Origin of the sequence: Helicobacter cinaedi CCUG 18818 = ATCC BAA-847 (assembly GCF_000155475.1) — a bacterium.
Classification (GTDB): Bacteria; Campylobacterota; Campylobacteria; order Campylobacterales; family Helicobacteraceae; genus Helicobacter_C; species Helicobacter_C cinaedi.
Map to the genome: position 1 here is coordinate 170,206 of NZ_DS990393.1, position 57,671 is coordinate 227,876.

Sequence of the window (57,671 nt, forward strand, 5' to 3'; positions counted from 1 at the left end):
AGTGATTGAGTGAGCGATTTTCATCGTAGAATCCTTTGTGTAAATTGTAAATATCGAAAAAAGAAAAAATAGCACAACAAAATGAAAAAGTCAAGTTTTCTTTATACAAACCCACTTGCCATTTACCTTATTTGCCATTTACCACATCCGACACTTATTGAAAGATTTTGTATTTTGAATATTTTAAAATGAGTTTATAAAGGAATGGAATAAAAAAGGCTTGTGAGATTCTATTTACACACAAAGGAATAAGACTTGAATCTTAATATCACTCTGCTTTGCGATCATAATATCAATACCAAGCCCCGCTCAAGTCGGCTTTTAGAACTCTTAGGCAAAATACAGAAAACTTCACACCACACATTACACCTAAATGTCATTTCAAAAGACTGCCAAAGCCTTGCAATTGTGGATTCTATACAAGCCACACTTTTTAGCTTCCCACTAGATAAAAATAGCAAACAACGCACAAAGCAGGAAAATGACGCTATCTTAAAGCTTTGTCAAAAAGGGGATTTTATGCCCCTTATTTTCACGCCAAACCGCAAACCTATCGCTAAGATTCTTAGCTCCCTGCCCCTGCAGAATCTGCTTATTGTAGAAGACATTACACTTCTGCCCTTTGCGTGTGAATATAAAGACCATAATCCGCAGTGCAAGATTCTCATTGATTTGCGTGAATTTTACCCGCTTGAGTATGAAAATGATACGCAATGGCTTCAAGGGCTTGGGCGATTTTTTAGCTTTTTATGTGAATCGTATTTGAGCGAAGTAGATTTTGCTTTTAGCGTGAGTGATGGGCTATGTGAGCGGTATAAAAAAGATTTTCATATCCCTTGTAAAACTTTTTTATCCCTGCCGCCTTTTTATGATGTTTCACCCCGCCCTACGCAAGAAAAGATAAAGATTCTCTATCACGGCTTTATAAGCCCCGATAGGAGCAGTATGGAGCTTTTGGATTTAGCTAGACTTTTAGAGCAAACACCCTTTAGCCTTCACATAATGGCTTTAAGCAATCAAAAAGGTTTTTTAGAATCTTTTAGCCAACAAGCTAAAAGTATCACATCTCTGCAGATTCTGCAACCTGTGGCGATGAAGGAGATTATCCCAACAAGCCTTGAATACGACATAGGACTTATTCCTTTTAAGCCAACAACCTTTAATCTCGCCCATTGTATGCCAAATAAACTTTTTGAATATCTCCAAGCTAGACTTGCTATCCTTAGCACACCTTTGCAGGATATGAGCCATTTTCTTAGCACTCATCAATGCGGGATTATCACTAATGGCTTTGAATCTAGCGATATTTTTTTAGCCCTAACAAAACACACAAAAGATGATATTGATAGGCTCAAACACAACGCCCACCTTGTGGCACAAAAGTGGCATTTGGATATGAATTTAAAAATTTTAAAGAATGTGCTGAGCGATGTATTGAGAATCAAAATAGAGTGAAAGGCTAAAGCCTGTAATACCATTAATCACAAGCAGGGCAAAAAATGGCGGACGATAGGAAGAACGCATAATAAAAAATAGGCTTAAAGGAAACAGCACCACTCCTAAGCCAAAAAGCACCCAGCCCACAAGCCCAAAGCCAAGCCCTAATAAAAATTGTGTATCTTTCATTTTCTTGCGATAATCCTTCATTATCCTTGTTTTTGGGGCAGATTCATTTAAGGCAACAAGGCGAGTTTTAGCACTTCTTGTATATCGCTAACGCCGATAATCTCTAGCTTTTGCTGCACCTCTTTGGGAATGTCTTTTAAATCGCGTTCATAGTTTTTTTGCGGAATGATAGCCCTTTGGATTCCAGCCTTGTGTGCGGCAATAAGCTTTTCTTTCAAGCCGCCAATGGCTAAAACCTTGCCTTGTAATGTTAGCTCCCCTGTCATCGCCACACTTGCATTGATTTTAGAATCTGTCAAAATGGAGGCAATCACACACGCCATAGCAATACCCGCACTTGGACCATCTTTTGGCGTAGCACCCTCTGGCACGTGTAAATGTATATCATAGCTTTGATAAATGGGCGTTTTTGAGCTAGTTTTCTTTGCGGTGTTTTTTTGCTTTAAAACCTTATTATCAAGCAGGACTTTCACCACAGAATGCGCAATATGGGCAGATTCTTTCATCACTTCGCCAAGGCTCCCTGTAAGTGTCAATGCCCCCTTGCCCTTAATCTTAATGGCTTCAATCTTTAGCACATCGCCGCCCACACTCGTCCAAGCAAGTCCATTGACTACACCAACGCTATGTTGCTTATCCGCTGGGGAGATTTCAAACACGATTTTATCAAGGAATTCATTTAAGTTTTTTGGCGTGACACTTACAGATTCACTCCCCTTAAGGATTAAAATCGCACTTTTTCGCATAATTTGTGCGATTTTATGTCGCAGACTTCTCACCCCGGCTTCACGCGTATATTTTTCAATTACCTGCTTTAGTGCTGGGGTTGAAATATTTAGCTCATTTTGGCTTAAGCCGTGTTTTTTAAGCTCTTGAGGGATAAGGTATTTTTTTGCAATCTCATACTTTTCTTGTGGCGTGTAAGAAGAGATAGCAATAAACTCCATTCTATCACGCAGGGGGGCTGGGATTGTGGATATATCATTGGCTGTGGCGATGAAAATAGCTTGGGATAAATCCACATCAAAATTTGTGTAATAGTCCCTAAAAGCGTGATTTTGCTCCGGGTCTAGAATCTCAAGCAAAACGCTTGTGGGATCGCCACGATAGCTTCTGCCGACTTTATCAATCTCATCAAGCACAATGAGTGGATTCATCTCTTTTGCTTCAATAAGCCCTTGTATAATGCGTCCGGGCATAGCACCGATATATGTTCGGCGATGTCCCCTTAGCTCATTGACATCTTCTAAGCCCCCAAGAGCGATACGCACAAGCTTTCTTTTAATCGCTTTGGCAATGGAATTTGCAAGGCTTGTTTTCCCAACTCCGGGTGGTCCATAAAAGCATAAAATCGTGCCTTTCTCGCTTTTCTCGTCTTTTTGTTTGCTATTTTTTGTCTCTTTGGCTTGAGTAGATTCTCTTTTGGCAATCAATTCTTTTACCGCAAAATACTCAACAATGCGTTCCTTTGGCTCTTCAAGGGAATAATGATCAATATCTAGCTGTTTGGCTACTTTTTGGATAGAAAGCTTTTGCTTAGCATAAGTGCCAAAAGGAATCTCAAGCACCCATTCAACATAATTTTGCAAAATATTCGCATCGCCACTATCTTGGTGCATACGAGAGAGTCGCTTAATCTGCTTATGCACCTCTTTATAGGCATTTTCACCCATAAAAGGCTTTAGGGCATTAAGCTTTTGTAAATACTGCTCTATCTCCTCATCACGCGTATTATCCGTGCCTAGCTCTTTTTGAATCTGCTTTAACTGCTCTTTAAGGAAATATTCCTTATTGACTTGCTCCATTTTGTTATGGACTTTGTTCTTTATTTCTTTTTGGAGTTTTTGAGCCTGTGTTTCTTCAATAATATAATCAATAAGCCCCAAAATCCGCTCTTCTACATCATCTTTAGCAAAGAGTGTATAGGCTTGATTTTTAGATAGTCGCATAGCTGAAGCGATGAGATCTACAATGCGGTTTGGCTCGGAGTTTTCTTCAATGCTTTTTAGCAAATCTGGCGGAAAATGCCCATCAAGATTGGCTAAATGTCGCAACTTTTCACGCAAAACTTCTAAGAGTGCGTTCATTTTTATCTCATCATACTCCTTATAGTAAATCCTATCTACCTCAACGCTTAGCGGCTCTTTGCTTGATTTTATCACTTTTAGAATCTTGCCACGATACAGCCCTTTAAAAAGCAGTTTTACACGCCCATCAGGCAGGGCTACCTTACGCATAATAGAGCCTATCACGCCCACATCATAAAAGGCTTGATTATCATCACTTCGTGTGGAGCTTATAAAAATAAGGTTATTGCCCTTGATAGCCTTATCAGCGGCTTCAATGTTACTCTCATCACTGATAAAAAGTGGAGCAATCATAAAAGGATAAATAAAAAGCTCATCTTCTATCACAAGGGGCATTACTATGGGAAAATCATTTTCTATATTATTCATTTTTTCTCCTGTATTTTTACATTTTTACCAATTAAAAAGTTTAACATACCAAGGGATATGCGATGGCTTTGGCTTGAATCTTGTCAGCAGCTCTTCATTAATCCGTGAGAGATACTTATCTTTTGCTTCATCTTTATCTTGCTTATCATACACATTGGCGATTGCCTTATATAGCTCAATCTGCCCTAATTGAAACTTAATGTATATGTATTCCACATAAGGCGTATAGCGACTATTTGGATAGCTTTGTAAAAAGTTTTGTGCTTCTTTTATGCTTTGAGCGATAAATTCTTGGTCCTTGCTATAATTTTTAAAGCCATAGAAATTTGTTAGAATCTTCAAATACCGCACATAGTCTTGATTTGCCAATGAAGTGTAGCGTTTAAGATATTCATCAAAATAAAATGCAGCTAAAAGATATTCATCTTTTTCCATATGAGCTTCTCCTAGAATCAGCATAGCTTCTGGCACAAGCGGAGAGTTAATATGCTCACTTTGCAGAGATGAAAAATAGCCATCTGCCCCCTCTAAGTTGCCAAAATTAATCTCTTTGATGATGGATTCATACCAATATGACGCGGGCTTGTTATACTCTACTTCTTTTTTTGCACAGCCAAAAAATATCAAATTTGCAAACAAAAGACACATAAACGCGTAGATTCTCATTAAAAACCTTTAAACTTTGAAAATAAAAATGTATTATACACTTTAGATTCCACTATTTAGTATAAAAACTACATAATTTGTGTTATAATCCGTGCTTCTATCGTGGATATAGCCTAAATTTCTTGGAGAAAATGATGATTTTTGAAGTCAAATCGCCGATTCTAGGGTTTGAAAATGTAACAAAAATGAAACTTGAAAAAATTGATGAGCTATTTATGAAGCTCTATAATGCTGAATATGAAGTGCCTCACTTTACACTTGTGAATCCTTTTTTGCTACGAGAATACGAATTTGATGTGCCTTCAAACATTAAGATTCTGCTTGATTTAAATAATGCCAAAAATATCGCTGTTGCCAATATTATGGTGATTCAAAAGCCTATTGAAAGTTCCACCATAAACTTTCTAGCACCCCTTATTTTTAACTTTGATAATCTCACAATGGCACAAGTTGTCCTTGATAGCACACAATATCCAATGTATAGCTTAAGTGAATCGATCGGGCAGTATTATAATAAAGAGGAAGCACAAAAAGGCGAAAGTGCCGCTCCTGTAAGAAAAAACTAAATTTAGATTCTATATTCCAAAACAAGCGATCATACACAAAAGCCACAAAATACGCAAAGGTTACAGATGAAACAAACACTTCTTGTTATAGGCTATGGCAATATGGCAAAAGCCATTCTTACGCATAATGACTTCATCGCCTCACATTTTAATGTCTTTCTTACCGGCAGAGATTTACAAAAAGCCAAAGATTGTATCGCTCAATGTGGCATAGAAGCTCAAATCTATACGCCACAATATCTAGATTCTAAGCCCGTGCTTGATATACAAGATAGCGTTGTTCTGCTTTGCACCAAGCCAAAGGGGCTAGATAGCTTTATTTTTCAAGGCAAGGCTCAATATGTGTATAGTGTGTTAGCCGGGGTTGGTATTGAGACCTTGGAAAAGTGGCTTCAATCTTGCCATATCGTGCGACTTATGCCAAATATCGCCGCTTTTAGTAAAAACTCCGCCACTGCCTTTTATCACAAGTCCTATACACAACAAGCAGATTCAAAAATTAATGCAGAAATCCTTGCATTTTTAGAATCTTTTGGCAAAGCTGTAAGTGTGGATAATGAAGCGTTAATAGAATCTAGCATCGCCACAAGTGGCAGTAGCATTGCTTTCCTTGCTCTCATTGCTGAATCGCTTATAGATGCGGGAATCTTAGAAGGGCTAACCCACGCTCAAAGCCAAGAGTTAGTCAAGCAAACTTTTCTAGGCTTTGCCACAGAGTTAGCTACAAAAAGCCCTAATGAGTTAAAATACGCCATTTCAAGTCCGGGTGGGACGACTATCAGGGGACTAGCCATTTTAGAAGAGCTAGGTGTGCGTGGAGCGTTTATCAAAGCCGCTCACACTGCCGTAGAACACGCACGAGATTCTAAAAAATAATGCAAGTGAATATAGAAGCCAAAGATGGCAAGGCAAGAGCACTCACACTCACTCTTGCTCACTCTATCGTGCAAACGCCTATTTTTATGCCTGTTGGTACGCAAGGCTGTGTCAAAGCCCTTGATAGTCTTGATTTAGCACAGAATCTTAATGCCAAAATTATCCTTGCAAACACCTATCATATGTATTTGCGTGTGGGGATAGAGCGATTAAAAGCATTTGGTGGGATTCATACATTTGCTAACTTTAATGGCAGCTACTTAAGCGATAGCGGTGGATTCCAAGCCTTTAGCTTAAATCAAAATGTCAAGCTTAATGAAAATGGCGTAGAGTTTAAATCCCATATTGATGGCTCTAAGCATTTCTTTTCCCCCTCTTTTGTGTTAGATATTCAATATGCGTTAAATAGCGATATTATGATGGTGCTTGATGACTTAGTAGGGCTTCCAGCAAGTGAGACAAGAATCTTAGATTCTATCAAACGCACAACAGAGTGGGCAAAAGCCTCCCTAGAATACCACGAGATGAAAAAATCTCAAGGTAAAGCGACAACAAACAATCTTTTTGCCATTATCCAAGGTGGCACTAGCCCAAAATTCCGTGAAATATCAGCCACTTCACTTGTAAATCTAGGTGAGTTTGATGGCTTTGCTATCGGCGGACTAGCTGTTGGGGAAAGTAGTGAAGAGATGTATAGCACCATATCCCACACCATACCCTTTATGCCAGAATCTAAGCCGCGTTATCTTATGGGGGTTGGCACACCAGAAAACATTATAGAGGCGATTTATCGTGGGGTGGATATGTTTGATTGTGTAATGCCTACAAGGAATGCTAGGAATGCCACGCTTTTTACGCATTTTGGTAAGATTAACATTAAGGGGGCGAGTTTTGCTAATGACACTTCGCCTATTGATGAAAAATGCTCCTGCTACACTTGCCAAAACTACACAAGAGCCTATCTTTGTCATCTCTTCCGCTCCCAAGAAATTACCTATCATCGCCTTGCTTCATTGCATAATCTCCACTATTATTTGAATCTCGTGCGTGAAGCAAGAGAAGCGATTTTGCAAGGAGCTTTTGCAGCCTATCGCCAAAACTTTTATCAGTTAAGAGAAATGGAAGTCCCAAATGAATATTAAACAACAACGCACAGAATCTTTACTCCAAGAGGTGCTAAGCCTTGCCCTATCCCAGCTCCAAGACCCGCAGATTAATACCCTTATAATCACAGGGGTAAAATGCTCTAAGGGTAAGCAGAGTGCAGAAGTGTATATTGAAGGCACAGATATTTCGCCAAATGAACGCAAAACCATTTTAGAGCAACTCAAAAAAGCTCAAGGAATCTTAAAAGAATATATCCTAAACTCTACGCAGTGGTTTCGTAGCCCAAACTTGATTTTTAAGTTTGATGATACGCTGCATTCTGCGAACAATCTAGATTCAATTTTCGCACAACTAGAGCGTGAGAAACGCACCCCAAAAGAATAAACAAAAAAAGGAATAATATGCTTTCAGCTCAAACCACTCAAAAAATAGAGCGACTCGCCGCTTCTCTTTCACTCTATATTTATGACATTGATTTTTTAAAAGAAGATGAACGCCACATCTTACGCATAAGCATTACAAAAAAAGCTCCTATGCAGAATCTTAGCTCAAAAGATAGCAATGCAGTGAGCTTGCAGGACTGCCAGATTCTAAGTGAGCTACTCTCCCCATTACTTGATGTGGAACATATCAATATGGATAATTATCATTTAGAAGTTAGCTCTCCGGGGTTGGATAGAATCCTAAAAAAGCCCCAGCATTACGCCTTTTCACTTGGCGAAATGATAAGCCTTAAACTCATAGACAAAAGCAGTTTGCAAGGAATCTTAGAAAATGTTAATGACACGGAAATTGCCTTACTTGTGGATAAAGAAAAGATAAATATTCCTTTTTCATCTATCAAAAAAGCAAAGGTTATTTTTGAATTCTAGTGATGATTTGCTTATCAAGCATTGTTGTGATATAGCGTGGGAAGCCCAAACTCTAGCCCTGCCAAATCCAAGTGTAGGTGCTATCATCACGCGTGAAAATGGCGAGATTTTGTCTCGTGGGGTGCATAGCCTAGCTGGTAGCCCCCACGCTGAAGTCATCGCCATCAAACAAGCCTATTTCACACTCACGCAAGATTCTAAGATTTTAAATCTAGAATCTAGCCTTGAACTCCACAACTTCCTTTTACACAACCACAATGGCATTTTTAAAAACCACTCCCTTTATGTGAGCCTAGAGCCTTGCAATCACTATGGCAAAACGCCCCCCTGTGCCAATCTCATAAAAGAACTAGGCTTTGCTAAAGTCGTTATTGGCACAAAAGATTCTCACTCCCTTGCTTCAGGCGGAATGCAAACTTTACAAGAAGCGGGGATACACACAAGCCTAAGCCAGATTCAAAATGAAGCACAAAAACTGCTTTTGCCCTTTGAGATTCTGCGAGAAAAGGGGCGATTTGTGCTGTTTAAAATTGCTATGCGACTTGATGGGAGCTATGTAAATGGGCAAATATCTGCTGAATCTTCACGCATTTTTACGCATAATCAACGCAGTGTGTGTGATTATCTCTGTATATCCGGAGCAACACTTAGAAGTGATAACCCAACGCTTAATGCCAGATATGCCCTGCCCCCTTATGATAAGCATAAACAACCCAAACTCTGCTTATTTTCCAAGCATGAAAATAATCCAAGATTCCATACTTTCCGCAACGCAGAAGAGATTGAGAGTTTAAAAGGCTTTGTTGTGATTGAAGGGGGGCTAAATCTGCTTGGTGCGTTAAGAAAATATATTGATATGCTTTTAGTGCATAAGGCGTTTTTTTGTGTGGATTTAAATTTTACACAAAAAAGCAACGCAATGGACTTTGAGCTTTACCACACAATGAATCTAGGCAAGGATTTGGCTCTATGGCTGCACTAGAGATATACCAACTCCACGATGGCTACTGCTATAACACCGATAGCCTTATCTTGAGCCACTTTGCTAGGGCTTTTCTCAAATCTAGAATCTCACTCTTAGATGTGGGGGCTGGAAGTGGGATTCTAGGAATGCTCTGTGCTAGGGAGATTCTAAATAAAGCCACGCCACATAAGAATCCACATATCAATCTCCACCTTGTAGAAAAAGATACGCTAATGGCACAATGTGCGAGTTTGAACACAAGGCAGTTTGAATCCAAAATACATTCTCAAGTGCATTGTGTGGATTTCTTAGATTTTCACACCGACATCAAGTTTGATTTTGTCATCAGCAATCCACCCTTTTATGCCAAGGGGGCGTTACAAGGCACAAATATGCGTAAAAATATGGCACGACATCAAAGCTTCCTGCCCCTTCCTGCCCTGCTTGCACATATCAAGCGTGTGATAAAGCCAAATGGGAGCTTATGCCTATGCTATGATGCAAGGGAGCTGCAAACGCTATTTTATGAACTTAGAATCTGCGGGTTTAATGTAGATACACTCCGCTTTGTGCATTCTTTACAAGATAGAGAATCTAGCCTTGTTGTGCTAAGGGCAAAGATTCAAAGCAAATCGCCACTGCGGATTCTGCCGCCACTTTTTACGCATAATAGCACTACTCAAACAGATAATACCGATGAGCTTAAAGCCATTTATGCGTGGGCAAAGACACAAAGCATTAAAATCACGCCTAACGAGCTAGAATCTCTCTACAAAAAAATCCAAAAGATATAAAAAATAGTAGGGATTAGAATCTTTGAGTGTAATTTTGCATTATTTTAAAGGAAGCAAGGTATAATACAACCTTGCTACAATTTTAAAGGGAATGCGATGCTGTATGGAAAAATCATTAATGTAGATTCACAAGCACAAAACGCTCAAGTAGAACAAGACCTTAATAAACGCGTTTTTGACTTTCCTTTTGATGTTTGGGAAGATGAGATAAGTGAGCTGAAAAAGGGCGTTGAAGTAGAATTTGTCGTTGAGATGAAATTAGTTACAAAAATCCATATAAAGCCCAAGCCCATTGACCCAGATGAAATTCCTGTAACAAAATCTGCTCGTGTGTGTATTGAAGAATATTTTGCTAGGGAAAATGAGATTCTAAGCGGATATAGTGATTTTGTGGAGGGGCATTTAAAACTTGATTTTATCCGTATGCGGCGGTTTTTACTCACTGCATATAATGACTTATGTGCGATGGATGCAAATATTGAAAATGATGTGCTTAAAAAGCTTAAACAAGAAGTGCTTCATCTCTCAAAAGAATATCTTAGCTATCACAAAAAGACACAATATGCACTCAACTACGCCTTTGAGATGATTTTTCTCGCCAGACAAACAGAATATAATAAAACAATCACGCACATTGATAAGATTCAAAGCTCGCTTGCCAACGCACAAGCCCAAACCAACGCCCTAAGTGGCACACTCGCAGCAGGGGAAAAAACTCTAGGCAAACGCGATGATAAAGGCAGTAAAGAGTATGCTGAGATTGAAAAAGAAGTCAAGCAAATGCGGAAGCGGTATGTGGATTTACTCAATTTCATAGGGAATCAAAAAGATGCCCTTGTGAGTGAGACAGCTAGGCTCAAGCGGTTTAGAGATGATCATTTTGAGGCTTTTAGTGCCGTTTATACACCGATGACAGATGATATTAAAACGCGTTTTATCGCTCTGCTTGATACAAAAGCATACGATTTTGACACAACACTTTGGAGCAGGGCAAAATACAGCCAAGTTATTAAACATTTTTTTAGAAACTCTCGCATTGAAGGGAGCTTTAGCTCAAAGACATTTTTGCGTTACTTTCTGCGTGGGCTTGATAAGAGTAAGCTCTCACCCAAATCAAAAGAGCTTTTTGATTTATTGCATTACCTAGAAAACACCAACCGCAAAAAGCTTTTAATCGTGCGTGAAACAATGGTAAATATCCTTAAATACCGCCAAGTGATTGAAAAAATAGATTCTAGTTTGCTTATCACTATGGATAATGACCCCATTAACGCCCTTAAAACACTTGCTCAAAATCCGCAAGATATTATTGTTATTGATGAGAAAATCGGCAATGCCAGTGCATTAGGATTCATTAAAACTTATAAAGAAATGCCAACTGCCAATGCAAAAGTCGCCTTTGTCGTGATAGTCCAAGAGCTACCCAAAAGTGAAATCATCTCTAAGGGTAAATTTATGGGCGTGGAGTTTGTCCCAGAGCAAAATATGGATATGCTCTATGACTGCATTCGTATGGCGTTGTAGAATCTTAAATTTGGATTCAAGACATCTTACCGCATAAAATTAGAATCTTTCATATTTGCAAAGCTCATCATTTGTGGCGTTTGTAAGGGAGTGATTATAGAATAGTTTAAGCTTTTATAGTAGTATGGCAAACTCAAAATCAAAGGATTAGCTATGGACTATAAACGCGTATTAGTAAAATTTTCAGGTGAGGCATTATCGGGTAATAGCGGATTTGGGATTGATGTGAAGATTCTAGAATATATCGCAGGTGAGATAAAAAGCCTTGTGGATAATGGCATTGAAGTAGGCATTGTTATCGGTGGTGGCAATATTATCCGCGGTGTGTCTGCCGCACAAGGGGGCATTATCCGCCGCACGAGTGGGGACTATATGGGTATGCTTGCTACCGTGATAAATGCTGTGGCAATGCAGGAAGCTTTGGAGCATTTGGGTGTAGATGTGCGGGTGCAAAGTGCTTTGGAGATTAAAGAAGTGTGTGAGAGCTACATCTACCGCCGAGCTATTAGGCATTTAGAAAAAGGGCGTGTGGTTGTCTTTGGTGCAGGGACGGGCAATCCTTTCTTTACAACTGATAGTGCAGCGACTTTAAGAGCAGTAGAGATTGGGGCTGATGTCATCATTAAGGCGACAAAAGTTGATGGCGTGTATGATAAAGACCCGCATAAATTTGATGATGCGGTGATGTTAGAATCCATTAGCTATGATGAGGCATTGCGAGATCATATCAAAGTAATGGACGATACGGCTATTGCTCTTGCTAAAGACAATAAGCTGCCCATTCTTGTGTGCAATATGTTTAAAAGAGGGAATCTGCTTGATTTATTGAAATTTGATAAGGGTGTATGCTCAATTGTCAAATAAAAGCAAAGTTAAAATAAAAAAAGGATACAATCCGCAATTTTAAATCCCAAATATAAGGAACACAATGGAAGCATTACGAACAGAGCAAATCGCCGCAAAGGCGTTAAAAAGACTACAAGATGACAGATACTTACTAGCTAATCTCATTTTTGAACGCGTGAAAGAATTAGGCAATGGTGCAGAACCCCTTGTAGATATGGATGTGAAATTACACAAGCTCCCTGATATTGCTATGCGTGAAATTGCTGAAGGCAAGATAGAATTTACTTCCATTGAGGATAAAGAATAGGAAGTAATTTTGGACTTTTTTGCCCAACTCACACAGATTAAAGATACAGAATCTGCACTTAGTAAGCTTAATAATCTCACTACCATCACACCAAAGGTGCAAAAAGCCATAGATTTGGCTATTAACGCTCATCAAGGACAGCTCCGAAAAAGCGGTGAGCCTTATGTTGTTCATCCGCTGTGTGTAGCGTGTATTGTGGCTTTTTATGGAGGCGATGAGACAATGTTGTGTGCGGCATTGCTCCACGATGTGGTAGAAGACACACTCTATTCCCTTGAAGACATACGCAGGGAGTTTGACTGGGATGTTGGACATTTAGTCGATGCACTCACAAAGATTGTGGAGATTCGCAATGAGGAGCTAAGCTCAAATATGAATGAAAAGCTTGCCGCCTCGGCACTAAGCTTTCGCAAAATGCTACTAGCTTCTATCAAAGATATTCGTGCCTTAGTCATAAAAATAAGTGATAGAATGCACAATATGCTAACCCTTGATGCCCTGCCCCCAAAAAAGCAAAAACGCATAGCAGAAGAAACGCTTATGGTATATGCCCCAATCGCCCACCGACTTGGAATCTCTTCACTCAAAAGTGAGCTAGAAGATAAAAGCTTTTTTTATATCTTCCCGCAAGAATACCAAAGCATAGAGCAGTATATCCAAGATAATAATCAATCTATTGCTTTGCGACTCAATGAATTTACACAAAAAGTTTCTACGATTTTATTGCAAAATGGCTTTGCTGAAAAAGACTTTGTGATTGAAAGTCGTGTGAAAAGGTATTATTCAATTTTTCTAAAAATGCAACGCAAGGGCGTGAGTATTGATGAGATTTTAGATTTACTCGCGGTGCGGATTATCGTGCCTACAAGCTTGGAGTGCTACAAGGTGCTGGGGCTTTTACATTTGCAGCTAAAGCCAGTAGTGTCGCGTTTAAAAGACTATATTGCTATCCCAAAAGAAAATGGCTACCAAACCATTCATACGACTATTTTTGAAGGGGCAAGTATCTATGAAGTGCAGATTCGCACATTTGATATGCACAAATCCGCTCAATATGGTGTAGCCGCACATTGGAAATATAAAAGCGGTGGGCGAGAGCCAAACTTAGAATGGCTCAATAATTTACAATACCAAAATGACACGATTGAAGAGTTTTATGAGTTAGCAAAAAACGACTTGTATAAAGAAGATATGGTGGTATTCTCCCCTGCCGGAGATATTTATAACTTGCCTGTTGGGGCAGTGGCACTTGATTTTGCCTATGCGGTGCATAGTGATATAGGCGACAAAGCCAAACAAGCCTATATCAATCATCAAAAGGCTTCCTTGCTTCAGCCACTTAAAAATGGCGACATTGTGAGAATCCTAGTCGCAGAAGAGAATGAAAAGATATCTCCGCGTTGCACTTGGATTGATGCGGTGAAAACATCACGCGCTAAAAATCATATGAGAATCCAGTGTCAAGCTAAACTCAAAGAGATTGATAAAAAAATTGCGTTAAATATCCTGCAAACCATCTTTGATAGCTCAAAGGCGACAATTCTTACTTATCTTAAAGAAAACAAGCTAGATTCTCATATTTATCGTGCAGCAAGTGATTTGACATTTTTAAAAGAAGTAAAAAACAGCATTAAGGGCAACTTTGCACGAGAGGCAAACTTTTTGGGGAAAATTAAAATTAATATGCTGAAGTTTAAAGTCCTAAGCTTTGATAATATCATTTTACATACTAATCGCAATATCAATGAAGTGGTATTTGACTATTGCTGTCACCCAAAGTATGGCGATGATATTTTGGCTATTAAAACCGCACAAAAAGCCTATATCCACCATAAAATGTGTGATAGGGCTATTAATGAAATGGAACAAGGCAGTGAAATGCTGTTTGTGCAGTGGGCAAATGAGCAAAAAATTACCTATAAACTCATCATAGCCTTAGAAAATCAAAAAGGGGCTTTGGCTCATATCTGCGGTGTATTGGCTAAGCTTGATTGCAATATTGTAAGTGTAGATTATGATGTGCTTAATCGCCAGTTTGCTTCATATTGCGAGATTTGCTTTGAAAGCAAAACGCAAGATACAAAGACTTTGAAAGAATCTTTAAGTAAAAAATACAAAATCATTGAATTAAGCAACTTAAAAGATGTGTATTCAAGCTAGAAACTAGACTTTAAGAAAGGAACAAAATATGAGTATAACAGAAGCAATGCAAGAGCTAAAGCGAGGCTGTGTGGAGTTCATAGGAGAAAATTATATCCACACTTTAGTAGAAAGATTCTATAAAAATGGAAAGCGATTTTGCGTTAAAGCTGGATTTGACCCTACCGCACCTGATTTACACTTGGGACACACGGTGCTTTTACAAAAACTTGCTACTTTTCAAAAATATGGTGGCGATGTGAAGTTTTTGATTGGCGATTTTACCGCGACTATCGGTGATCCAAGTGGCAAAAGTGAGACAAGAAAGCCTTTAAGCAAAGAGCAGGTAGAAGCAAATGCTATTACTTACAAAGAGCAGGTTTTTAAAGTGCTAGATCCCAAATACACAGAAGTATGCTTTAACTCAAAATGGCTAAGTGAGCTAGGAGCTGGTGGAATCATACATTTAACTTCAAAGTTTTCAGTGGCGCGTATGCTTGAACGAGATGACTTTACCAAACGCTACAACAACAATCAGCCCATTTCAATGGTGGAATTTATGTATCCATTATTGCAGGGCTATGATTCTGTGGCGTTGGAATGCGATATTGAGCTTGGGGGGAATGATCAAAAGTTTAATCTCTTAGTAGGCAGAAGTTTGCAAAGGAGTTATGGACTAGATAAAGAACAATCGGTGATGACTATGCCTTTGCTTGAAGGGCTTGATGGTGTGAATAAAATGAGCAAATCGCTCAATAATTACATCGGTGTTACTGAATCTGCCAATACAATGTATGCCAAGATTCTAAGCATTAGTGATGAGATGATGTGGCGTTACTATGAGTTGCTTTCATCTCTTAGTTTGCAAGAGATTGCAGAGCTTAAAGCACAAGTGGAAAGCCAAAAAGCACACCCTAAAAGTGTTAAAGAACAACTTGCTTTAGAAATAACGCAACGCTATCATAACATTGATTTAGCAAAAAAAGCTAAAATAGAATTTGACAATGTGTTTAGCAAAGATGAGATTCCTGCGGATTTAGCTACATTTACTTGTGAAAAAGATGAGTGGATAGCTAAAGTGCTTACTTACGCACAACTTTGTGAATCCACCTCTCAAGCGCGCCGAGATATTCGTGCTGGGGCTGTGAAAATCAATAAAGAAAAGATAACTGATGAAAATCTTAAGCTATCATCTGGGGAATACATTGTTCAAATTGGCAAAAGGCGATTTGCAAAAGTGATTATAAAATAAGGATTTGTGATGGGATTACAACCACTTAAAATAGGCAAACACACGATTAAGTATCCAATTTTTCAAGGTGGTATGGGCGTTGGGATTAGCTGGGATAGACTAGCTGGTAATGTCTCTAAAGAAGGAGCACTTGGCATTATCAGTGCTGTTGGCACAGGATATTATCAAAAAATGCAGTTTGTTGAAAAAATCACAAATTCCAAACCATTTGAAGCGATTAATTTTTATTCAAAACACGCTCTCAATGAGATTTTCAAAAATGCGCGTAAAATCTGTGGCAATAATCCACTTGGGGCAAATATACTTTATGCTATTAATGAATATGGTCGCGTGGTGCGTGATGCGTGTGAGGCTGGAGCAAATATCATTGTAACGGGTGCTGGGCTTCCCACAAATATGCCTGAATTTACAAAAAATTTCCCTGATGTCGCTCTTGTGCCGATTGTCTCTTCAGCTAAGGCTTTAAAAATTATCTGTAAGCGTTGGATGGATAGATACGCCAGAATCCCCGATGCAGTCGTGGTGGAAGGACCATTAAGCGGAGGGCATCAAGGATTTAGCTATGAAGATTGCTTTAAAGAAGAATATCAGCTTGAAAATGTCCTGCCCCAAGTGGTAGATGAGGCAGAAAAATGGGGCAATATCCCTGTCATCGCCGCTGGTGGAATCTGGGATAGAAGCGATATTGATAGAATGATGGCTTTGGGTGCTAGTGGTGTGCAAATGGGAACAAGGTGGCTTGGCTCTTTGGAATGTGATGCAGTGGCGTATAGGGATTTAATGCCTTCAGTTACAAAAGAAGATATTGAGCTTGTCAAATCCCCCGTTGGCTATCCAGCAAGGGCGGTGAAAACTGGAATCTTTGATAGATTAGCCCAAGGCAATGCACCAAAAATACGCTGTATCAGCAACTGCGTCTCACCCTGCCATAGAGGCGTGGAGGCAAAAAAAGTGGGCTACTGCATAGCAGATTCACTAGGGCGAGGCTTTATGGGTGATAGAGAGCAAGGGCTATACTTTACAGGGGCGAATGGATATAGAATCCAAAAGATTCAGCCGGTAAAAGAAATCATTGCCGAACTAGTGCGAGATTAGGGCTTGATATTGCGGATTCTAGCGATTATTGCATTTATTGCTGTATGTGTGTTTGGGGAGCATCGCATTGTTAAAATGGTGCCTTTTGGCGATGGGAATCTTAAAATCGTATTCGCACAAGATATTGCTAACCTCAAATGGGAAGTGAAAAAACTCCAAGATAATAGGTATTTTGTTGATTTCGAAGCAAATCTCACTATTCCAAAGCGGAATTTTATTTTCAAAGATAATTCAACCTTGCAAGTGGCACAAAATACGCCAAAAATTGTAAGAATTGTCATCAACACACAGCCAAAATCCCAATATGAACTCATCAAAGAAAAAGAGAATCTCTATATTTTCATTAAACCAAAAAACAAATCTAGTAGCACTCCACAAAGCCTAGATTCAAAAAATACACAGTCAAAGCCAACAAGCCCATCACAAGCCCAACAGCCTAGCACAAAAGCAGAAGCCACAACAGAATCTAAAGATAAAGCCAAACAAAAAGACGATGAAATTGCCACAAAAGACACGCAACCGCCAAAAGAACAAAAAGGCAAAATTGGGGCTGGAAAAAAAATTGTTGTTGATGCAGGACACGGCGGCAAGGATTGTGGCACAAAGAGCGTGGAAGGGATATGTGAAAAAGTCATCGTGCTTGAAGTGGCCAAACTACTTACACAAGAGCTTAAAAATCGTGGATACATTGTATATATGACACGAAATAGTGATGTGTATATTGACTTGCGAAAACGCACAGAATTTGCCAATGGGAAAAATGCGGATTTGTTTGTATCCATTCACGCTAATTCAATGCCAAAAGATTCTCCTAAAACGCCAAGTGGCGTAGAGACTTACTTTCTCTCTCCTGCTAGAAGTGAGCGTGCCGAACAAGTGGCAAAGGCAGAAAACCAAGGCGATATTGAAACAATGAGCCATTTTGCTACGAAATCATTTTTAAATACCATCAGTAGCTTTCATCTTGTTGCTTCACACAAACTTGCTATTGAGATTCAATCAGGCATACTCAATATTGTAAAGCAAACACATAATACCCACGATGGAGCTGTAAGGGAAGGTCCTTTTTGGGTTTTGGCTGGAGCATTGATGCCTTCCGTCCTTATTGAAATTGGTTATGCTTCACACAAAGATGAAGGGAAGCTTATTGCCAAAAAAGAATATCAAAAACTTCTAGCACTTGGTATTGCCGATGGTATAGATGGTTATTTTCTAAGAAACTATTAAAAGGATATAAATGATTAATAATACACACATAAAAGTTATTTTTTCACTGATTTTGTTTGCTCTTTTTGTTTTTACAAATCTCACCCTTTTCACTTCACAATTTTCGCAATCTTTCTCGCATTTATTTTTGATTTTTATCCGTGAAGATCAGTTTTTTGATAGCCTAAGCATTTTTTTGTTGCTCTGTGGATTTGTGCTAAGTGGGGTATTTGTGATTATGAGTAGTTGGTATCAAACAAGTAATGCCTTACAAAGAGTAATTATGCTAAGCCTAAGCATTGTCTTTATCTATCTTGTGATTCTTAAAAGCACACATACAACGCAGACTGAAGATATTATGGATATATTTGCTATTGAAGGGAGTATTTATCATCGTGGCTTTTTTGAACTCTTAGTGGATTATTTGCCACGCATTGTGCTGATAGCTTGTGCTTATATATTATTTGTTTATGTCCCACTCTTATTTTTAATTTTTGGCATACACCCAAATCAGCATAATCAAATCGGTAAAATGCTCTATGATATGCGTCCTTCAGTCAATGTTGTTATTGCTGTGTTGTTTGCCCTTTCCTTGCAACCTTATTATTTTCGCGATAACCTTTATGCATATTTTGATATTTTTGCTTTAGTTGTGGGCGTTGGACTGCTCATTTGGGTAATGATAAGGCATAAAGACTTATTTGGATTCTATGAATATATGAATTTTGCCCTACTTGTCTTAAATATTATCATTTGTTTTATTTGCACCTCTGTGTTAGCCATTTCAGATAATTATTTTAATGCGCGTTATGCGTTTTTAGTTTTTGCGTTTGTGGGCTGGTGTGCGGAATGGATGTATGATAATATTAAGCCAGATGAGGAGTGAGAATGGCACTTGATATTTATTCCGCGATTGATTTAAAAGATGGCAAGGCAGTACGACTTTTTAAGGGCGAAATGCAAAGTGCAAAAGTCTATGGGGAAGCTTTGGACTTTGCTAAAAGCTTTGAAGATATGGGGGCTAAGTTTTTGCATATTGTGGATTTAGATGGAGCAATGGCTGGGATTCCAAAGAATCTTACATATATTGAAAAGATTATTGCTTCTACCACGCTGCAAGTGCAAGTCGGTGGGGGAATCCGCGATGAAAACCGCATTAAGCTTTACACACAAATGGGTGTAAGGGTGATTCTAGGCTCTATTGCCACAGAAAATTGGGAGTTTGTCAAAACTATGGCAGAATCTTATCCCGTGGCTGTTGGTATTGATTCACGCAATGGCAAGGTTGCTACACAAGGTTGGGTGGAAGAAAGTCAGCTAGATTCACAAACTCTAGCAACAAGGTTTGCAGGTAGCAAAGTCCAAGCTATTATCTGCACAGATATTAACCGCGATGGGGCATTGAGTGGGATTAATATTGACTGGACGGAAAGCATTGCTAAAAGTAGTGGAATTTATACCATTGCTAGTGGGGGTTTTGCAAGGCTAGATGAGCTACACACACTTGATAAAAGCCCTTATATTAGCGGTGTTATCGTAGGCAAGGCATTTTATGAAGGAAAAATAAACCTAAAAGAAGCCTTGCAATTTTTTAGAGACTAAGATAAAATGCCGATTTTTGAAAAAAATGCAAGGATTCATCTAACTTGTATATAAAGATATGCTAAAATGTCGGTTTATTTATGATAGCCACATTTAAAGAAGGAGATAACTTGAAACTGCTGGTTGTTGATGATAGCTCTACGATGAGACGGATTATAAAAAATACTCTCCAACGCTTAGGTTATGAGGATATTTTAGAAGCGGAACACGGCGTGGAAGCTTGGCAGATTATGGACACTACTGAGGGTATACAGGTGCTTATTACAGACTGGAATATGCCAGAGATGAATGGATTAGATTTGGTTAAAAAAGTGCGTTCTGATGAGCGATATACGACTATTCCCATTATTATGGTAACGACTGAAGGGGGCAAAGCTGAAGTCATCACGGCTTTAAAAGCTGGGGTAAATAACTATATTGTAAAACCATTTACGCCTCAAGTTCTCAAAGAAAAGCTTGAAGTCGTGCTAGGTGTGAATGAAGACTAGGCTTCAGTCTTAATGAATGGCTTGGAACATCAAACATATTGGGAGATTATTATCCACCCAAGCCACTTTTTAGAGCAATTCGCTGATTTTATTACAGACAAAACTTCTTCTGCGATAGAATATTTAGACATTTTCCCCACTTTAAACTCATCTGCTTCAAATCCATTTGCCATTAGCTATGATGAAGATTCTTGGCAGAGCTTTAATGATTTTAGCATTTTACAAGCCAAAGCCCTATCTCAAAACAATAGCGACAATGCTCAACCCACACAAATTATTATCCGCCTAGCAGATGATTTTGACATCTCTAGTCTCCTTAAATCTTTACAAACCTATGCCTTAAACCTTTCAGCGATTTTTGACAAATCTGTTGGCTTTTGTTATCACATTGAGAAAAAAGCAAATTGCGATTGGATAAAAGCCTATCAAGATTCTATACAGCCTATTTCTAGTGGAATCTTCTATATCCGCCCATCGTGGTATGAATCGCAATATGAAGATAAAGATTCTAAATCCCCACAAGTCAAACACGAAATTATCATCAATCCCGCCCTTGCCTTTGGCTCTGGACATCACGCAAGCACAGCGATGTGTTTGGAATTTCTTAGCCAACTTGATTTACACAATAAAACATTGCTTGATGTGGGCTGTGGCAGTGGAATCTTAAGTATAGCCGCTCACAAGCTTGGTGCGAAAGCCTATGCGTGTGATACTGATGCAAGTGCTGTGCCAGAAACACACAAAAATGCTAAGCTCAATAATACAACTTTATGCGATATTTGGCTTGGTAGTATCGCTCAAGCCCCGCAAGATTCTCCGCCAACTTATGATGTCATTACTGCCAATATCATTGCCTTTGTTGTGAAGCTTTTACACAATGATTTTAAGGCAAAATTAGCAAAAAATGGCGTTTTAATCCTTTCTGGGATACTTGATGAATATAAATTTGATATAATGCAGACTTTTAGTGATTTTAAAGTGCTAGAATCTCGTTGCCAAGATGAATGGGTAGCCTTGAAACTAACACTAGAATAGAATAAAAGGACAATAATTATGGAAAATAATGATAAAAAACCACCTTTTAAGCAAAATCCATTTCTTACTTTTGCGATTTTTGTGATTCTTGCTTTACTTTTGTTTAAGCTATTTTCACCAAATGGCGAGTCGCTAACCGATAAACTTATCGGAGGGAGCGTTACAAAAGAGATTAGCTACAATGAGCTAAAGGAGCTTATAGCTAAGGGTGAAATTAGCTCTGTAAGCATTGGACAGACTTATATCAAAGCCTATTCAGCACACACTTCCCCACGCACACTTTATACGACCAAAAAGGTGGCAGACCTTGGGCTTGTGCCACTGCTAGATGAAAAAAAGGTTGAGTATAGTGGCTTTAGTGAGGGGAGTTTCTTAGGCGATCTTGTAAATATGCTTTTGCCTATTTTTATTATTCTTGCTTTGTGGATGTTCCTAACAGCTCGTATGCAAAAAAGTATGGGCGGTGGAATCTTTGGTATGGGGAACGCCAAAAAGCTTGTGAATGCCGAAAAACCTAATGTGCGTTTTGATGATATGGCAGGAAATGCAGAAGCAAAAGAAGAGGTTGTAGAAATTGTAGATTTTCTCAAATACCCCGAACGATATGCGGCAGTTGGCGCTAAGATTCCACGCGGGGTGCTGTTAGTAGGACCTCCGGGGACTGGAAAAACGCTTTTAGCTAAAGCCGTGGCAGGTGAAGCAAATGTACCATTTTTCTCAATGAGCGGAAGTAGCTTTATTGAAATGTTTGTTGGACTTGGGGCAAGTCGGGTAAGAGATTTGTTTGAAATGGCAAAAAAAGATGCACCAAGCATTATTTTTATTGATGAGATTGATGCTATTGGTAAAAGCCGTGCCGCTGGAAGTATGGTAGGTGGCAATGATGAAAGAGAACAAACGCTTAATCAGCTTTTAGCTGAAATGGACGGCTTTGGCTCTGAATCTGCCCCTGTTATTGTCCTTGCGGCGACTAACCGCCCTGAGATTTTAGACCCTGCATTGTTGCGTCCGGGGCGATTTGATAGGCAAGTGCTTGTGGATAAGCCTGATTTTGAAGGGCGACTTGAGATTCTCAAAGTGCATATCAAAAATGTTTCTCTGGCACGAGATGTTGATTTACACGAGATAGCAAAATTCACCGCAGGGCTTGCTGGGGCGGATTTAGCAAATATTATTAATGAAGCCGCATTGCTTGCAGGCAGAGAAAATAAGAAAGAAGTCAGTCAAAAACACCTTAAAGAAGCGGTGGAACGGGGCATTGCCGGGCTAGAGAAAAAGTCTCGTAGAATCTCGCCAAAAGAAAAAAAGATTGTAGCTTACCACGAGAGCGGACACGCTGTTGTCTCTGAAATGACAAAAGGTGCGGATAGGGTAAATAAAGTCTCTATCATTCCGCGTGGTATGGCAGCTCTTGGCTACACACTTCACACGCCTGAAGAAAATCGCTACCTTATGCAAAAGCACGAGCTTATGGCAGAAGTAGATGTGCTTTTAGGCGGTAGGGCAGCTGAAGAAGTATTCCTAGGGGAAATCTCAACTGGAGCAAGTAACGACTTGGAGAGAGCGACTGGAATCTTAAAATCAATGATTAGCTATTATGGAATGACTGATGTAAGCGGACTTATGGTGCTTGAAAAGCAACGCAATACATTCTTAGGCGGTGGTGGCACACAAAGGGAATTTAGCGAACAACTTGCCCAAGAGATTGATACTCATATCAAAAACACACTTGATGAACGCTACACGCACGTAAAAAAGCTTCTTAGCGATTATAAGGACGCGATTGAAAATATGGTCAAAGAACTATTTGAAAAAGAGGTGATTGATGGGGCTAGGGTGCGAGAGATCATTGAAGAGTATGAAAAGGAAAATCAGCTGCAAACGCGTCTTGTGCCTATTGAGGAAGAAGAGTAAGGAGAGAATATGACAACAACACAAATCATTGCAAAACAAGGTTGGATTGGCACAGGTGTGCTTCTTGCCCTATTTCTTATCAGTGCTTTGTTTGATTGGACTTTGTGTGGATTTGTGTCGCTTGTCTTTCTCATTTTGTGGGTTGCTATGTTTAGAAATCCGGAGCGGATTCCACAAACGCACGAAAACAACGCCTTTGTCTCGCCCGTTGATGGTATTGTAAGAGATGTTTACTCTACAAATAATGAAGTGCATATCAAGATTGAAACAAGCTTTCTTGATGTGGGTATAATACGCGCACCTTGCGATGTTTTTGAAGGCAAGATAAGTCAAAAAAAAGGTTTGTCTCTCACTTGCTGTAATAAACAAAAACAAGCCCAGCTCAACGCTACAATGCGTTTTGAAAACAACCAGGATTGTGTATTCTCTATGGAATTTTTCCCTATCTTCTTCTCTTCTCACGAACTTTTTGCTTATAGTCATTTGGAGCTAGGCGAACGCATGGGCTTTATGAAAGCAGGAATGACACAAATCACTATTCCTCAAGATTCTAAAAATTCATTTAACGAAATTGAGCTGAAAGTGAGTATTGGCGATAGAGTGAGTGCTTCACAAAGTGTATTAGGATATTTCTATGAAGTTTAATCCACTTTTTATCCTACCTAATCTTTTTACCGCAGGGAGTATTTTTTTAGGAATCTTAAGCGTGATTTATGCCTCAAAGGGTAATTTTGAAATGGCGTGTTGGCTGATACTTGCCTCTATGATTCTTGATGGGCTTGATGGACGCGTAGCAAGGCTTACAAACACGGCAAGCAAATTTGGAGTGGAGTTTGATTCTCTAGCCGATGTTGTAGCTTTTGGCGTAGCTCCAGCAATGCTACTTTATTTTTATATCGGCATAGATTATGGGCGGCTAGGAGCGTGTGTGCCGGCAATTTTTGTTATCTTTGGGGCGGTGCGATTGGCAAGATTTAATATCACTACAAGTAGCGAACCAAACTTTTTTATTGGTCTGCCTATTCCCTCCGCGGCAGTTGTTGTGATGCTGTGGGTGCTGATTGATTTAGAATATAAATTGATTGAAAATTATAACTATGGGTATGTAATGTTGCTTGGGAGCTTTATTATCAGTATCCTTATGGTAAGTAATATCCGCTATCCTAGCTTTAAAAAAATGCAGTGGAATTTTAAGTCATTTATTGCCGTGATTTTACTGCTTGGCATTGTGTATGTGAATCCACAGGAAACTTTGTGTGTGTTGATGAGCGGATATGTGGTATATGGAATCTTGCGGTGGCTTGTGCTTGTCATAAAAGTGCGTTTTAGCTCAAAACTCACTAAAGACAAGAATACATAAAGTTAGATTTAGTGAAATTGTGCTATGATTAGCTATTTTTGAAAATTTGAGGTGTGATTATGTCAAAAACGAGTATGTCAAAGATAGATCAAGTAACAAGCCTTCACAAAAACAATGAATTACAGCTACTTTGTTTCCGCTTAGAAAAGGGTAAGGATTTATATGCGGTAAATGTTTTTAAGATTCGTGAAGTTATCAAATACAGCGGAATGCTTACCGTCGTTACACACGAGAATAATAGCTTAGTTGAAGGGCTTATTACCATTCGTGAGCTGACAATCCCCCTTATTGATATGCGTAAATGGTTTTATTATGATAGTAGCAATAAGGCTAGGAATCTGCGTGATTATAGTGTGAAGCGGGAGCCGGGGGAAGAAGATATTATTATGATTTGTGAGTTTTCACGCTGGACAATTGGGGTAAGAATCTACGAAGCGGATAGAATCTTAAACAAAAAATGGACAGAGATTGAGCAAGGTGTAGGTGTCGGTGGTGGCGGGCATAATGGCAAGCTTGTGAGCCGCACAAGATATTTTGATGGACGCCTAGTGCAGGTGGTGGATATTGAAAAAATGCTGATTGATGTCTTCCCGTGGATTGAAAAAGACAAAGAAGAAGGCATTGCTAAAATCTCTCAAGTGGATACGACAAAAAGCATACTTCTTGCTGATGATAGCCCAACGGTGCTACGCACAATGCAGCTTATCCTTAATAAACTTGGTGTTATCCATCACGATTTTATCAATGGAAAACACTTGCTTGATTATCTTTTCTCGCCAACGACAGACATCAACTCAATCGGTATGATTATCACAGACCTTGAAATGCCTGAAGCAAGCGGATTTGAAGTTATCAAACAAGTCAAAAGCAATCCTGCCACTGCGCATTTGCCTATCGTTGTCAATTCATCAATGAGCGGAAGTAGCAATGAAGATATGGCTCGTTCCCTTGATGCTGATGAATTTATCTCTAAATCAAATCCCGTTGAGATTGAAGCTGCGGTGAGAAAATTCGCCCTTAAATAGTAGGGTGAGCCAAATATGCGAAACCCTCTCACACTTTTAGAGATTCCAACACCCGCTTATGTCTTAGAAGAAGAAAGGCTTAATCACAATCTTAAAATCTTAGAATCTATTCAAAAGCAAAGTGGAGCAAAGATTCTCCTAGCACTCAAAGGCTATGCGTTTTGGAGACGATTTGACACACTTAAACACACTCTAAGTGGAAGCACAGCAAGCGGACTATATGAAGCAAGGTTAGGCTATGAAGAGATAGGTGGCAGGGCAAATCAGGACAAAGATAATACACAAGATTCTAGTGTGCAACATAAAGAAATATGTGTCTTTTCCCCAGCTTACAAAGCAAGTGAGTTTGAATCCATCTTAGAATATGCTACGCATATTATTTTTAATTCCTTTAATCAATGGCAGAAGTTTAAGCCCCTAATAGATTCTAAAAATCAAACACTCCTAACACAGAATCTTTCTCCCATTGAAGTGGGACTGCGTGTGAATCTGTTATATAGCGAGGTAGAGCCACCTATTTATAATCCTTGTGTGCCACTTTCCCGCTTAGGCATTACCCCAAGCGAATTTACAAAAGGTGTGCAGCAATATGGACTTCAAGGTATTGATGGGTTGCATTTTCACACACATTGTGAGCAAGATTCTGCCGCCCTTTCACGCACATTGCCACATTTTGAAAAGCATTTTGGAATCTATCTTAAAAACAAAAAATGGGTGAATTTTGGCGGCGGACATCACATCACTCGGGCAGATTATGACTGCGAGTTGCTTATCAATCTTATCAAAGATTTTAAACAACGCCACAATGATATTGAGGTGTTTTTGGAGCCGGGCGAAGCAGTGGGGTGGCAGGTGGGCTTTCTTATAGGCGAGGTGGTTGATATTGTTGAAAATCAAGGCAAGGTAGCCATACTTGATGTGAGTGCGGCGGCTCATATGCCTGATTGCCTTGAGATGCCCTACCGCCCTACCCTTTGCAAACTTAGCAAAGATGGCAATATAGAATCTGATAAAGGGATTAATATCGCCCAATATACTTATCGCTTAGGTGGTCCAACCTGCCTAGCTGGTGATGTTATAGGCGATTATAGCTTTGATACGCCACTGCTTGTTGGCGATAGAATTATTTTTGAAGATATGCTCCACTACACGATTGTAAAAAACAACACCTTTAATGGAATCCCCCTACCCTTTCTTGGCGTGATTGACACAAATGGCAAGTTTGAGATTCTCAAACGCTTTGACTACACAGACTATAAGCAGAGAAATTAAATGATTGAATTTAAGAATCTTTTGATGTTAGCCCCTCTTGCAGGTTATACAGATTTGCCTTTTCGTAGCGTAGTTAAGGGCTTTGGCGTGGATATAACCGTAAGTGAGATGATAAGCTCTCACGCCCTTGTATATAGCAATAAACGTACGCTCAAAATGACTGAAAAATCCCCACAAGAGCAGCCTTATAGTGTGCAAATCTCTGGCTCAAAAGAAGAGGTTATCAAACAAGCAGTTGAGATTCTAAACACTCAAAAGGACATTGATATAATTGATCTAAATTGTGGCTGCCCCGCCCCAAAGGTCGCAAATCACGGCAATGGAAGCGGACTTCTAAAAGATTTAAATCTGTTAGTCAAAATTGCTAATCTCATTAAAGAAAACGCTAAAACGCCCTACACAAGTCTAAAAGTCCGCCTTGGCTTTGATAAAAAGATTCCCCACGAGATAGCCCAAGCCCTAAAAGATGTGAAGTCTGATTTTGTCGTGGTGCACGGACGCACGAGAGCAGATGGTTACAAAAAAGAAAAGATTGATTATGATGCCATCGCGTATATTAAGCAAAATATTCCTATGCCCCTTATTGCTAATGGCGAGATTGATAGTGTGGAAAAAGCCCAAAAGGTGCTAGAGCATACCGGTGCAAATGGTGTGATGATAGGACGGGCCGCTATTACTTCGCCGTGGATTTTCTGGCAGATTAAAAACAATACGCAGGAAATCCCACCCATTGTCAAAAAAGAACTTGTATTGGAGCATTTTCATAAAATGATAGAATTTTATGGGGAAAGGGGGGCGATTATGTTTCGCAAGAATCTCCACGCCTACACCAAAGGACACGAGGGGGCGAGTGAGTTTAGGAATCTTATCAATAGCTTAAGTGATGTAAAGCAAATCACACAACATATTGAAAATTTCTTTTCACATAATCAAATGATAACGCATAACTTCCCCCAACTCGTGCATCTCAACAAAAGGAGTAGCTAGTGAGAATCTTATTTTTTCTTATGCTTTTATGTTCCACATTTGCCCTTGCTAGTGAAAATGAGCAAATGGATAAAGACAATGCAGAATCTACCCTCTCTCCGCTCGTGCAATCAATCCGCCAAGCAGATTTACTCTTTTATCAAGGTGTAACACGCTGGAGTAAAAATGGTGATGAGGCAAGTGATTTTCTAAAAAAAGCCTGTGATAGTAAGCACCCAGGTGCTTGCCTTTACCTTGGTAATTATTATGAAATAAAATCCAAGGATAAAAAAGATTCTAAAGCAAATCTAGAAAAATCCCAGCAGTTCTATCAGCTAGGCTATGAAAATAGTATAGAAGCGTGTAAAGAAGGGGCTGTGGAGTGGTGCTCTATCCAAGCGGTAGCACTTATTGATGGACACGGCGTAGCAAAGGATATTCAAAAGGGCTTAGAATACCTTGAGATTCTATGTGAGCGTGATATGGAAAATGCGTGTTTTATGCTTGGGACATATTATTTTTATGGTGTGAATGTCAAGCAGGATTTGCAAAAAAGCAAAGATTTTACACAAAAAGCCCTTGAGCTAGATTCACAAGCCTGTGATGAAAACCGCCTGTATGCGTGTGTGCTTAGTGCCGAGATTTACCAGCAAGGGCTAAATACCCCTCAAGATTTGACAAAAGCCAAGCTCCTTTACTCTCGCGCGTGTGAAATGGATAATCAATTTGCTTGTGATTATGTGAAGAAACTTAAATAATTTACACTCGCCTAAACTTCCTAAACACTTTCGCAAAGCCCATAACACTCACAAAATATAACGCCGCAACAGCACATATCCCACTTGCCACAAAGCCAATAGATTCTATCCCAAAATGCGTATATGCCAAGCCGCCAATCAACGCCCCACTGCCTATGCCAACATTAAAAATACCCGAATAAATACTCATCGCCACCGCCGTAGCATTTGGCACAGCGGCAATCACTTGTGATTGAAAAATCACACCAAAAAGCATAAAGCATAGCCCCCACACCGCACAAAGTAGTGTAATAGCCACACTAGATTCACTCACAACATACAACAAAAGCATACTAAGCCCCAAGCCAAAAAGGCTAAGACGCACAAAGGCTAAATGAAACCGCTCATAGAATCTTGCAAACAGCACACTGCCCACCACCCCCATAAGTCCAAACAAACACAAGATAAAAGTAACAGAGTTAGCCCTAAACCCTGCTACATTTTCCAAAAATGGCTCAATATAAGTATATGCACTAAAATGTCCGCTCACAAATGCAAGCGTGAGAAAGCAAATCTTCATAAATGCCTTGTTATGCAGAAGTGTAGGAAGCGTTTTTAGCGAAATGTTTTGCGTATTTGGCATAGTAGGAAACACTCGCCAGAAAGCAATGCCAACACATAATGCCACAAGTCCAATACACAAAAAGCTCACCCGCCAATCCACATATAGCCCTATCATACGCCCAAGCGGGAGCCCCACAATCATAGCAAGAGAACTCCCTGTAATCACAAAGCCCAATGCACTGCTTTGCTTACCCTTTGGGGCAGCACGCACCGCCATAACAGAGGCGATAGACCAAAAGAGTGCGTGAGATAGGGCTACGCCTATGCGAGAGGCTACAAGCATAATGAAATTTTGTGCTAAAGCAGAGATGAAATGACTAAGCACAAATACAAAAATAACGCCTAGCATAAGGGATTTAAGATTGCTTTGTGCAAAATAGAGCATAAGCGGCAAAGACGCAAGAGCTACCACCCACGCATAGATAGTTAGCATTACCCCAACTTCAGAATCACTCATAGAAAAGTCATTGCCAATCGCACCTAAAAGCCCAATAGGTATAAACTCCGAAGTATTAAAGATAAACGCACCAAAAGTAACGCACAAAACAGGCAACCAAGCAAAAATGTTAGAATCCTGATTGAAACTTTTGAAGCCTTTATGACACTTATCTTGCATATTCCACAGCCCTTAGCTCTCGTATTACGCTGACTTTAATTTCACCCGGATATTGTAAATTAGATTCTATCTCTTTGGCTATATCGCGTGCTAACACAACACTTTGCTCATCACTGACCAAGTCCGCCCTTACAATCACACGCACTTCTCTACCCGCATTAATAGCATAGGCTTGTTTCACGCCGATTTTATCCATCGCAATATTTTCAATATCCTGCATTCTTTTTAGGAAATTTTCAAGCACCTCTCTCCTAGCCCCCGGTCTCGCAGCAGATAACGCATCTGCAGCACACACAGCAGCACATTCTGTGCTTTTTATCTCCTCATAGCCGTGATGAGCTTTGATAGCATTAATCACAACAGGATGTTCTTTGTAGCAGGTGCAAACCTCAACGCCCAAATCCACGTGGCTACCGCCAAGCTCTTGGGTAAGTGCTTTGCCTATATCGTGTAAGATTCCAGCCCTTCGTGCGAGTTTCTCATCTCCGCCAAGCTCTCCAGCGATAATGGCTGCAAGATTTGCCACTTCAATAGAATGCCCAAGGGCATTTTGCCCAAAAGATGCACGATAACGCATTTTGCCAAGCAAAAATTTCAATTCTGGGTGCATATAGCCAAGCCCCATATCAAGCACGATATTTTCGCCATCTTGACGCATTTGCTCATCCATCTCATTTTTAATGCGTTCATACACTTCCTCAATGCGTGAAGGCTGAATCCTGCCATCTTCCACAAGGCTTTCAATCGTGCGTGTAGCAATGGCTCTGCGGTAGAGATTAAAACTACTTAAAATAATGCTACAAGGCGTATCATCAATGATGACATCTACCCCGCTAATAAGCTCCAAAGTCTTAATATTTCGCCCTTCCTTACCAATAATGCGTCCCTTTAGCTCATCATTTGGAAGATTGACAACATTAACCAAGCGTTCAGTAGCAAACTCACCCGCATAACGCGTAGTGGCTTGGGCAAGGATATAATTTGCCTTTTTTTTGGCTTCATCTTTTGCCTCCCTCTCATATCTACGGATAAGCATAGCCTTTTCATCAGCAAGTTCTTCTTCAAGATGTGAAAGCAAAATGCTCGTGGCTTCCTCTCTACTCATTTTTGCATGATTTGCTATAAGATTTAGCATTTCTTTTTTTGCGTTTTGATATTCAAGCTTGAGTTTATCCTGCTCACTTTGGGAACGCAAAACTTTGATTTTAAGCTCGGCAATTTCCTGCTTTTCTTTCTCAACTTGTTGTTTTTGATGATTGAGTTGCTGATAGCGGCGTTGCTCCTCTTTTTCAAATTCCGCTAGAGCAGATTCATATTCTTTTTTTAATCTCACATTCTCTTTGTCAAACTCCTGCTGAAGCCTAAGCTGTTCTTCTTTAATATGAATCTTATGATCTTTTAGCTTTTCTTGTGCCTCATACTCAATCGCCTTTGCCTTTGCTTTGGCTTGCTCTATAATCACTTGGGAGTGAGAGTTAAAAATCTTTCTTGTGATAAGATACACACTCACGCCCACCAATAACGCGAAGGTTATACCGCCTATGACATACCATACTTCCATTGTGCTTCCTTAAACATAAAGCCGATGGGGTTACGAAACAATCTCCTTGCACATCATAAGATTCTGTAATCACGCTTGGAGTGTAGTTTGGACTTCTTGCTACAAAAATAACATAAACTTTTTTCTTCAGGCAAGACATAAATCTATCATACATACCCTTGCCAAAACCAATACGCCTAAAATCCTTATCTATCCCTAAAACAGGGATAATCACCGCATCAACTTTTATTAAATTAAATGTAGAATTATTTGACTCATAAATGCCAAAGACATTTTTTTGCAATGGCATTCGCAATGGTATCATTTTAAAATAAAATTCTTGTATATAAGGCACAAAAACACGATATTTTTTTTTGCGAAGCGTGGAGATGAGCGGGAAAATATTCACTTCATTGCCAAAAGGCATATACACAAGCACATTTTTTGCACCCTTTTGCCTTAAGATTCTAAAAAGTGCGGGATTTAACGACCTATCTTGCAACGAGGCATAGCGCGTTTTATATCCCAAAAATGCTTTTGCTACTTTTCTAAAGTCTTGTTTGGTAATTATTAATCCTTTTTTTGGATATAATGATAGCACAAAACCTATACTTTGGAGAGAAGCAATGCAGTTTTTACAGATTCTACCAAGACAATCTCATCTTAAAACTTTGCTTATATGTGTGGTAATGGCGGTGTTTTTGAGTGCGTGTAGTGATGAGGCTGATAGGGACAAAGATGTCTTTGGTTTTGAGGGCGGAGGGCAAGATAAGATTCTCAATATTGAAGTTACAAACACGCAAAATGAATCTTTGAAGTTTAAAACAAACCAAACTCAAAGCGTGTTTCAAACCAAAGATGAGCGTCCAACCTTGCTCTTTTTTATCTCCAAAGACTGCACACAATGCCAAGATGAGCTACTCCATATCCTTGATTTACACAATAAATACCAAGAGTTTATATCCATTGTTGCCATTAGCCCAAAAGAAGATTTACAAGCCTTGCAAGATCAAATCAATGCTATCAATCCAAGATTCAAGCTTTATGCCCCAAATGACGATAAGAATCTGCTAAACTTCCTAAGCAAAGATGAAAAGCAAAGCTACATAGCCCTATATGATAAGCAAGGCGAGAAAGTGATTGACTATGTGGGATTAGTGCCTGAAGAGATGATAGAACTTGACATACGCTATCTTATCCAAGATAAGCTTGATGCTAAAGCACAAGATGAGATTGAAATCCTTGATAATATCCCGCAAGAGCAAGATTCAAATCCAACCCAAACTCAAGAGCAAAAATGATTTTATCCCTAAGTAAAACCCTCCAAAAAACCACACAAAATATCGCCTCACTGCTTGGCTCAAAAAAGGACAAGTTAAGCAAAGATGAGCTAGAAGAGATTTTGATTGAATGCGATATTGCATACGAGCTTGTAGAATCTATTTTAGATTCTCTGCCTCCTTATGTCTCTAAAGACGCACTGCATAAAGCCCTAATCGCCCTGCTTGAAATTGAATCTTCCCCCTTACTAGAAAATGCAGATTCTATCAAACCTCTTGTTACATTAATCGTTGGTGTAAATGGGGCAGGCAAAACCACAAGCATTGCTAAACTTGCCAATCTCGCACAAAAAGAAGGCAAAAAGGTAATGCTGGCTGCAGGAGATACTTTCCGAGCAGCTGCCATTGAGCAAATTAAGCTTTGGGGTGAAAGGCTTAGTATTCCTGTGATTGCCACACAACATATGCACGACCCAAGTGCGGTTGCCTTTGATAGCATTAATTCCGCTTTAGCAAGAAATATTGATGAGCTTTACATTGACACCGCAGGGCGATTGCATAATCAAACAAATCTCAATAATGAGCTTTTAAAGATCGTGCGTGTCTGTCAAAAAGCCCTACGGGATTTGCCTTTGAGAAAATTCCTTGTGCTTGATGGCACACAGGGAAGCTCCGCGATTAATCAAGCTAAGGCATTTTCACAAAATATTACATTTGATGGCATTATCATCACAAAGCTTGATGGCACAAGCAAGGGAGGGGCGATTTTTAGCATTGTAAGTGAGCTTAAAATCCCCATTTGTTTCATAGGTGTGGGCGAAAAGGCTGATGATTTATTGAAATTTGACAAACAAGAATATGTGAAGATTCTGCTTGATAGTATTTTTTAAGGCTTTAAGGTGGCAAAAAAAAGTGTAGTTTTTGAATGTCAATTTTGTGGTTGGCAAAGCCCAAAGTGGCTTGGAAAATGTAGCAGTTGCGGGAGTTGGGATAGTTTAGTTGAGCTTAAAGGTGAAATGAAAAAATATAGCCTTGCAAGTCAAAATCACAATCCCACAACCCACGCTATTCCCATTACAGAAGTTCAATTTGAATCTATTCAGCATTTCACTTCCTATGAAGAAGAGCTTGATATTGTGCTTGGTGGGGGCATTGTGCCCGGTGGGCTATACCTTATCGGTGGCAGTCCGGGTGTTGGCAAATCTACACTTTTATTAAAAATTGCAGGAAATTTAGCAGAAAAATCAGCCCTTAAGATTCTCTATGTGAGTGGGGAAGAGAGTGCTGGGCAGATTAAAATGCGTTCCACTCGGCTGGGTGCTGTAAGTGAAAATCTCTTTTTGCTCAATGAAATTGATTTAAGTAGCATTACACAAGCTCTAAATGAGCGGAAATACAGCCTATGCGTGATAGATTCTATCCAAACGATATATTCCCCGGAAATCACTTCCGCACCCGGTAGTGTTTCACAAGTGCGTGAAGTTACCTTTGCACTTATGCGGTTAGCAAAGGAGCGAAATATCAGCATTTTTATCATTGGGCATATCACAAAGGAAGGCTCCATTGCCGGACCTAGAATCTTGGAGCATATGGTAGATTGTGTGCTGTATTTTGAAGGTGATCCAAGCAAAGAACTAAGAATGCTAAGGGGCTTTAAAAATCGCTTTGGCACAACAAGTGAAATTGGAATTTTTGAGATGAAAGAATGTGGGCTTGTGAGTGCCAAAAACGCTTCAAGGCTTTTTTTCAATCAGCGTTCAGCCCAAGCTGGAAGTGCTGTGGCTGTGCTACTTGAGGGGAGTAGAGCTATTATCATTGAGATTCAAGCCCTTGTGAGTGAATCTGCCTATCCTAAACGCTCTTGCACAGGCTTTGATACTAACCGCTTGAATATGCTTTTAGCTCTTTTGGAGCGAAAACTTGATATGCCACTTGGACGATATGATGTATTTGTCAATGTCGTAGGTGGCATAAAGATAAGTGAGCCAAGTGCGGATTTAGCCGTTATTGCAAGTATTGTCTCAAGCTTTAAAAATCGTCCGCTTAGTCCTAAAACTGCCTTTGTGGGCGAAGTTTCACTTGTAGGCGATATACGCGAAGTTAGCAATATTGAGATAAGGCTAAAAGAGCTAGAAAACTATGGATTTGAAAAAGTTATCCTTGCTAAAAAGCCCAAAAATACCACAATCAAATGCTTTGAAGCAAACGAGGTAAGCAAGATTCTAGAGTGGATGTAGAATCGGCCACGCCCCCCCCCCCATTATGTGTTTTGTATAATCTCAATATCCCCACCATAGAATCTTTTAAGCACATAAAAAATACCGCCAAGCAACACAAAACCCACGCAAAAAGCAATCAAAGTGCTTTGTGTTAAAGCAAGTAGCACAAAGCTTACCCCCGCGCACAAAGCAGCAATGCTGGTATAAGGAAACTGCGTAATAAAATGGCTTTGCACAGAGCAGCCAGCCCCCACAGCAGAAAGAATGGTCGTATCTGAAATGGGCGAGGTATGATCACCATAGACTGCACCCGATAAAATAGCTGATAAAGCCAAAAATGCACCCTGCGTCATCTCACCACTACCACTTTGGAGCGTTACTTCCATACCAATGGGTAGCATAATGGCAAATGTCCCCCAGCTTGTGCCAGTGCAAAAGGCGATAAAAGCAGAAATAAGGAATAAAAACACGGGCATAAACACCATCATATCAGCACTTAGCACATCTTTTGCCACATTTGCCAAATACACGCCTGTTTGGATATGATTCTTTATCACCGGTCCAATCGCCCACGCAAAAATCAAAATTAAAATCGCACCAAACATACTTTTTGCCCCAAACCAAAAAATGCTAGGATACTCTTTAGATTCTATAATCCCAAGCGTCATTAAAAGCGTAACCACAAGTGCAAATGCCCCACCGCAAAAAAGTGAAAAAGGCGTGTCCGTGTGAGATAGCATAGCGATTAGCCCACTCTCTCCATCTTCTAGCCCTTGAAAACCTGTATAAAAAATCATAAAACAAATACCTACAATAAGGGCGAGAATCGGCACGATGAGATAAATAATAGCACTTTTGCGTTGAAAAATATATGTCCCATTTATTTTAGAATCTTGTGCTTTAGAATCCTGCATACCCACATTGACATTATTCCGCATTACAGGCAAGTTCACCCGCCATATAATTGTCAAAACAACAGCAATCAACGCAAAAAAAGCATAAAAATTATTTGGAATGCTTTGCAGTAGCACCATAAAAGGCTCTTCAATGCCCTGCTTACTTAAAAGCCCTATGTTATAAGCCCCCCAGCTTGAAAGCGGTATAAGAATACAAATGGGTGCCGAAGTAGAATCAATAATATACGCCAAACGCTCACGGCTAGAGTGAAAGCTATCATTGAGTGAGCGTGAGATTTGTCCAACGGTCAAGGCATTAAAATAATCATCAATAAAAATCACTACTCCAGCAACAAAAGCTAGAAATTCCGAGCCTTTAGCGGTTTTGATATGATTCCTAGCCCATTTTACAAACGCCCCAATCGCCCCACTATATAGAATAATCTGCGTAATCACGCCTAAAATAATCAAAAAGGCAAAGATAAATGCCCCGTCCCAATTTATACCTTCATCATAAAACACGCTACTTATCGCCTTACACACAAAGCTTAAGGATTCTAAAGAAAAGCCATAAAGCATAAGTCCGCTTAAGCATACGCCTAGAAAAAGTGAAAGCACAACGCGTCTTAAAAGCACAACCATCACAACCACAAAAAGTGGCACAACAAGGCTAAGGACAGAGTGAGCAAAACCAGATTCCAATAATATATCCTTTAATCACCAAAATAATATCATCTATAAAAGCCTGAAAAATCATAAACTATAGAGATTTAATAAAGTCTAGGTATTTATGGTGCCGAAGGTCGGACTCGAACCGACACAGGGTTGCCCCTACTAGATTTTGAGTCTAGCGCGTCTACCAGTTTCACCACTCCGGCAAATGATAAAAATAACAAGAAGTTGATTTTAAAGTATGGTGCGCTGAGCGAGACTTGAACTCGCACGGGTCGCCCCGCCACCCCCTCAAGATGGTGTGTCTACCAATTCCACCACCAGCGCACAATGCAGATTCAAAAGTAGAATCTGCATAAGTTAGACTATATTGCCAACACAGCTCCGCTTGGAAGGAAAGGATTTGCATATATAGCAACAAGTGCTAAAACCAAAGTATAGATAACTTGTGCTTCAATCAACGCCAATGCAATAAACATTGTCCCAAGCAATTTACCGCTGATTCCGGGATTACGAGCTGTTCCAGAGATTGTCGCAGCTGCAGCGTGTCCCATACCAATAGCACCACCAAGAGCCGCAATGCCCAAACCAATCACAGCACCACCAATTGAATATGAAACAACCATACTCAATCCCATATCATTATTCTCCGCACCAAATGCGAAACCAATCATTCCTAAACACAAAAGAGCTAAGAATTTCATTGAACACCTCTTTACAAAATCTCAAAGTCTGTTCGGATCTGTCCCCTACTTGACACTTTGGAAGCGTGATTATGCCTAAGCTTTAATAAAAAAAACATTAAACTAAGCCTAACTCCACCTTGCCCTTATTGCGGGAGAGAATCTCGCACTCTAACTCACTTTTGCCTTGCAACACACTATGAATGCTTTCATTCTTATCTTTAATAATTTTGCTGATATGCAATAGCCCATCACCACCACGCGGCAGCTCCACAAATACCCCAAAATCCGCAATTTTCTTTATCTTCCCAACAAATCGCTCACCCACATGATAACTCTCCCAATCTACCCTATCACTTTTAGCTCCACTTACAATCTCTAGGATAAAAGCCTTGGCTTTAGCAAGATTATCTTCATTACTTGCACTCACATTCACTATTCCGCTTTCACGCTCCAAATCAATACTCACTTCAAATCGCTCAATAATATCCTTTATCACACGCCCACCTTGCCCGATCACTTCAACAATCTTATGTGGGGCAATCTTAAAACTTTCACTCTTTGGCAAGATAGAATGATTTAGCACAATCTTTGCCCTAGCTTCCTCCATAATGCCTAGAATCTGCTCCCTTGCTTCCTTTGCTTGCAGTAAAGATTCTTCTAAAATCTCTTTTGAAATGCCACCAAGCTTAATATCCATTTGCATTGCACTTATGCCCTTATATCCACCAGCAACCTTAAAATCCATATCACCATCGTGATCTTCTAAACCACTAATATCTGTGAGTATAGCGTATTTCTCCCCCTGTGTTACTAGCCCCATAGCCACCCCCGCTATAAGAGAATCTACCTGAACCCCACACGCACATAATGCCAAAGATCCGCCGCACACACTCGCCATTGAGCTTGAGCCATTAGATTCTAAAATCTCTGACACTAAGCGGATTGTCCTATCCTGCGAAGTAAGGCTAGATTCTAAAGCGCGTCTAGCAAGATTGCCGTGTCCTAGCTCTCTACGCCCTACACTGCCTATCATACTTGCTTCGCCAACGCTGAATCCGGGGAAATTATAATGGAATAAAAATCGCCGTTTTAACGCATTCTTACTACCTAACATCTCATAGCTTTGTGCGTCATTCTCACTGCCAAGTGTCGCACTCACAAGGGCTTGAGTTTGCCCGCGTGTGAAAAGCACACTGCCGTGAGCAAAGGGCAGAATATTTGTCTCTATACTGATAGGGCGAATATCCTTTAAGCCCCTGCCATCAGCCCTAATAGCAGATTCTATAATCATCTCACGCACAAGCTTTTTCTTATACGCCTTAATATGCTCTGTGGCGATTTTCTCTTCTTCAATGCCACACTCACGCATTGCCTGTTTGATAATGGAATGAAGCTGCATTTGAGATTCTGATTTAGCTAAAAATGTGATGGCTTCTAAAATTTGGCTATGGTAGTTTTTAGCAATTTTTTCTAATAAATCAGTGTTAAGTGAATCTTGACTTAAATCAATCGCAAGGCTTTGCTTTTTATAAGGGGCAAAATATTTGTGATAGCTCTGTGTCGCCCTGTCTATATAACTTTTAGCAGATTCTAAAGCAAGTATCATATCCCTTTCACTAAGTTCATTTGCCCCTTTTTCACTCCTAATACTTTTCATTTCAATCATTAATAGCTCATCACCCCTGCCGGACACAAACAAATCAAGCTCGCTTTCACTCATCTGCTCCATTGTGGGATTTAATACAAACGCTCCATTTTTACGCCCGATTCTTACCCCACACACCGCATTGTCTTTTAAACTCTCTAAAGGCAGGTTTGAGACATATAAAGCTGCCGATGCGGCATTAAGTGCATTGAGCTGCAAATCACTCTTGCCATCATAGCTTAGCACCCAAATAACAATTGAAGTAATATGCTTATAGCCTTTGGGAAAAAGCGGACGCAATGTCCTATCAATGAGCCTAGAAGTGAGAATCTCAAATTCACTAGGTTTGCCCTCTCGCTTCACAAAACCGGGGGGGAATTTATTACTCGCATAGGCTTTTTCAATGTATTGCACACTTAAGGGCAAAAAGTCATCATCATATTTGTTATTCTCTTCCGCACACACACTTGCTAGTAGCACACTTCCGCCGTTTTGATACAGCACACTGCCATTTGCTGCCTTTGCCATATAGTTAAAAGTATAGCTCTCATTTAGATTCTCATTTTGTATATCAATGCGTTGCATTTGTCTCCTTTGTTGTAGTTTGGCTTAGAATCTCTTCAAAACTCTCATCATCTATGGGCTGAAGAGTGGGAAAATAATGTGTCGTAGAAACATAGTTTTCAAGCGGATAAGGGCAACATACATCATCGCAAATCTCGCTTAAAAACTCATAAATATTTTTAGGCATCACAGGTGCAAGCACACAAATACTTTTTGCTTTTAAGTTCATACAAGTTTTTATCGCCACACCTATACGCAATCCCGTCTCAATCCCCAAATCAAAAAGCAAAATATCTTTACCCGCAAATGAGCTAATCCCCTCTCCTTTTCGCAGCTGATACCGAGCGGGTAAAATCGCCTCTTCATATTGCCTTTGTGCCTCCCCATATACATAATCAAGGCTAATACCAAAAGCACTCACTAGCTCTTCATTTATCACGATCTCCATATCCTCGCTTACCACTGCCACAGGGCATTCAGGATTGAGTGGGGAAGGGATAATCTGTGTAAAAAGAAATGCCATAGGGACTTTAAGCTTGTTAGCCAACACACTTGCAAAGCCCACACCCTCCCTACCAATAGCGACTAAAATTGCATTCTCTAGGTTAAGATTCTTAATATGTATCACATCAAGCAAAGGTGGCAGTGCATCTTGGGCTTGAGAAAATATAATCTTTTGCACCTTTCCTCCTTATTCTTTGAATCTATAAGTAAAGCCCGTGTTTGCCAAAGGCACAAAACGGAACTCAATCTTTACATATTGATTTTTAATTGGCGTAATTTGATTATCTGCTGTAAGTGTTGGGCGGATATCTTGAGCAAATTTCAAAGCCACACCAAAACACCGAATGTCTTTGGAGATTGTAACATACCAATCCTTTAAATACCCAAGTCCCACATCATAGCCCACATTCGTATTTAAACGAAAATAGCCAAAATCATAGCCCAATGTCCCACGAGCAAAGCCTGTATTGCCCTGTGGTGAATACAAACCAGAGCTTAAATATAATGGATCAAGCTTAAAATAATAAGTGAGATTAGAATCTAGCCCCCATTTGTTAAAAGATGCATTAACTGAAGCTTCGCTGATTGTTTTTCTTATATATGAATAAAACACCGAACCGCTAAAATTTAACCCATCAAGTGGGGAGAATCCCAGCTCATTGCGTAAGACTTGAGAGCTATTTAAAAAACTATCTTGCATAAACAATCTCTGATACATACGCCAATAGAAAAGCTCCTTGCCATTTTTACCATAAAAGTATTGTGAAAATTTCAAATCCACTTTATGCTTATTTTTCACAACATCAACAATATCACTTGGATTCCAAATCACAGCAAGTGCCTCTTGTGGTAAGCCCTGATTAATAAGCTCATTATACGCCTCATATCTATCATCATTCACGGCTTCAGAAGTGTATTTATACAACGCGCCACTAAAAAGAGCCTCAAAATGCAAGGAGTGAAAAAAATGCTTATATGGACGCGCAATGTCAGAGTTAATCGAGACATTATAACTGCTCACGCTGTAATTGATATTTTTCCCTAATGGCTGTTTTAAAGCGTCAGTTAGCCCTTGATAATCTTGCAAGGACACAGAAGTCGCATAAGCATCTATATTTGCCCCAAGTGATATATAATCGTTGAGTATTGGTAGAGCTAAACCGATAGGCAAAGACATTGTATTTTGAAAATACCCATAGCCTGAAGGTCGCGTAATATGCTTACTTTGAAAATCAAAGGTATAAAGCAGATTCCTAAAAAATAGAGAATCTGTGTAGTGGTGGTAATGCAGTTGCGGTAGGGCTTGAAAAGTTTGACTATTATCCACCTTAGATAAGTCAAGGTAATATTTAAAATATGTCCCAAAATAGTGTTTGTTGGAATTAAGAAAATAATTCACACGAGATTCATATAAACGCGTATTAAATGCGGCATTAAGGCTTCTTAAACGCATATACTCTAAATCATTCATATAAGTAATATCAGCAAAAAACCCGTCCGTTATATTGTCATTATTCCTTGCAAAGATTCCCTGTGTGTCATATTTAAAAGTCCCACCATAAATGTATTTATTTTTAAGGTTATATAGCGTTGTGTATTCATCTGTATTTTGAAAATAACGCGTTTGTAAAATGGCAACCTTATTATCCCTATCAGCAAAGCGAAACTCTAAATCCCCTCCAGCCCCACGCTGTGTCCTTATCTGTGGGGCGATTGTCATATCCCAGCGATCATATGGTGCAATAAAAAGAGGCTGCATATACATAAAGCCTTGCTTATTGCTTAAAGACATAGTGGGGGTGAGCAGACCGCTTTTCCTTTTATTGCCCGTTGGTGCGACAAAATATGGCAGATAAAACACCGGCACTGCCCCAAGATAGAATCTAGGATTCCACACGCTCATATATTCTTTATCTGTATTGTATGTGCCGGAGCTTACATTCATATGCCATAATGGATATTGTATATCGCAGCCTGAAATCACACCATTTTTGAAGTGATATTTGCCATCTTGCCCCTCACTTTGCTTTGCCATAAACCACATTCCAACGCCACTTTGCAAATACACATTTGACATCTGCGTGTGCTTATTATCCATATTCACATCTACTTGTTCCACATCTAAATACACTACATCGCCTTGATAGATTTTAGCTCCACCTTCTAAATATGCTTGTCTAGTTTGTTTGTTGTAGATAATTTTATTGGCGACCATATATATATCACCATAGAATAAAAACGCATTGCCCCTAGCCGTTACAATATCACCACTCGCACTGACATTATCAGCGGACAAATCAAACTTATCTGCCTTTTGTGTAGCGTGTAATACGCCTACTAAAACGCATAGCAAGAATCCAAAAAAAATAGATTTTTTCAATAGGCAATCACCAAAGTTTTAGCGATTCTATCGTGCAGTGTCCGCACAAACCTATCAGCAAAACCAAACACATAAGTGATAAAAAGCAAACTCTCACCCACATACTTCCCACACGCGCGAAGCAAGGCAGATATAAAACTTGGTTTATCAAACAAATCTACACTCACAACTTTAATCTTACAAATAATCTTACCAATACTACTTCCATAATACCACACAAAAAAAGTATCATAACTGATTTTTAAAATCCACACCTGCCAAGTGAAAGCCATTACAAAAGCTCTCACACTCTCATAATCCACATTACCAGAAGAATCGCTCATTTGTGAGAGTGTATCTAAATGGATAAGCGCAAAAATAAAAGAGAGTAAAAATACATCAATAAACCACGCTAGAATCCGCAAACTCCTATCAGCTATCCTAAGATTCTCCCGCTCCAAAATTTCTAAGAGCTTTTCATCATTATTCATCTGCCTAATGCCCTAAATGCAATATCATCTCTAAAGTGCATACCTTTAAAAGAAATATGCTTCATAATTTCATAAGCATTATCTCGTGCTTTTTCTAAACTCTCCGCTAACCCTATAGCGAGTAGCACACGCCCACCACTTGCTAGAATCTCGCCAGATTCTGCTTTACTCACTCCCGCATACACAATATGCCCTAGATTTTTATCAAAATCTTTTACAGCAATAGGCACAGCAGGACTTGACTTATAAGGATAGTCTTTTGATGAAGCCACCACGGCTACAGCACATTTTTCAATCATCTTGCATTCAAGCTCTGAGATTTTCCCATCAATTGCGTGAGTTACAATATCAAACAATGGTGTCTCTAGTAGCGGCATTAGCACTTCACATTCAGGATCGCCAAAACGCACATTAAATTCAAGCAAGTATGGTGTCAGCTCATTATCCTTCTCACACACCATAATCCCGCCAAAAAGCACCCCCACAAATGGACTTCCCTGCTTACGCATCATATCTAGTGTAGGCGCGATAATATCTTTCTTAATCTTTTCAAGCAAAGATTTATCGCATAAAGGTGTAGGTGTATAAGCCCCCATACCACCGGTGTTTGGACCATTATCACCTGATAGTAACCGCTTGTGATCTTGACAGGCTGGAAGCATAATAAAATCCCTGCCATCACTTACGGCAAAAACGGATAGCTCATAGCCATCTAAATATTCTTCAATCACTACACGCATTCCAGCATTGCCAAACGCCTTGCCGGAAAGCATTTCCTTTGTATGAGCAATAGCTTCATTATGACTAAGGGCTATAACAACACCTTTTCCTGCACATAATCCATCAGCCTTTACCACAATCGGCGGTGTGAGCGTGTGGATAAACTCACTTAAAGCATTAATATCATTGGACTGCATATATTTTGCTGTTTTGATTCCTGCTTGTGAGACTAAATCTTTCATATATGCCTTGCTAGATTCTAACCTAGAAGCCGCTAGAGATGGACCAAACACACGCACATTATGTGCTATCAAAAAATCACTTAGCCCCTCACTCAATGGTGCTTCAGGACCGATAATCACAAGTGTAATATTGTATTTTTGTATAGATTCTAAAATATCTGTATGTTTTGTAGCGGGGATATTGACACCTAGTGCGTGTGTGCCACCATTGCCCGGGGCAAAATACAAGCATTCCACTCTCTTATCATCTTTTAGCACAAGTCCCATAGCATATTCTCGCCCGCCATTACCGATAATCAATATATTCTCTCGCATACTTTTTCCTTAAAGATTCTAAAACCCCCAAATGAGCGTTACCCCATTGTGCGTAGCCTAAAAAAGCCACAAACAGAGCTAAGAGAATCTCATTAGGCGACAAATCCTAACCACGCAAATGGCTCAAGCAGAAACACCGACACACAGAAATTACTACGATTAGCTCAAAAATCTTTTAGTAACAGACTAGCGATATGAAAGGAAAGACGCGTCATCTAGGTTGGGCGACATTATAGCAAATGAGTTTTAAAAGAATACTAAACCAAACTGATTAGGGGCGTGTAATTAAACCTTTAAACTTTTAAGATTCTATTTTTTTATTTTGCTATACCCCACACCACAAAGATATAAGCCATTTGGGCTTATGGGGAAGTTATAATGTCTTTTTTTAGCTTGAATCTGCTCTTGCAGACTTTCTAAACTTAGCTCACCGCGACTTACGCTTAATGCCGCACCCACCATTAGTCGCACTTGGGAACGCAAAAAGCCATTGCCCTTTATATACACAATATCTAAGCCCTTATGCTGATAGCTAAAAATTCTAAAAATATCACGGATAGAATCTTTTGTAAAAGAGCCATTTTTCTTAAACAAAGCAAAATTATGCTTCCCCTTAAACATACTCAAAGCAGATTGAAACAACGCCCTATTGCCTATTTTTTCATAGCTCACATAGGCTGATTGAAAAGGACTTGGAGCGTGAGAGCTAAGCAAAAAGCGATAAGCTCGCCACAAAGCGTGGAATCTTGGGTGAAAATCTTCATTCACTCTTTCCAGTCTCCGCACCGCAATATGCGGATACAATTTAGCATTCAGCAGATTCTGCAAGGTGTGGCTATCCTCAAAATGCCTAGATTCAAAGCTAATGACCTGCCCTGTGGAATGCACACCCTTATCCGTGCGTGAAGTCCCTAGAATCTCGCCCCTTATCCCCACACGCGAAAATCCATCTTGCAATGCTCCCAGCACACTTGGCTTATGCTTTTGTAAGGCAAAGCCATAAAATGCACTGCCATCATAGGAAATCACAGCCTTGTATCGTGGCATTAATAAAACCTTGCGATAAATTTTTTATACAGAAAAAATCCGCCAAAAAACCACAAAATCGGTATGCTTATCATTCCAACAAGGGCAAAATTATCCGAAGCGATGTACATAAGCACAAAATATAACGCCACAGAGCCAATCACATAAAAATACGACATATTAGATCGAAATCGCGGATTAGCAATGCCAAAAAGCGGAATTAAAAAGATAGAAACTAAAGGAAAAAGTGAGACCATTACAGCTTGAGCGAGTTTGCGGAGTTTTTGGCGAGATTCAAGGCTAAAGGCTTCTTTCCAATAGGCTATCAAGTCATATCCGCTAAGCTGTGGCTCACTAACATTTTGTCGCACACTCATTGTATTATAATCCACCCTTTTTATCTCCTCGGGTGCGGCAAAATAGGCTTTGCCCGATGTGAGATTTAGCTCAAACAAGCCTTGATTATTATTTGTTTGCCCAGATTGCGCGACAATAAAAGTATCGCCCTCAAAGCCATTTTCCGAAAATAGCACGAGATTTTGATATTTGCGATTATCCACACTATCCACATACACAAGCCAATCACCAAGCTTTTGCCCAAACTCACCGGGTTTAATATTTACATCAATATCCGCCTTTTTTTGTGCTACAAAATTTTTAGACGCACTTGTGGTTAAAGGCAGCAAAATAAATGAAAATACAAATAAAACCAAAGTGGCAAGAAGCGTAATAGGCAAAAAAAATCGCACCATATCAAGTGGCTTACTCCCAAGTGAAAAGCACACCATAAGCTCATAATCATACGCTAGACGCGAGATTCCAAGCACAAGTGCGGCAAAAAAGGTAATAGGGATAATAAAAAACAGACTACTTGGGATAAGATACATAAATAATGTCCCTAAATCTAAAAAGCTCATTTTCACTACATAAGTCCGCCCAGCTATGTCAATGAGCAACACCACAGAAGCGATAAAAAACAGCACGAGAAAAAATGGGAAAAAAATCTGTGCAAAAGAGCTAAAAAGATATTTTTTAAGCATTGCCAAGATTCTCGCTCATAACAAAATGTAGCCATATAAAATTCAGCAAAACACCCACAAAAATAAAAAAACAAAATGGAAGCTTAAGATTCACAAGATTTACTTTGTAAAATACCCTTAAAACAACCGCATAAAAGAGTGCGACAATACTACCTAAAAATACAGCCACAAATGCATCAAGCACCCCAAAGGCAATGCCAATAGAGCTTAGCACAATTATATCTGCCTCCCCGATAATATCCTTTTTCGCCATAGATTGATACATAATTTTGAGTGCAAAAAATACTCCACCAACGCCAAAGCCAAGTAACACCCTTTGTATGAAGCTCTCTTGCATAAACATAGAATCTAAAAAAGCAAACACTACACACACTAAAAGCAGTAAAAAATTTAGCACATCAGGCAAGGCAAGGCATTGGATATCAATGAGACCAAGTAACAATAAAAGCATAAGCACCACATAAACCGCCCCAGCTTCAAGCCAATAAAGCATTGCAAGTGAAAAAATAAACAACAGCATAAAGTAGATTCTATACCGAGTGGAAGCAAAAGTCGCTCTAAGCAACGCGGAAAAATGCGTATAAGTGCCACTATACAAATGAATAAGCAATACCCCAATAAAAGCATAAAACAAAGAAAGAGAGATAAAGCCTAGCATATTTTTACCCCTTTTGCCCCAAAGCTACCTTACCACACCATTTTGCACATCAACAAATAAGCACTCCCCAAGGCTTTCACCCTTATCTAAAACCCCTTTAACTTTTCTAAATCGCTTGATAATCTGTCGCCCCCCATCAAGCATAGGTGCGACAATAGTGCCACCATCTTCAAGCTGATTCACAATCCCTTGTGGAATCTCTCTCGCACACGCTGAAAACAATATTGCATCAAAAGGGGCATATTCCGCCCAGCCCTTTTGCCCATCATCGAGTTTAACAAAGATATTATGCACTTGTAACGCCCTAAAACGCTCCCTTGCTTCACTTAAAAGCTTATCAATGCGTTCAATGCTAAAAACCCTGCGAAACATTTTTGATAATACCATTGCTTGATACCCACTCCCACAGCCAATCTCCAGCACAGAATCTCCACCATTTGGAGCGAGATATTCCGTCATTTGAGCCACGGTCAAAGGTGAGCTAATCCATTGTGAATCTACCATTGGCAAAGCATTAATCTCATAAGAGAGATGAGCAAAAGCAGGAGGGACGAATATTTCACGATTAACGCTACTTAGGGCTTGTATAACTTTGGGCGATAATGGGAGTTTTGCCTGTATCTCATCACACATTTTTTTTGCTAGTTTTCTATACATAGTCCCTACACGCTTTCCTTACACACTGCCCTGCTTATGCTTTTATACATTAATCTGTATGCCCGTATTGAGATATTTTCTCATACGCGAAGTTTCATTTATATCCACCACTTGGGCAATATAATTTTTCTTATCATTTTTATATACAACGCCATAAGGCGTGATGATTGAGCTTCCCTTTGCCATAGTGTCATTAGCACTATTACTCGCCACAACAAAAGCTTGATTCGCCACAGCAAGGGCTTGGGATAGAATCTCAAAGTGATTTTTTCTTGCCTTGCCCCATTGTGCGCTTACAAAAATCACATCTGCCCCTTTAATTTGCTCCCACAACTCAACAAAACGCAACTCAAAGCAGATTAAAGCCGCACATCTTAGCCCATCTATCTCAAAAAAGCCTATCTCATCTTTATCCCCTGCCTGAAAATGCAACTGCTCATCACCTAGTAAAAAGAGCTTATTTTTACTCTGCTTGTGAATCACCTCGCCTTTATGAAACACTTTAAGATTATTAAAAAACTTTTTATTTTTCTTTTCAATCATTGTGGTAATAAGCGTATTTTTATACTTCGCACTGCATTCTAAAAGTCGCTCTGTGGCGAGTTTAGAAAACTCACTTGCTTCTTCCATACGCTGATAGGCAAAGCCACTTAGCACCACTTCAGGTGCGCAAATAATGGCATCTTTACCACATTGTGCGACAAAATCCTCCACCTGTTTCAAATTCCTAGCAAAATCCTGCCCCGTCTTTATCTGCATACAATAAAGTTTTTTAGAAATCATCAAAATTAATACTCCCCTTTGAATAATTTGTAACCTTAGCTTCAAAGAAATTTGTTTTTTGGTCATTAAAGCTTGCAAACTGCTCAACCCACTTAATAGGATTTTTTGAATGATAAATCTCTCTTAACCCCACCGCCCTTAAACGCATATCTGCAAGGTATTGAATATACTCTCGTATAATCTCCGCAGTCAGCCCTAGAATCTGCCCTTGCGTGATATATTCTCCCCACACAGATTCTATTTCCACCGCCTTTTGAAACATCGCTATAACCTCTTCTTCAAGCGAAGGAGTAAAAAGATGTGGCTGCTCCTTTCTTAAGGCGTTTATCATTTGCTGAAACACAAGCAAATGCGTTACCTCATCTCGCTGGATAAAGCGTATCATTTGGGCAGAGCCTAGCATTTTACCACTACGAGCAAGTGTATAAAAATATGAGAATCCACTATAAAAATATATACCCTCTAAAATTTGATTCGCAAAGAGTGCTTTAAGCAGATTCTGCTCTGTTGGTTGTTTGCCAAGCTCAATATACACATTGGCTATATGGTCGTTTTTGCTCCTTAGCTGCATATCCACACGCCACATTTCATAAATCTCATCTGTATTTGCCGAGATAGATTCCACCATAACCGCATAGCTTTGTGAATGCAATGCCTCTTCAAAAGCCTGACGCACAAGGATAAGATTAATCTCTGGGCTTGTGATGTAGGGATTAACATTATCAATAAGGTTATTTGTCTGTAAAGAATCCATAAAGATAAGTTGTGCTAACGCCCTATCATACCCCGCTTTTTCTTGGGCAGTTAGCCCATCGGCATAATCACGCTTATCGCCATTGAGATTAACTTCCTCAGGAAACCAAGTGTTTGCGAGCATTGTTTTCCAAAGATTATAAGCCCACTGATATTTGATTTTATTCAAATCAAACATACTTGTAGGATTCCCGCCAAAAATCTTACGATCTTTTACGCTCTCTTTAGATTCTGGATTATAAATTTTTTTGCGTTCAATATTTTGAGGTTGAGCTGTATCCATTACGAAGACCCTTGAAAATTTTTAAGAATGCGATTGTAGCAAACTAAGACTTAAAAACGACATATAAACAAAAAGATTTGGGGAAATAAAAAAGAAGTGGTGCGGGAAAGAGGACTTGAACCTCCACGCCTTGCGGCGCCAGATCCTAAGTCTGGTGCGTCTGCCAATTTCGCCATTCCCGCAAGCGTTTATTAGGCTTAAACCTAAAAACAAGGTGGGGATTTTACTTGATTATTCTTTAAAATTTTCTAAAATCACCCATAATTGCCTAAAACTATACGCCAACCCATTGTTTAATAGAATCTGCTAGGCTTTGCGTTCCTAGCCCAAGAGCAGATTCTACAATACCACTATTGCCGTGGGGAATAAAGCTATCTTGTATTTCAAAGCTTTTAAATGCCACATTCAGCAGATTTTCTTCCGCCATAAACTCAAGCAAAGCACTCCCCACACCGCCCATAGCATAGCTATCACTCAACACGCAAATATGCGTATGGCTTTGACACAAAATTTTAAGCCTCTCTTTGTCAAGGGGCTTTACAAAACGCAAATCAAGCAAGGTAGGATTTAGCCCAAATTCACGCAAAGATTCTCGCACATAATACGCTCTGCCTACGCCATTCCCATAGCCTATAAGCAGAATCTTTTCTCCTTGAATGAGTAGCTCCGCCTTGCCTAGCTCAAATGCCCTAGATTCAAACACGCCATCTTCTAACACAAATTTTGAACGCGGATAGCGAAAGGCACAAGGGGCATTATCGCAATGATAGGCAAAGTCAACCGCTTGAGCTAAACTTGCATTATCGCGTGGGGCAAAAAGCACAAAGTTAGGAATAGAGCGTAAGTAGGCAATATCAAATAGTCCTTGATGTGTCTCGCCATCTTCACCCACAATCCCCGCCCTATCAATGCAAAATCGCACAGGCAACCCTAAGATTCCAACATCGTGTATCAGCTGATCATACGCACGCTGCAAAAAAGTAGAGTAAATCGCCACAAATGGCTTATAGCCCTCCTTTGCCATTGCCGCCATTGAAGTAACCCCGTGAGCCTCGCAAATCGCCACATCCCAGAATCTTTGCGGATATTTTTCAATCAGTCTATCCATTCCCGTCCCGCTTGGCATAGCTGCGGTAATGCCTACGACCAATTCATCATTGCAACAGGATTCTAAAGCCTTTGAAAAGACCGCTGTTGGGGTGATTTGAGTGGATTTTTTAATCACAGAGCCGGTGCTTATATCAAAAGGAGCTACGCCGTGCCACTGCTCAAAATGCCCTTCAGCTATCTCATACCCCTTGCCTTTAAGCGTTTGGGCGTGGATAATCACGGGCTTTTTCATCTCTTTTGCCCTTTGTAGTGTATTGATAATGAGTTCAATATTATGCCCATCAATGGGACCTACATAATCAAGCCCTAGCTCTTCAAACAAAATCCCGGGCGTGATGAGCTTCAAAGATTCTTCAAAGCGTTTAGCAAGGTAAGTCGCTGAATCCGGCATTTTTTGTAAGACTTTTTTAATGCTATGGCGTGTTTTTTGATACAGTGGAGTAGTAAGAATCTGTGAAAGATAGTTGCTTATTGCACCTATGGGCTTAGCGATACTCATCTCATTATCATTTAAAACAATCACCATTGGGTATTTTCTATCGCCTAGTTCATTGAGTGCTTCATACACGAGCCCCGCACTCATTGACCCATCGCCTATCATAATCACAGGCATATATTCATTATTTTGTAACGCCCTAGCCTTAGCCGCCCCAACGCCCAAAGAAATAGAAGTAGAGCTATGCCCAGCGATAAAATAATCACTCGCAGATTCTTTAGGGTGGCAAAATCCACTTATACCCCCATACTGCCGAAGTGTGCTAAACTCACTAAAACGCCCGGTTAGAATCTTATGTGCGTAAGCTTGATGAGACACATCAAAGATAAAAGGGTGCTTTGTTGCATCAAAGACGGCGTGCATACCTATAATCAAATCTACCGCTCCAAGTGTGGAGCTTAAATGTCCGCCATTGGTGCTCACCACTTCTAAGATTCTTTTGCGAATACAGGTTGCCACACTTTTAAGCTCATCTAAAGACATTGTCCGCAAGGTATCAAACACACTCTCTTTGGCTAGACACACATCTAACGCCCTAGAATCTAAATCCTTTGTCTCATTCAATGCCGACACCTTTGCCATTTCCATTTATCTTTCCTAGTCTCTTTTGCCATTAATCACGCATATTTTCTAGCACGGATTGCTTCAAATTCTTATATCGTGCCATAATTGTGCCATCAAGATTCCCACTATCACTTACGATCACCACACCGCCTAAACTCACAGCACTATCAGCTAGAATCTCAACCTTTGTATTTTCACTCAACTGCTCTTTTAAGAAGAGATAATCACTTGGATTGACTTTGATTTTAATGTTTGTTGCGTCCATTATGGAGTTTAACAACTCCTTTGTTAAACCAAGCGCAATTTTTTGAGAGTTTTCACTCACTTCGCTCAAAATCACCTCTTTTGCAATATCCACAGAAATCGCACTTAGCTCCTTTTCCAAATCCTCCAAATGCTTTTGACTTTGCTTTAAGGCAGATTCTAGTGTGATAATAGAATCTACAAGCGATTTTTTCTGCGTATTTATCTCGGCAAATAGCTCATCTTTTGCCTTAGTTTCAGCCTCTCTAAAGCCGTCCTTGTAGCCTTCTTCTCTCGCACTTGCTACCCTTTGCTCACTTTCTACTTGCAGTTTTTCAAACTGAATCTGCAACTTTGCTAAAGAGCTAGATAACTCATCTGTCTTTTGTAACAATCTCTCGACTAGTTCCTGCTCTAAGGTAGCGATTTTTTGCATTGTAGATTCTGTGTTTTGAACCTCCGTGGAAGCTTGTGTCTCACCTAAAATCTCACTTTCATTTATCTCGCTAGTTGTCTCTTTATTTATCTCTTTACTTGGCTCTAGGATTTTGCCAGATTCTAACATCTCACTTGTAATGCTCTTAAACTCATATTTTTTAATATTATGATTTTTAAGCTCCTCTTGCCCAATAATATTTTCTTGACTAAGCAATGACATCGTCTTGCTCTCCTATTTGGATTAAGCCTTGTTCTGACAAGGTTTGCACCACTTCTACAACCTTTCTTTGTGCAGATTCCACATCACGCACTTTTACCGCACCAAGGAATTGCATCTCTTCCATAAACTGCTCACTCGCCCTTTGAGACATATTCCCCATAAATTTTTGTTTCAACTCATCAGGGGCGGATTTAAGTGCAAGTGTAAGATCCTTTTTATCCGCAATTTTGAGAATCTCTCTAATAGCGTTATTATCAAGTTTAGAGATGTCTTCAAAGGTAAACATCATCTCTTTAATCTCAATAGCTAATTGCTCATCAATCTGCTCAATATGTGCGATTGTCGCTTTGGCAGCCTTTTGTCCAAGGCGGTTAAAGATTTCAGCCACAGAGCGTGTGCCACCCACTTCTACCTTGTAGCTTGTCAATGATTCTAGTTTGTTTTCAAGCACGGCAGAGACGCGTTTAACGACACTTGGGGAAATATCCCCTAAGTTTGCCATACGGATAGCCACTTCTGCACGCAAGTCATCAGAAAAATACCCTAGCGTTTCAGCCGCACCACTTGCGTCCATATGAGCGAGAATAAGAGCAATAGTTTGAGGGTGTTCGTTAATAATAAAGTCTGCAAGTTGCTGTGGGCGGATTTTTGAAAGATAGGCAAAATTCTTTTGGGACTGCATAGTCTTAGCAAGTTTATCTAAAATCGCCTTTGCCGCTTCAGGTCCAAGAGCCTTAATCAATAAATCACGCGCATAGTCCATACCGCCGGAGTTAATGTATTGATTTGATTGAAAAATGACATAAAATTCCTCTAGCACTGCCGCACCAATGGTTTTATCCGTGCCACTTAGCTGGGCGATTTGCTTACTGACTTCTGTAATGGCATCAATATCAAGGTGGTGGAAAATCTCCGAAGTAATCTCATCGCCTAGCTGGACTAGCAAAATGGCAATTTTCTCTGCCATTGAAAGCTCATCATATTGCGCTCTTTGTCTAGGACTAAGTGTAATTGCCATAGCTACTCCTTTTTCATTTAATGCTTGATACCTTCAGTTATATCAAGCTCATCTTTAATGAGTGTTTGGAATAATGCCCCAATCTCTTGAGGACGCTCGGCAATGACATTTCGCATTTTTTCAAGCAAGACTTCATACTTGATACTATCCTCATCAAAGCCCGAGCTAAGCCCAAGCTGGTCTTCCACGCGTTTGCGTAACTCACTAAATTTATTGACATCATCTTCACCATCATCAATCTGCATAAGCGATTCAATATCATCATCTTCCTCTTCTTGCACTTCAAGCATACGCTCGGCAAATGGTGCAACGATTTTCTTGTAGAAAATAAAGATAATAACCGCCACAATGACATACTTAAGCAATGGCATAAATGGTCCAAGATAACGCTCCACTTTGTCAGAGAATAGCTCCCAAGAATCTTTTGGACGATAATCAAGCAGTGAATTTCTAAACTGCATATTAATCACCTCAACCTGATCACCCCTAGCCTCATTGTAGCCAATCGCCTTTTTCACGCCCTCTAAAAATTTATCCATCTCTTCTTGCGAACGCGGTATGTATTCTAAGCGTGGCTCTCCATCTTCCCCCACAGCTTCCTTATATGTCCCATCAATCATTACAGACGCACTCACACGCTTTAGCACCCCAAAATGCTCTTTTATATCACTTACGGTTTTATCAATTTCATTATTAATAACAACTTCGCTTTCTTTTTCCCACTCCATCATCTCATCATCTTTAAGCCCCTGCACCGGACCGATATTACTCACAACGCCGGGCACTCCACCAATTTGTGGCGGACGGAATCCTTTGCGTTCTTTTTCATATTCTCGTGTTCCTCGCACCACAGGATTTTGTCCAAACACTTCAGCCACAGACTTACGCACACTAAAATCAAAGTCCATTGTTACTTGTGCTTCTACCCCATCACCCACGCTTGGTTTTAAAAACTTCACAATCTTGGCTTCCATTGCATTTTCTGCATTTTGCTGATACTTTCTTTGGAATGCCGCTTGTTTGCCTAGAGCGGATTGCTGTGTGGCTTCATCATCTTCACCAAGTAGCTCTCCATCTTGGTTAATAATCTTTACATTCTGTGGGGTAAGTCGCTCAACTGCTGCTGCCACAAGGTGCTTAATCCCCACAACCTGCTCAATGGATAAAAACATATTATCCTGCACGGTGATTTTTACAGACGCCGATGGCGGATGTCCGCCCTGCACAAACAAAGATTCCTTAGGCATAGAAATATTGACAATAGCCTTTTCAATAGGCTTTAAGCTTTCAATCGTCCTTGCTAACTCATTTTGCTTAGCCACAAGATACTTCATATCCTGTGTAAAGGGCGTTTCTCCAACATTATTTTCTAATAAAATATCAAAGCCTACATTTTTACTTGTCTTTGGCAATCCTAGTGAGCCAAGTGAGATTCTCTGCTCATAGACTTTATCCTTTGGGACTAAAATAATATTATCTTGTGGTATCTTATAGGGAATCTTATCCTGTTGTAATCGCTGTAAAATCGCTGCAGAATCTTCAGGGTTAAGGTTGCTAAAAAGCACATCGTAGTTTTCATACTCATTTTTTGTCTCAACCCGAAACAAAACAAGATAAGTCAAAAATGCAATAATCACGACAAATGTCGTAAGGATAATAATCCGTTGTTTCTTATTAAGTTTATTTAAAACCTTGCTGATTTGTTCAAAAATGAGTTTTAAATCCACGATTGCCCCTAACTATGATGTGAAAGATGATTTACAATATAAGCTTTCAAAAGCTCAAAAACACGCTCATTTTGCTTCTTTGTGCCAATGGTGATACGAAACGCATTAAGCCCATAGGAAGAAAGATTACGGATAATTAGCCCTTTTTGCAATAGCCACTGGCATAAATGCGTAGAATCCACACCCTCACGCGATAAGGTTATAAAATTCGCATAAGAAGGGATAAAGCTAAAGCCATTCTCTCTAGCAAAAGTTTCATAGCCCACCATCTCCTTAGCATTTTGCTCTACACATTGATCTACAAACTCCTGCTCTTGCAAAGCAGTAATAGCAGCCTGCAAACTTAAGGTTGTGATATTAAAAGGAGCGCGGACTTTATAGAGCATAGCAATAATTTGAGAATCTGCTATCCCATAGCCCACACGCATTCCGCCTAGCCCATAGGCTTTTGAAAATGTCCCAAGATAGATGACATTCTCATATTTTTCTATAAGCTTATCCACGCAAAATGCCTTAGCCCTATCCTTATATGCGGCAAACTCTTGATACGCCCCATCAATGATAATAAGTGTATCTTTGTTAATTTTTTGTATAAACTGCTCCACAGATTCTGAATCTAAACATTCCCCCAAAGGATTATTTGGCACACATAAAAATATCGCACTCACACGCTTTCCACGCTCTAGTGTAGCACGATACAGAGATTCAAACTCTTCTAATTTATGCTCATCACTTGGTGTTTTACAAATCTCCACATTAGCAATCTTTGCATACACTTCATACATCGCAAAAGTTGTCTTTGCCATAAGCACACAGGCATTCTCGTGGTTGAGTGTGTGCATACAAAATTCTAGAATCTGATCGCTCCCAGCTCCAATGATAATATTGTGAGATTTTACGCTAAATTTAGACGCTAAAGCATTTTTTAGCTCAAACATAGAATCATCGGGGTATAAGGAAGCTTTATGTGCGTTTTGTTGTATCATTTCTATAACGCGTGGTGGAGCACCATAAGGATTTTCATTACTCCCAAGTTTGATAATCTCACTTAGTTTGATACCAAACTCACGCACAACAAGTTCTATGGGCTTCCCTGCCTCGTATGTAACAACTTGCTCTAATGTTTTTTTAAACATATTTCCTCGCAAATGTGAAGTTGAAATTGTATATTCCCTTAACAAAAATCGCCTATTCTATCTTAAAACTTCTTAAGATTCTATGACTAAGTCAATTTTTCTTAAATGTTTGTTTCTTAATGCTTCCCTATTATGTTTTATAGTGTTAGGTTTGAATGGAGTTCAAAAACACACTTGCAAAAACACACTTGATTTAACTTGCTTTGGGATTTGTAACAAAGTTTTGCTACAATGCCACGCATTTTAGTTTTATACTTTCAACTTGCAAGGATTTATATGCAGCATATTTTTAGAGAATACGATATTCGCGGCATTTTTGAAAAGGACTTGACTAAACAAGTCGTTTTTAGCATAGGGGCATTGCTAGGAAAACACATTTTGGATTTAGCCTTAACACCTAAAGTGCATATTGGTTACGATGCTAGGACACATTCACCCAAGCTTTTTGAATGGTTCTCTTTAGGCTTTGAAAGTGTAGGCATTGAAGTGTTTAATCTAGGGCTTGTCCCCACGCCTGTGGCGTATTTTGCCGCTTTTAACACCATAGATTCTATTGCCTGTCCAAACTCTGTTATGATTACAGGTTCGCATAATCCCCCACAATACAATGGCTTTAAAATCACTATAAATAAAGCTCCTTTTTATGGAGAGCAAATCCGCACACTTGGGGCGAAACTCCCCGCAATGCTAAAAAGCTTAGAATCTCAAGCCACTTTAGATTCTAATTCAAGCCGAGCAGATTCTAAAACTTCCACACCCACCAAACTTAACGCCTTAGAGCATTATATCGCCTACTTGACACAACATTTTTCATCGCTTCAAAATTTCCCCTATCCCATTGCGGTAGATTGCGGTAATGGCGTTGGCGGAGTAGGCATAGAGCAGATTTTAAAAAATCTTAATATCAACTACACACCGCTATTTTTCGCCCCTGATGGCACTTTTCCTAATCACCACCCAGACCCAAGTGAGGAGAAAAATCTCCACGATTTAAAAGCAAAGATGAAAGAAGAAAATCTCCCCATAGGCATAGCCTTTGATGGTGATGCAGACCGCTTGGCATTGCTTACAAGCCACTATAACTACAAGGGTGATGAGTTAGCCATTTTATTTGCTAAAGATATGAAACGCCACTTCCTAAGCCCCATTGTCATAGGCGAAGTGAAATGCTCTCAAGTAATGTATGATGAGATTAATAAAATCGGTAAGGCAGTAATGTATAAAACCGGGCATAGCAACCTAAAAGTTAAATTAAAAGAGTTAAATGCGCATCTAGCGGCTGAAATGAGCGGACATCTCTTTTTTAATGATAGGTATTTTGGCTATGATGATGCTATTTATGCCTCTTTGAGAGCTTTAGAGCTATTTTTACATTATAGCCCAAGTGAAATGGAAAGTTTTATGCACTCCTTACCGCGTCTATACAGTACTGATGAAGAGAAGATTCACAC

General features: G+C 39.7%; 55 protein-coding genes and 3 tRNA genes (2 of these 58 only partly in view). 30 read left to right on the top strand and 28 right to left on the bottom strand.

What is annotated here, in order from left to right; all coding sequences use genetic code 11:
- A protein-coding gene (gene cysK, locus HCCG_RS08720; RefSeq protein ID WP_002957140.1) for a cysteine synthase A crosses the window boundary here: on the bottom strand, positions 1-24 show its 5' end (the start). 882 nt of this gene lie to the left of the window's left edge; 24 of the gene's 906 nt are visible here — the first part of the coding sequence; its start codon is at positions 22-24; its stop codon lies off the left edge, out of view.
- Positions 25-255: 231 nt separating this feature from the next.
- Between cysK and HCCG_RS08725 the strand changes: the two genes are divergently transcribed.
- A complete protein-coding gene (locus HCCG_RS08725) occupies positions 256-1,455 on the top strand; it encodes a glycosyltransferase family protein (protein ID WP_002957141.1) in 1,200 nt (399 codons plus the stop codon).
- On the opposite strand, the gene HCCG_RS08730 is transcribed toward HCCG_RS08725, so the two are convergent.
- The 3 genes from HCCG_RS08730 to HCCG_RS08740 are packed head-to-tail and all read right to left on the bottom strand — an operon-like array spanning position 1,411 to position 4,748.
- A complete protein-coding gene (locus HCCG_RS08730; protein ID WP_014666384.1) occupies positions 1,411-1,626 on the bottom strand; it encodes a hypothetical protein in 216 nt (71 codons plus the stop codon). The two genes, HCCG_RS08725 and HCCG_RS08730, sit on opposite strands and share 45 nt — an antisense overlap.
- Positions 1,627-1,673: 47 nt before the next feature.
- Positions 1,674-4,082 carry an endopeptidase La gene (gene lon, locus HCCG_RS08735; protein WP_002957143.1) on the bottom strand — a complete coding sequence of 803 codons (2,409 nt, stop codon included), beginning with the start codon at positions 4,080-4,082 and terminating at the stop codon, positions 1,674-1,676.
- Between the two features lie 24 nt (positions 4,083-4,106).
- Positions 4,107-4,748, bottom strand: a complete 642-nt coding sequence (locus HCCG_RS08740) for an outer membrane protein assembly factor BamD (RefSeq protein WP_002957144.1) — start codon at positions 4,746-4,748, stop codon at positions 4,107-4,109.
- A 134-nt stretch (positions 4,749-4,882) separates the two neighbouring features.
- On the opposite strand from HCCG_RS08740, the gene fliW reads away from it, so the two are divergent.
- The 25 genes from fliW (at position 4,883) to HCCG_RS08865 (ending at position 28,716) form a co-directional block, all read left to right on the top strand.
- The gene (gene fliW / locus HCCG_RS08745) at positions 4,883-5,314 is read left to right on the top strand and encodes a flagellar assembly protein FliW (RefSeq protein ID WP_014666381.1); all 432 of its coding nucleotides are present in this window, start codon (positions 4,883-4,885) and stop codon (positions 5,312-5,314) included.
- 66 nt (positions 5,315-5,380) lie between these two features.
- Entirely contained in the window at positions 5,381-6,190 is an 810-nt protein-coding gene (locus tag HCCG_RS08750; RefSeq protein WP_002957146.1) for a pyrroline-5-carboxylate reductase, read from the top strand.
- A complete protein-coding gene (gene tgt, locus HCCG_RS08755; protein ID WP_014666379.1) occupies positions 6,190-7,332 on the top strand; it encodes a tRNA guanosine(34) transglycosylase Tgt in 1,143 nt (380 codons plus the stop codon). Before HCCG_RS08750 ends, tgt begins: the two co-directional genes overlap by 1 nt.
- Positions 7,322-7,681, top strand: coding sequence for a 30S ribosome-binding factor RbfA (gene rbfA, locus HCCG_RS08760; RefSeq protein WP_002957148.1), 360 nt, complete (start codon positions 7,322-7,324; stop codon positions 7,679-7,681). Before tgt ends, rbfA begins: the two co-directional genes overlap by 11 nt.
- 17 nt (positions 7,682-7,698) lie before the next feature.
- Positions 7,699-8,169 carry a ribosome maturation factor RimP gene (locus HCCG_RS08765; RefSeq protein ID WP_002957149.1) on the top strand — a complete coding sequence of 157 codons (471 nt, stop codon included), beginning with the start codon at positions 7,699-7,701 and terminating at the stop codon, positions 8,167-8,169.
- Positions 8,159-9,151, top strand: a complete 993-nt coding sequence (ribD, locus tag HCCG_RS08770) for a bifunctional diaminohydroxyphosphoribosylaminopyrimidine deaminase/5-amino-6-(5-phosphoribosylamino)uracil reductase RibD (RefSeq protein WP_002957150.1) — start codon at positions 8,159-8,161, stop codon at positions 9,149-9,151. The genes HCCG_RS08765 and ribD overlap by 11 nt, the downstream gene beginning before the upstream one ends.
- The gene (locus tag HCCG_RS08775; protein WP_002957151.1) at positions 9,139-9,927 is read left to right on the top strand and encodes a tRNA1(Val) (adenine(37)-N6)-methyltransferase; all 789 of its coding nucleotides are present in this window, start codon (positions 9,139-9,141) and stop codon (positions 9,925-9,927) included. The genes ribD and HCCG_RS08775 overlap by 13 nt, the downstream gene beginning before the upstream one ends.
- A gap of 96 nt (positions 9,928-10,023) precedes the next feature.
- The gene (locus tag HCCG_RS08780; protein ID WP_002957152.1) at positions 10,024-11,451 is read left to right on the top strand and encodes a hypothetical protein; all 1,428 of its coding nucleotides are present in this window, start codon (positions 10,024-10,026) and stop codon (positions 11,449-11,451) included.
- 153 nt (positions 11,452-11,604) lie between these two features.
- Complete coding sequence (pyrH, locus tag HCCG_RS08785) at positions 11,605-12,315, top strand: UMP kinase (RefSeq protein ID WP_002957153.1); 711 nt, start codon at positions 11,605-11,607, stop codon at positions 12,313-12,315.
- A 64-nt stretch (positions 12,316-12,379) separates the two neighbouring features.
- Positions 12,380-12,604 carry a DNA-directed RNA polymerase subunit omega gene (locus tag HCCG_RS08790; RefSeq protein WP_002957154.1) on the top strand — a complete coding sequence of 75 codons (225 nt, stop codon included), beginning with the start codon at positions 12,380-12,382 and terminating at the stop codon, positions 12,602-12,604.
- A 9-nt stretch (positions 12,605-12,613) separates the two neighbouring features.
- The gene (locus HCCG_RS08795; protein WP_002957155.1) at positions 12,614-14,764 is read left to right on the top strand and encodes a RelA/SpoT family protein; all 2,151 of its coding nucleotides are present in this window, start codon (positions 12,614-12,616) and stop codon (positions 14,762-14,764) included.
- A gap of 28 nt (positions 14,765-14,792) precedes the next feature.
- Positions 14,793-15,995, top strand: coding sequence for a tyrosine--tRNA ligase (gene tyrS, locus HCCG_RS08800; RefSeq protein ID WP_002957156.1), 1,203 nt, complete (start codon positions 14,793-14,795; stop codon positions 15,993-15,995).
- A 9-nt stretch (positions 15,996-16,004) separates the two neighbouring features.
- The gene (locus HCCG_RS08805) at positions 16,005-17,090 is read left to right on the top strand and encodes a nitronate monooxygenase (RefSeq protein WP_002957157.1); all 1,086 of its coding nucleotides are present in this window, start codon (positions 16,005-16,007) and stop codon (positions 17,088-17,090) included.
- A gap of 9 nt (positions 17,091-17,099) precedes the next feature.
- Positions 17,100-18,317, top strand: a complete 1,218-nt coding sequence (locus HCCG_RS08810) for an N-acetylmuramoyl-L-alanine amidase (protein ID WP_015453274.1) — start codon at positions 17,100-17,102, stop codon at positions 18,315-18,317.
- A 10-nt stretch (positions 18,318-18,327) separates the two neighbouring features.
- Entirely contained in the window at positions 18,328-19,182 is an 855-nt protein-coding gene (locus HCCG_RS08815) for a hypothetical protein (protein ID WP_002957159.1), read from the top strand.
- A gap of 2 nt (positions 19,183-19,184) precedes the next feature.
- The gene (gene hisA / locus HCCG_RS08820; protein ID WP_015453273.1) at positions 19,185-19,898 is read left to right on the top strand and encodes a 1-(5-phosphoribosyl)-5-[(5-phosphoribosylamino)methylideneamino]imidazole-4-carboxamide isomerase; all 714 of its coding nucleotides are present in this window, start codon (positions 19,185-19,187) and stop codon (positions 19,896-19,898) included.
- Positions 19,899-20,008: 110 nt separating this feature from the next.
- Complete coding sequence (locus tag HCCG_RS08825) at positions 20,009-20,386, top strand: chemotaxis response regulator CheY (RefSeq protein ID WP_002957161.1); 378 nt, start codon at positions 20,009-20,011, stop codon at positions 20,384-20,386.
- Between the two features lie 12 nt (positions 20,387-20,398).
- Positions 20,399-21,421, top strand: coding sequence for a 50S ribosomal protein L11 methyltransferase (locus HCCG_RS08830; protein ID WP_015453272.1), 1,023 nt, complete (start codon positions 20,399-20,401; stop codon positions 21,419-21,421).
- A gap of 18 nt (positions 21,422-21,439) precedes the next feature.
- A complete protein-coding gene (gene ftsH, locus HCCG_RS08835) occupies positions 21,440-23,335 on the top strand; it encodes an ATP-dependent zinc metalloprotease FtsH (RefSeq protein WP_002957163.1) in 1,896 nt (631 codons plus the stop codon).
- 9 nt (positions 23,336-23,344) lie between these two features.
- On the top strand, positions 23,345-23,980 hold the full coding sequence (locus HCCG_RS08840) for a phosphatidylserine decarboxylase (RefSeq protein ID WP_002957164.1): 636 nt from the start codon (positions 23,345-23,347) through the stop codon (positions 23,978-23,980).
- Entirely contained in the window at positions 23,970-24,695 is a 726-nt protein-coding gene (gene pssA / locus HCCG_RS08845) for a CDP-diacylglycerol--serine O-phosphatidyltransferase (RefSeq protein WP_002957165.1), read from the top strand. Before HCCG_RS08840 ends, pssA begins: the two co-directional genes overlap by 11 nt.
- 59 nt (positions 24,696-24,754) lie before the next feature.
- The gene (locus HCCG_RS08850) at positions 24,755-25,720 is read left to right on the top strand and encodes a chemotaxis protein (protein WP_002957166.1); all 966 of its coding nucleotides are present in this window, start codon (positions 24,755-24,757) and stop codon (positions 25,718-25,720) included.
- Positions 25,721-25,735: 15 nt separating this feature from the next.
- Positions 25,736-26,992, top strand: a complete 1,257-nt coding sequence (gene nspC, locus HCCG_RS08855) for a carboxynorspermidine decarboxylase (protein WP_002957167.1) — start codon at positions 25,736-25,738, stop codon at positions 26,990-26,992.
- Between the two features lie 3 nt (positions 26,993-26,995).
- Complete coding sequence (locus tag HCCG_RS08860; protein ID WP_034548482.1) at positions 26,996-27,979, top strand: tRNA dihydrouridine synthase; 984 nt, start codon at positions 26,996-26,998, stop codon at positions 27,977-27,979.
- Entirely contained in the window at positions 27,979-28,716 is a 738-nt protein-coding gene (locus HCCG_RS08865) for a tetratricopeptide repeat protein (RefSeq protein ID WP_002957169.1), read from the top strand. The genes HCCG_RS08860 and HCCG_RS08865 overlap by 1 nt, the downstream gene beginning before the upstream one ends.
- 1 nt (position 28,717) lies before the next feature.
- On the opposite strand, the gene HCCG_RS08870 is transcribed toward HCCG_RS08865, so the two are convergent.
- From HCCG_RS08870 to HCCG_RS08880, 3 genes are read right to left on the bottom strand one after another with little or no spacing between them, the layout of a single operon-like run.
- A complete protein-coding gene (locus tag HCCG_RS08870; protein WP_002957170.1) occupies positions 28,718-29,935 on the bottom strand; it encodes a sugar transporter in 1,218 nt (405 codons plus the stop codon).
- Entirely contained in the window at positions 29,925-31,496 is a 1,572-nt protein-coding gene (rny, locus tag HCCG_RS08875; protein WP_014666367.1) for a ribonuclease Y, read from the bottom strand. The genes HCCG_RS08870 and rny overlap by 11 nt, the downstream gene beginning before the upstream one ends.
- Positions 31,411-32,076: a 5-formyltetrahydrofolate cyclo-ligase gene (locus HCCG_RS08880; protein ID WP_002957172.1), complete on the bottom strand. Its 666-nt coding sequence runs from the start codon at positions 32,074-32,076 to the stop codon at positions 31,411-31,413. The genes rny and HCCG_RS08880 overlap by 86 nt, the downstream gene beginning before the upstream one ends.
- A 25-nt stretch (positions 32,077-32,101) precedes the next feature.
- Here HCCG_RS08880 and HCCG_RS08885 point away from each other — a divergent pair, with 25 nt between their 5' ends.
- From HCCG_RS08885 to radA, 3 genes are read left to right on the top strand one after another with little or no spacing between them, the layout of a single operon-like run.
- A complete protein-coding gene (locus HCCG_RS08885; protein WP_002957173.1) occupies positions 32,102-32,776 on the top strand; it encodes a TlpA family protein disulfide reductase in 675 nt (224 codons plus the stop codon).
- Complete coding sequence (gene ftsY / locus HCCG_RS08890; protein ID WP_002957174.1) at positions 32,773-33,645, top strand: signal recognition particle-docking protein FtsY; 873 nt, start codon at positions 32,773-32,775, stop codon at positions 33,643-33,645. Before HCCG_RS08885 ends, ftsY begins: the two co-directional genes overlap by 4 nt.
- A gap of 9 nt (positions 33,646-33,654) precedes the next feature.
- Positions 33,655-34,992, top strand: a complete 1,338-nt coding sequence (gene radA, locus HCCG_RS08895; RefSeq protein WP_002957175.1) for a DNA repair protein RadA — start codon at positions 33,655-33,657, stop codon at positions 34,990-34,992.
- A gap of 23 nt (positions 34,993-35,015) precedes the next feature.
- Here the strand turns inward: radA and HCCG_RS08900 are convergent, their stop codons facing one another.
- The 21 genes from HCCG_RS08900 to hisC all read right to left on the bottom strand — a co-directional run bounded on the left by HCCG_RS08900 (position 35,016) and on the right by hisC (position 56,220).
- A complete protein-coding gene (locus tag HCCG_RS08900; protein ID WP_172580126.1) occupies positions 35,016-36,512 on the bottom strand; it encodes a Na+/H+ antiporter NhaC family protein in 1,497 nt (498 codons plus the stop codon).
- A gap of 149 nt (positions 36,513-36,661) precedes the next feature.
- Positions 36,662-36,748 (bottom strand) — tRNA-Leu (locus HCCG_RS08905).
- 36 nt (positions 36,749-36,784) lie between these two features.
- A tRNA-Leu gene (locus HCCG_RS08910) sits at positions 36,785-36,869 on the bottom strand.
- A 38-nt stretch (positions 36,870-36,907) separates the two neighbouring features.
- Positions 36,908-37,246 (bottom strand): F0F1 ATP synthase subunit C, encoded by a 339-nt coding sequence (locus tag HCCG_RS08915; protein ID WP_002957177.1) that lies wholly within the window; start codon positions 37,244-37,246, stop codon positions 36,908-36,910.
- Positions 37,247-37,343: 97 nt separating this feature from the next.
- Positions 37,344-39,458 carry a polyribonucleotide nucleotidyltransferase gene (locus HCCG_RS08920; protein WP_002957178.1) on the bottom strand — a complete coding sequence of 705 codons (2,115 nt, stop codon included), beginning with the start codon at positions 39,456-39,458 and terminating at the stop codon, positions 37,344-37,346.
- Positions 39,445-40,119: a phosphoribosyltransferase gene (locus tag HCCG_RS08925; RefSeq protein WP_002957179.1), complete on the bottom strand. Its 675-nt coding sequence runs from the start codon at positions 40,117-40,119 to the stop codon at positions 39,445-39,447. The genes HCCG_RS08920 and HCCG_RS08925 overlap by 14 nt, the downstream gene beginning before the upstream one ends.
- A 9-nt stretch (positions 40,120-40,128) precedes the next feature.
- Entirely contained in the window at positions 40,129-42,321 is a 2,193-nt protein-coding gene (locus tag HCCG_RS08930) for an LPS-assembly protein LptD (protein ID WP_002957180.1), read from the bottom strand.
- A complete protein-coding gene (locus HCCG_RS08935; RefSeq protein ID WP_014666359.1) occupies positions 42,318-42,791 on the bottom strand; it encodes an RDD family protein in 474 nt (157 codons plus the stop codon). Before HCCG_RS08935 ends, HCCG_RS08930 begins: the two co-directional genes overlap by 4 nt.
- Complete coding sequence (gene purD, locus HCCG_RS08940) at positions 42,788-44,068, bottom strand: phosphoribosylamine--glycine ligase (RefSeq protein ID WP_002957182.1); 1,281 nt, start codon at positions 44,066-44,068, stop codon at positions 42,788-42,790. Before purD ends, HCCG_RS08935 begins: the two co-directional genes overlap by 4 nt.
- 309 nt (positions 44,069-44,377) lie before the next feature.
- Positions 44,378-45,115 (bottom strand): tRNA pseudouridine(38-40) synthase TruA, encoded by a 738-nt coding sequence (gene truA / locus HCCG_RS08945; protein WP_002957184.1) that lies wholly within the window; start codon positions 45,113-45,115, stop codon positions 44,378-44,380.
- The gene (locus HCCG_RS08950; protein WP_050754591.1) at positions 45,115-46,134 is read right to left on the bottom strand and encodes an LptF/LptG family permease; all 1,020 of its coding nucleotides are present in this window, start codon (positions 46,132-46,134) and stop codon (positions 45,115-45,117) included. The genes truA and HCCG_RS08950 overlap by 1 nt, the downstream gene beginning before the upstream one ends.
- A complete protein-coding gene (locus tag HCCG_RS08955) occupies positions 46,127-46,792 on the bottom strand; it encodes a prepilin peptidase (protein WP_002957186.1) in 666 nt (221 codons plus the stop codon). The genes HCCG_RS08950 and HCCG_RS08955 overlap by 8 nt, the downstream gene beginning before the upstream one ends.
- 24 nt (positions 46,793-46,816) lie before the next feature.
- On the bottom strand, positions 46,817-47,449 hold the full coding sequence (locus HCCG_RS08960; protein ID WP_002957187.1) for a protein-L-isoaspartate(D-aspartate) O-methyltransferase: 633 nt from the start codon (positions 47,447-47,449) through the stop codon (positions 46,817-46,819).
- Positions 47,450-47,491: 42 nt separating this feature from the next.
- Positions 47,492-48,232, bottom strand: a complete 741-nt coding sequence (locus HCCG_RS08965; RefSeq protein ID WP_015453262.1) for a carbon-nitrogen hydrolase family protein — start codon at positions 48,230-48,232, stop codon at positions 47,492-47,494.
- A complete protein-coding gene (locus HCCG_RS08970) occupies positions 48,222-49,268 on the bottom strand; it encodes a ribonucleotide-diphosphate reductase subunit beta (RefSeq protein WP_002957189.1) in 1,047 nt (348 codons plus the stop codon). Before HCCG_RS08970 ends, HCCG_RS08965 begins: the two co-directional genes overlap by 11 nt.
- Before the next feature lie 97 nt (positions 49,269-49,365).
- A tRNA-Leu gene (locus HCCG_RS08975) sits at positions 49,366-49,450 on the bottom strand.
- Between the two features lie 92 nt (positions 49,451-49,542).
- Positions 49,543-51,462, bottom strand: a complete 1,920-nt coding sequence (dxs, locus tag HCCG_RS08980; protein ID WP_015453261.1) for a 1-deoxy-D-xylulose-5-phosphate synthase — start codon at positions 51,460-51,462, stop codon at positions 49,543-49,545.
- Between the two features lie 25 nt (positions 51,463-51,487).
- On the bottom strand, positions 51,488-52,339 hold the full coding sequence (fliH, locus tag HCCG_RS08985) for a flagellar assembly protein FliH (protein ID WP_002957191.1): 852 nt from the start codon (positions 52,337-52,339) through the stop codon (positions 51,488-51,490).
- Positions 52,326-53,357 carry a flagellar motor switch protein FliG gene (gene fliG, locus HCCG_RS08990; RefSeq protein ID WP_002957192.1) on the bottom strand — a complete coding sequence of 344 codons (1,032 nt, stop codon included), beginning with the start codon at positions 53,355-53,357 and terminating at the stop codon, positions 52,326-52,328. The genes fliH and fliG overlap by 14 nt, the downstream gene beginning before the upstream one ends.
- Before the next feature lie 17 nt (positions 53,358-53,374).
- Positions 53,375-55,084 (bottom strand): flagellar basal-body MS-ring/collar protein FliF, encoded by a 1,710-nt coding sequence (gene fliF / locus HCCG_RS08995; protein ID WP_002957193.1) that lies wholly within the window; start codon positions 55,082-55,084, stop codon positions 53,375-53,377.
- A gap of 8 nt (positions 55,085-55,092) precedes the next feature.
- Complete coding sequence (gene hisC / locus HCCG_RS09000; RefSeq protein ID WP_002957194.1) at positions 55,093-56,220, bottom strand: histidinol-phosphate transaminase; 1,128 nt, start codon at positions 56,218-56,220, stop codon at positions 55,093-55,095.
- A gap of 276 nt (positions 56,221-56,496) precedes the next feature.
- Between hisC and HCCG_RS09005 the strand changes: the two genes are divergently transcribed.
- Positions 56,497-57,671: the 5' portion of a phosphomannomutase/phosphoglucomutase gene (locus tag HCCG_RS09005; RefSeq protein ID WP_002957196.1), read on the top strand. 271 nt of this gene lie beyond the right edge of the window; the window shows 1,175 of its 1,446 coding nt (coding positions 1-1,175); it begins with the start codon at positions 56,497-56,499; the stop codon falls past the right edge of the window.

Coding starts and splice junctions, on each gene's coding strand:
- HCCG_RS08830 (WP_015453272.1), top strand. CDS start 20,399: ATGAATGGCTTGGAACATCAAACATATTGGGAGATTATTATCCACCCA.
- HCCG_RS08815 (WP_002957159.1), top strand. CDS start 18,328: ATGATTAATAATACACACATAAAAGTTATTTTTTCACTGATTTTGTTT.
- nspC (WP_002957167.1), top strand. CDS start 25,736: ATGCGAAACCCTCTCACACTTTTAGAGATTCCAACACCCGCTTATGTC.
- HCCG_RS08775 (WP_002957151.1), top strand. CDS start 9,139: ATGGCTGCACTAGAGATATACCAACTCCACGATGGCTACTGCTATAAC.
- fliH (WP_002957191.1), bottom strand. CDS start 52,339: ATGTCATTGCTTAGTCAAGAAAATATTATTGGGCAAGAGGAGCTTAAA.
- HCCG_RS08900 (WP_172580126.1), bottom strand. CDS start 36,512: ATGGTTGTGCTTTTAAGACGCGTTGTGCTTTCACTTTTTCTAGGCGTA.
- pssA (WP_002957165.1), top strand. CDS start 23,970: ATGAAGTTTAATCCACTTTTTATCCTACCTAATCTTTTTACCGCAGGG.
- dxs (WP_015453261.1), bottom strand. CDS start 51,462: ATGGAAATGGCAAAGGTGTCGGCATTGAATGAGACAAAGGATTTAGAT.
- lon (WP_002957143.1), bottom strand. CDS start 4,082: ATGAATAATATAGAAAATGATTTTCCCATAGTAATGCCCCTTGTGATA.
- HCCG_RS08780 (WP_002957152.1), top strand. CDS start 10,024: ATGCTGTATGGAAAAATCATTAATGTAGATTCACAAGCACAAAACGCT.
- HCCG_RS08970 (WP_002957189.1), bottom strand. CDS start 49,268: ATGGATACAGCTCAACCTCAAAATATTGAACGCAAAAAAATTTATAAT.
- hisC (WP_002957194.1), bottom strand. CDS start 56,220: ATGTTTAAAAAAACATTAGAGCAAGTTGTTACATACGAGGCAGGGAAG.
- HCCG_RS08935 (WP_014666359.1), bottom strand. CDS start 42,791: ATGAATAATGATGAAAAGCTCTTAGAAATTTTGGAGCGGGAGAATCTT.
- HCCG_RS08955 (WP_002957186.1), bottom strand. CDS start 46,792: ATGCTAGGCTTTATCTCTCTTTCTTTGTTTTATGCTTTTATTGGGGTA.
- ftsH (WP_002957163.1), top strand. CDS start 21,440: ATGGAAAATAATGATAAAAAACCACCTTTTAAGCAAAATCCATTTCTT.
- HCCG_RS08750 (WP_002957146.1), top strand. CDS start 5,381: ATGAAACAAACACTTCTTGTTATAGGCTATGGCAATATGGCAAAAGCC.
- HCCG_RS08870 (WP_002957170.1), bottom strand. CDS start 29,935: ATGCAAGATAAGTGTCATAAAGGCTTCAAAAGTTTCAATCAGGATTCT.
- rny (WP_014666367.1), bottom strand. CDS start 31,496: ATGGAAGTATGGTATGTCATAGGCGGTATAACCTTCGCGTTATTGGTG.
- fliW (WP_014666381.1), top strand. CDS start 4,883: ATGATTTTTGAAGTCAAATCGCCGATTCTAGGGTTTGAAAATGTAACA.
- truA (WP_002957184.1), bottom strand. CDS start 45,115: ATGCCACGATACAAGGCTGTGATTTCCTATGATGGCAGTGCATTTTAT.
- tyrS (WP_002957156.1), top strand. CDS start 14,793: ATGAGTATAACAGAAGCAATGCAAGAGCTAAAGCGAGGCTGTGTGGAG.
- HCCG_RS08965 (WP_015453262.1), bottom strand. CDS start 48,232: ATGATTTCTAAAAAACTTTATTGTATGCAGATAAAGACGGGGCAGGAT.
- HCCG_RS08885 (WP_002957173.1), top strand. CDS start 32,102: ATGCAGTTTTTACAGATTCTACCAAGACAATCTCATCTTAAAACTTTG.
- HCCG_RS08850 (WP_002957166.1), top strand. CDS start 24,755: ATGTCAAAAACGAGTATGTCAAAGATAGATCAAGTAACAAGCCTTCAC.
- HCCG_RS08915 (WP_002957177.1), bottom strand. CDS start 37,246: ATGAAATTCTTAGCTCTTTTGTGTTTAGGAATGATTGGTTTCGCATTT.
- HCCG_RS08960 (WP_002957187.1), bottom strand. CDS start 47,449: ATGTATAGAAAACTAGCAAAAAAAATGTGTGATGAGATACAGGCAAAA.
- purD (WP_002957182.1), bottom strand. CDS start 44,068: ATGCGAGAGAATATATTGATTATCGGTAATGGCGGGCGAGAATATGCT.
- HCCG_RS08740 (WP_002957144.1), bottom strand. CDS start 4,748: ATGAGAATCTACGCGTTTATGTGTCTTTTGTTTGCAAATTTGATATTT.
- hisA (WP_015453273.1), top strand. CDS start 19,185: ATGGCACTTGATATTTATTCCGCGATTGATTTAAAAGATGGCAAGGCA.
- tgt (WP_014666379.1), top strand. CDS start 6,190: ATGCAAGTGAATATAGAAGCCAAAGATGGCAAGGCAAGAGCACTCACA.
- HCCG_RS08805 (WP_002957157.1), top strand. CDS start 16,005: ATGGGATTACAACCACTTAAAATAGGCAAACACACGATTAAGTATCCA.
- ftsY (WP_002957174.1), top strand. CDS start 32,773: ATGATTTTATCCCTAAGTAAAACCCTCCAAAAAACCACACAAAATATC.
- rbfA (WP_002957148.1), top strand. CDS start 7,322: ATGAATATTAAACAACAACGCACAGAATCTTTACTCCAAGAGGTGCTA.
- HCCG_RS08950 (WP_050754591.1), bottom strand. CDS start 46,134: ATGCTTAAAAAATATCTTTTTAGCTCTTTTGCACAGATTTTTTTCCCA.
- HCCG_RS08765 (WP_002957149.1), top strand. CDS start 7,699: ATGCTTTCAGCTCAAACCACTCAAAAAATAGAGCGACTCGCCGCTTCT.
- HCCG_RS08730 (WP_014666384.1), bottom strand. CDS start 1,626: ATGAAAGATACACAATTTTTATTAGGGCTTGGCTTTGGGCTTGTGGGC.
- pyrH (WP_002957153.1), top strand. CDS start 11,605: ATGGACTATAAACGCGTATTAGTAAAATTTTCAGGTGAGGCATTATCG.
- HCCG_RS08920 (WP_002957178.1), bottom strand. CDS start 39,458: ATGCAACGCATTGATATACAAAATGAGAATCTAAATGAGAGCTATACT.
- HCCG_RS08840 (WP_002957164.1), top strand. CDS start 23,345: ATGACAACAACACAAATCATTGCAAAACAAGGTTGGATTGGCACAGGT.
- HCCG_RS08790 (WP_002957154.1), top strand. CDS start 12,380: ATGGAAGCATTACGAACAGAGCAAATCGCCGCAAAGGCGTTAAAAAGA.
- fliG (WP_002957192.1), bottom strand. CDS start 53,357: ATGGCAATTACACTTAGTCCTAGACAAAGAGCGCAATATGATGAGCTT.